Origin of the sequence: Clostridium sp. C8, assembly GCF_001010885.1 — a bacterium.
GTDB lineage: Bacteria > Bacillota > Clostridia > Clostridiales > Clostridiaceae > Clostridium > Clostridium sartagoforme.
This window is the reverse complement of record NZ_LBMX01000092.1, coordinates 1-57,671: the sequence shown is the minus strand read 5'-3', so window position 1 is coordinate 57,671 and position 57,671 is coordinate 1. Positions and strand designations below refer to the sequence as shown.

The 57,671-nt window shown below is 27.5% G+C and carries 61 protein-coding genes, 2 tRNA genes and 1 other RNA gene (1 of these 64 running past the window's edge); 47 read left to right on the top strand and 17 right to left on the bottom strand.

The window, feature by feature from the left end; all coding sequences use genetic code 11:
- Positions 1–249, top strand: partial view of a toxic anion resistance protein gene (locus AAT22_RS14905; RefSeq protein ID WP_047001801.1) — the end only. Its footprint begins 894 nt before the window's first position; 249 of the gene's 1,143 nt are visible here — the last part of the coding sequence; its start codon lies beyond the left edge, outside the window; it ends in the stop codon at positions 247–249.
- Between the two features lie 93 nt (positions 250–342).
- Here AAT22_RS14905 and AAT22_RS14900 read toward each other — a convergent pair whose 3' ends face one another.
- Both AAT22_RS14900 and AAT22_RS14895 read right to left on the bottom strand, forming a co-directional pair.
- The gene (locus AAT22_RS14900; RefSeq protein ID WP_047001800.1) at positions 343–1,002 is read right to left on the bottom strand and encodes an elongation factor G-binding protein; all 660 of its coding nucleotides are present in this window, start codon (positions 1,000–1,002) and stop codon (positions 343–345) included.
- Positions 1,003–1,224: 222 nt separating this feature from the next.
- Positions 1,225–1,503, bottom strand: a complete 279-nt coding sequence (locus AAT22_RS14895; RefSeq protein WP_047001799.1) for a CD3324 family protein — start codon at positions 1,501–1,503, stop codon at positions 1,225–1,227.
- Positions 1,504–1,902: 399 nt separating this feature from the next.
- Here AAT22_RS14895 and AAT22_RS14890 point away from each other — a divergent pair, with 399 nt between their 5' ends.
- On the top strand, positions 1,903–2,643 hold the full coding sequence (locus AAT22_RS14890; RefSeq protein WP_047001798.1) for a hypothetical protein: 741 nt from the start codon (positions 1,903–1,905) through the stop codon (positions 2,641–2,643).
- 94 nt (positions 2,644–2,737) lie between these two features.
- Here the strand turns inward: AAT22_RS14890 and AAT22_RS14885 are convergent, their stop codons facing one another.
- The gene (locus AAT22_RS14885) at positions 2,738–3,157 is read right to left on the bottom strand and encodes a cytidine deaminase (RefSeq protein ID WP_016207877.1); all 420 of its coding nucleotides are present in this window, start codon (positions 3,155–3,157) and stop codon (positions 2,738–2,740) included.
- 495 nt (positions 3,158–3,652) lie between these two features.
- On the opposite strand from AAT22_RS14885, the gene AAT22_RS14880 reads away from it, so the two are divergent.
- Positions 3,653–4,411 carry a MerR family transcriptional regulator gene (locus AAT22_RS14880; RefSeq protein ID WP_047001797.1) on the top strand — a complete coding sequence of 253 codons (759 nt, stop codon included), beginning with the start codon at positions 3,653–3,655 and terminating at the stop codon, positions 4,409–4,411.
- A gap of 284 nt (positions 4,412–4,695) precedes the next feature.
- Complete coding sequence (locus tag AAT22_RS14875; protein ID WP_047001796.1) at positions 4,696–5,496, top strand: MurR/RpiR family transcriptional regulator; 801 nt, start codon at positions 4,696–4,698, stop codon at positions 5,494–5,496.
- Between the two features lie 170 nt (positions 5,497–5,666).
- On the opposite strand, the gene AAT22_RS14870 is transcribed toward AAT22_RS14875, so the two are convergent.
- Positions 5,667–6,407: a 3'-5' exonuclease gene (locus AAT22_RS14870; RefSeq protein ID WP_047001795.1), complete on the bottom strand. Its 741-nt coding sequence runs from the start codon at positions 6,405–6,407 to the stop codon at positions 5,667–5,669.
- A gap of 170 nt (positions 6,408–6,577) precedes the next feature.
- Here AAT22_RS14870 and AAT22_RS14865 point away from each other — a divergent pair, with 170 nt between their 5' ends.
- From AAT22_RS14865 to AAT22_RS14850, 4 genes are all read left to right on the top strand, one after another.
- Complete coding sequence (locus tag AAT22_RS14865; RefSeq protein ID WP_047001794.1) at positions 6,578–7,270, top strand: PHP domain-containing protein; 693 nt, start codon at positions 6,578–6,580, stop codon at positions 7,268–7,270.
- 111 nt (positions 7,271–7,381) lie between these two features.
- Entirely contained in the window at positions 7,382–8,914 is a 1,533-nt protein-coding gene (locus AAT22_RS14860) for a peptidoglycan-binding protein (protein WP_047001793.1), read from the top strand.
- 72 nt (positions 8,915–8,986) lie between these two features.
- Positions 8,987–9,592, top strand: coding sequence for a GH25 family lysozyme (locus AAT22_RS14855; RefSeq protein WP_016207871.1), 606 nt, complete (start codon positions 8,987–8,989; stop codon positions 9,590–9,592).
- A gap of 141 nt (positions 9,593–9,733) precedes the next feature.
- Positions 9,734–11,209 carry an N-6 DNA methylase gene (locus AAT22_RS14850; protein WP_047001792.1) on the top strand — a complete coding sequence of 492 codons (1,476 nt, stop codon included), beginning with the start codon at positions 9,734–9,736 and terminating at the stop codon, positions 11,207–11,209.
- A 29-nt stretch (positions 11,210–11,238) separates the two neighbouring features.
- Here AAT22_RS14850 and rd read toward each other — a convergent pair whose 3' ends face one another.
- Positions 11,239–11,406, bottom strand: a complete 168-nt coding sequence (rd, locus tag AAT22_RS14845) for a rubredoxin (RefSeq protein WP_047001791.1) — start codon at positions 11,404–11,406, stop codon at positions 11,239–11,241.
- A 125-nt stretch (positions 11,407–11,531) separates the two neighbouring features.
- On the opposite strand from rd, the gene AAT22_RS14840 reads away from it, so the two are divergent.
- Complete coding sequence (locus tag AAT22_RS14840) at positions 11,532–11,834, top strand: hypothetical protein (protein ID WP_047001790.1); 303 nt, start codon at positions 11,532–11,534, stop codon at positions 11,832–11,834.
- Positions 11,835–11,886: 52 nt separating this feature from the next.
- Here AAT22_RS14840 and AAT22_RS14835 read toward each other — a convergent pair whose 3' ends face one another.
- Positions 11,887–13,461: a DEAD/DEAH box helicase gene (locus AAT22_RS14835; RefSeq protein WP_047001789.1), complete on the bottom strand. Its 1,575-nt coding sequence runs from the start codon at positions 13,459–13,461 to the stop codon at positions 11,887–11,889.
- Positions 13,462–13,748: 287 nt separating this feature from the next.
- On the opposite strand from AAT22_RS14835, the gene AAT22_RS14830 reads away from it, so the two are divergent.
- Positions 13,749–14,255, top strand: coding sequence for a methylated-DNA--[protein]-cysteine S-methyltransferase (locus AAT22_RS14830; protein WP_047001788.1), 507 nt, complete (start codon positions 13,749–13,751; stop codon positions 14,253–14,255).
- Positions 14,256–14,473: 218 nt separating this feature from the next.
- Positions 14,474–15,598, top strand: coding sequence for a Fic family protein (locus tag AAT22_RS14825; protein ID WP_047001787.1), 1,125 nt, complete (start codon positions 14,474–14,476; stop codon positions 15,596–15,598).
- Between the two features lie 74 nt (positions 15,599–15,672).
- Here the strand turns inward: AAT22_RS14825 and AAT22_RS14820 are convergent, their stop codons facing one another.
- Positions 15,673–16,398, bottom strand: a complete 726-nt coding sequence (locus AAT22_RS14820; protein WP_047001786.1) for a lysophospholipid acyltransferase family protein — start codon at positions 16,396–16,398, stop codon at positions 15,673–15,675.
- Between the two features lie 452 nt (positions 16,399–16,850).
- On the opposite strand from AAT22_RS14820, the gene AAT22_RS14815 reads away from it, so the two are divergent.
- On the top strand, positions 16,851–17,663 hold the full coding sequence (locus tag AAT22_RS14815; RefSeq protein WP_047001785.1) for a staygreen family protein: 813 nt from the start codon (positions 16,851–16,853) through the stop codon (positions 17,661–17,663).
- Positions 17,664–17,745: 82 nt separating this feature from the next.
- Positions 17,746–17,820: transfer RNA gene (locus AAT22_RS14810), tRNA-Arg, on the top strand.
- Positions 17,821–17,960: 140 nt separating this feature from the next.
- Here the strand turns inward: AAT22_RS14810 and AAT22_RS14805 are convergent.
- Positions 17,961–18,290 carry a FimB/Mfa2 family fimbrial subunit gene (locus AAT22_RS14805; protein WP_047001784.1) on the bottom strand — a complete coding sequence of 110 codons (330 nt, stop codon included), beginning with the start codon at positions 18,288–18,290 and terminating at the stop codon, positions 17,961–17,963.
- Positions 18,291–18,372: 82 nt separating this feature from the next.
- A complete protein-coding gene (locus AAT22_RS14800) occupies positions 18,373–18,705 on the bottom strand; it encodes a hypothetical protein (RefSeq protein ID WP_047001783.1) in 333 nt (110 codons plus the stop codon).
- Between the two features lie 333 nt (positions 18,706–19,038).
- Here AAT22_RS14800 and AAT22_RS14795 point away from each other — a divergent pair, with 333 nt between their 5' ends.
- From AAT22_RS14795 to ffs, 5 genes are all read left to right on the top strand, one after another.
- Positions 19,039–20,280: a hemolysin family protein gene (locus AAT22_RS14795; RefSeq protein WP_040436817.1), complete on the top strand. Its 1,242-nt coding sequence runs from the start codon at positions 19,039–19,041 to the stop codon at positions 20,278–20,280.
- Between the two features lie 360 nt (positions 20,281–20,640).
- Positions 20,641–21,084 (top strand): nucleoside deaminase, encoded by a 444-nt coding sequence (locus tag AAT22_RS14790; protein WP_016207844.1) that lies wholly within the window; start codon positions 20,641–20,643, stop codon positions 21,082–21,084.
- A 111-nt stretch (positions 21,085–21,195) separates the two neighbouring features.
- The gene (lgt, locus tag AAT22_RS14785; protein ID WP_047001782.1) at positions 21,196–21,963 is read left to right on the top strand and encodes a prolipoprotein diacylglyceryl transferase; all 768 of its coding nucleotides are present in this window, start codon (positions 21,196–21,198) and stop codon (positions 21,961–21,963) included.
- Between the two features lie 186 nt (positions 21,964–22,149).
- Positions 22,150–22,239 (top strand) — tRNA-Ser (locus tag AAT22_RS14780).
- Positions 22,240–22,242: 3 nt separating this feature from the next.
- Positions 22,243–22,504: signal recognition particle sRNA large type (gene ffs, locus AAT22_RS18875), an RNA gene on the top strand.
- Between the two features lie 286 nt (positions 22,505–22,790).
- Here the strand turns inward: ffs and AAT22_RS14775 are convergent.
- On the bottom strand, positions 22,791–23,273 hold the full coding sequence (locus AAT22_RS14775; protein WP_047001781.1) for a dihydrofolate reductase: 483 nt from the start codon (positions 23,271–23,273) through the stop codon (positions 22,791–22,793).
- 4 nt (positions 23,274–23,277) lie between these two features.
- Complete coding sequence (locus AAT22_RS14770) at positions 23,278–24,120, bottom strand: thymidylate synthase (RefSeq protein ID WP_052953975.1); 843 nt, start codon at positions 24,118–24,120, stop codon at positions 23,278–23,280.
- A 257-nt stretch (positions 24,121–24,377) separates the two neighbouring features.
- On the opposite strand from AAT22_RS14770, the gene AAT22_RS19580 reads away from it, so the two are divergent.
- The 22 genes from AAT22_RS19580 (at position 24,378) to AAT22_RS14665 (ending at position 43,595) form a co-directional block, all read left to right on the top strand.
- Positions 24,378–24,509 carry a hypothetical protein gene (locus AAT22_RS19580; protein ID WP_278245126.1) on the top strand — a complete coding sequence of 44 codons (132 nt, stop codon included), beginning with the start codon at positions 24,378–24,380 and terminating at the stop codon, positions 24,507–24,509.
- Positions 24,510–24,599: 90 nt separating this feature from the next.
- Positions 24,600–25,766, top strand: a complete 1,167-nt coding sequence (locus tag AAT22_RS14765; RefSeq protein ID WP_047001780.1) for an MFS transporter — start codon at positions 24,600–24,602, stop codon at positions 25,764–25,766.
- 228 nt (positions 25,767–25,994) lie between these two features.
- A complete protein-coding gene (locus AAT22_RS14760; RefSeq protein WP_016207839.1) occupies positions 25,995–26,681 on the top strand; it encodes an N-acetylmannosamine-6-phosphate 2-epimerase in 687 nt (228 codons plus the stop codon).
- 7 nt (positions 26,682–26,688) lie between these two features.
- Positions 26,689–27,972, top strand: a complete 1,284-nt coding sequence (locus tag AAT22_RS14755) for a PTS transporter subunit EIIC (protein ID WP_047001779.1) — start codon at positions 26,689–26,691, stop codon at positions 27,970–27,972.
- Positions 27,965–28,729, top strand: coding sequence for an HAD-IIB family hydrolase (locus tag AAT22_RS14750; protein ID WP_016207837.1), 765 nt, complete (start codon positions 27,965–27,967; stop codon positions 28,727–28,729). The genes AAT22_RS14755 and AAT22_RS14750 overlap by 8 nt, the downstream gene beginning before the upstream one ends.
- A complete protein-coding gene (locus tag AAT22_RS14745) occupies positions 28,719–29,027 on the top strand; it encodes a PTS lactose/cellobiose transporter subunit IIA (protein ID WP_016207836.1) in 309 nt (102 codons plus the stop codon). The genes AAT22_RS14750 and AAT22_RS14745 overlap by 11 nt, the downstream gene beginning before the upstream one ends.
- Before the next feature lies 1 nt (position 29,028).
- The gene (locus AAT22_RS14740; protein WP_016207835.1) at positions 29,029–29,328 is read left to right on the top strand and encodes a PTS sugar transporter subunit IIB; all 300 of its coding nucleotides are present in this window, start codon (positions 29,029–29,031) and stop codon (positions 29,326–29,328) included.
- Positions 29,325–30,854 (top strand): DUF4127 family protein, encoded by a 1,530-nt coding sequence (locus tag AAT22_RS14735; protein ID WP_242849835.1) that lies wholly within the window; start codon positions 29,325–29,327, stop codon positions 30,852–30,854. The genes AAT22_RS14740 and AAT22_RS14735 overlap by 4 nt, the downstream gene beginning before the upstream one ends.
- 102 nt (positions 30,855–30,956) lie before the next feature.
- Entirely contained in the window at positions 30,957–31,790 is an 834-nt protein-coding gene (locus tag AAT22_RS14730) for a MurR/RpiR family transcriptional regulator (protein ID WP_047001778.1), read from the top strand.
- Between the two features lie 81 nt (positions 31,791–31,871).
- The gene (gene dnaX, locus AAT22_RS14725) at positions 31,872–33,488 is read left to right on the top strand and encodes a DNA polymerase III subunit gamma/tau (RefSeq protein WP_047001777.1); all 1,617 of its coding nucleotides are present in this window, start codon (positions 31,872–31,874) and stop codon (positions 33,486–33,488) included.
- Positions 33,489–33,840: 352 nt separating this feature from the next.
- Positions 33,841–34,185: a YbaB/EbfC family nucleoid-associated protein gene (locus AAT22_RS14720; RefSeq protein ID WP_047001776.1), complete on the top strand. Its 345-nt coding sequence runs from the start codon at positions 33,841–33,843 to the stop codon at positions 34,183–34,185.
- Positions 34,186–34,346: 161 nt separating this feature from the next.
- Positions 34,347–34,943: a recombination mediator RecR gene (recR, locus tag AAT22_RS14715; protein ID WP_016207830.1), complete on the top strand. Its 597-nt coding sequence runs from the start codon at positions 34,347–34,349 to the stop codon at positions 34,941–34,943.
- Between the two features lie 24 nt (positions 34,944–34,967).
- Positions 34,968–36,503 carry a cardiolipin synthase gene (cls, locus tag AAT22_RS14710; protein ID WP_016207829.1) on the top strand — a complete coding sequence of 512 codons (1,536 nt, stop codon included), beginning with the start codon at positions 34,968–34,970 and terminating at the stop codon, positions 36,501–36,503.
- Positions 36,504–36,580: 77 nt separating this feature from the next.
- Entirely contained in the window at positions 36,581–36,838 is a 258-nt protein-coding gene (locus tag AAT22_RS14705; RefSeq protein ID WP_016207828.1) for a DUF2508 family protein, read from the top strand.
- Between the two features lie 44 nt (positions 36,839–36,882).
- Entirely contained in the window at positions 36,883–37,131 is a 249-nt protein-coding gene (locus tag AAT22_RS14700) for a pro-sigmaK processing inhibitor BofA family protein (protein WP_016207827.1), read from the top strand.
- A gap of 663 nt (positions 37,132–37,794) precedes the next feature.
- Positions 37,795–37,962: a hypothetical protein gene (locus AAT22_RS19320; RefSeq protein WP_016207826.1), complete on the top strand. Its 168-nt coding sequence runs from the start codon at positions 37,795–37,797 to the stop codon at positions 37,960–37,962.
- A 22-nt stretch (positions 37,963–37,984) separates the two neighbouring features.
- Complete coding sequence (gene mscL / locus AAT22_RS14690; RefSeq protein ID WP_016207825.1) at positions 37,985–38,413, top strand: large-conductance mechanosensitive channel protein MscL; 429 nt, start codon at positions 37,985–37,987, stop codon at positions 38,411–38,413.
- Between the two features lie 310 nt (positions 38,414–38,723).
- Positions 38,724–39,800 (top strand): alanine--glyoxylate aminotransferase family protein, encoded by a 1,077-nt coding sequence (locus AAT22_RS14685; RefSeq protein WP_047001775.1) that lies wholly within the window; start codon positions 38,724–38,726, stop codon positions 39,798–39,800.
- 177 nt (positions 39,801–39,977) lie between these two features.
- A complete protein-coding gene (locus tag AAT22_RS14680; RefSeq protein WP_016207823.1) occupies positions 39,978–40,889 on the top strand; it encodes a D-2-hydroxyacid dehydrogenase in 912 nt (303 codons plus the stop codon).
- Between the two features lie 17 nt (positions 40,890–40,906).
- Complete coding sequence (locus AAT22_RS14675; RefSeq protein WP_016207822.1) at positions 40,907–42,142, top strand: DUF1015 family protein; 1,236 nt, start codon at positions 40,907–40,909, stop codon at positions 42,140–42,142.
- Between the two features lie 245 nt (positions 42,143–42,387).
- The gene (locus AAT22_RS14670; RefSeq protein ID WP_047001774.1) at positions 42,388–42,894 is read left to right on the top strand and encodes a small multi-drug export protein; all 507 of its coding nucleotides are present in this window, start codon (positions 42,388–42,390) and stop codon (positions 42,892–42,894) included.
- A gap of 146 nt (positions 42,895–43,040) precedes the next feature.
- Positions 43,041–43,595, top strand: coding sequence for a rubrerythrin family protein (locus AAT22_RS14665; protein WP_016207820.1), 555 nt, complete (start codon positions 43,041–43,043; stop codon positions 43,593–43,595).
- Between the two features lie 76 nt (positions 43,596–43,671).
- Here the strand turns inward: AAT22_RS14665 and AAT22_RS18630 are convergent, their stop codons facing one another.
- Both AAT22_RS18630 and AAT22_RS14655 read right to left on the bottom strand, forming a co-directional pair.
- Positions 43,672–45,141: a GGDEF domain-containing protein gene (locus AAT22_RS18630; protein WP_052953974.1), complete on the bottom strand. Its 1,470-nt coding sequence runs from the start codon at positions 45,139–45,141 to the stop codon at positions 43,672–43,674.
- 70 nt (positions 45,142–45,211) lie between these two features.
- Complete coding sequence (locus AAT22_RS14655; RefSeq protein ID WP_016207818.1) at positions 45,212–45,472, bottom strand: late competence development ComFB family protein; 261 nt, start codon at positions 45,470–45,472, stop codon at positions 45,212–45,214.
- A 610-nt stretch (positions 45,473–46,082) separates the two neighbouring features.
- Here AAT22_RS14655 and AAT22_RS14650 point away from each other — a divergent pair.
- The 3 genes from AAT22_RS14650 to AAT22_RS14640 all read left to right on the top strand — a co-directional run bounded on the left by AAT22_RS14650 (position 46,083) and on the right by AAT22_RS14640 (position 49,234).
- Positions 46,083–46,967 carry an HD-GYP domain-containing protein gene (locus tag AAT22_RS14650; RefSeq protein ID WP_047001773.1) on the top strand — a complete coding sequence of 295 codons (885 nt, stop codon included), beginning with the start codon at positions 46,083–46,085 and terminating at the stop codon, positions 46,965–46,967.
- A gap of 25 nt (positions 46,968–46,992) precedes the next feature.
- Entirely contained in the window at positions 46,993–48,696 is a 1,704-nt protein-coding gene (locus AAT22_RS14645; protein WP_047001772.1) for a methyl-accepting chemotaxis protein, read from the top strand.
- Positions 48,697–48,820: 124 nt separating this feature from the next.
- Positions 48,821–49,234 carry a hemerythrin domain-containing protein gene (locus AAT22_RS14640; protein ID WP_047001771.1) on the top strand — a complete coding sequence of 138 codons (414 nt, stop codon included), beginning with the start codon at positions 48,821–48,823 and terminating at the stop codon, positions 49,232–49,234.
- Positions 49,235–49,285: 51 nt separating this feature from the next.
- Here the strand turns inward: AAT22_RS14640 and AAT22_RS14635 are convergent, their stop codons facing one another.
- A complete protein-coding gene (locus tag AAT22_RS14635) occupies positions 49,286–49,978 on the bottom strand; it encodes a 5'-methylthioadenosine/adenosylhomocysteine nucleosidase (protein ID WP_047001770.1) in 693 nt (230 codons plus the stop codon).
- Between the two features lie 367 nt (positions 49,979–50,345).
- On the opposite strand from AAT22_RS14635, the gene AAT22_RS14630 reads away from it, so the two are divergent.
- Positions 50,346–51,104, top strand: a complete 759-nt coding sequence (locus tag AAT22_RS14630; protein WP_016207813.1) for a tRNA threonylcarbamoyladenosine dehydratase — start codon at positions 50,346–50,348, stop codon at positions 51,102–51,104.
- A 264-nt stretch (positions 51,105–51,368) separates the two neighbouring features.
- Here the strand turns inward: AAT22_RS14630 and msrA are convergent, their stop codons facing one another.
- Both msrA and AAT22_RS14620 read right to left on the bottom strand, forming a co-directional pair.
- On the bottom strand, positions 51,369–51,839 hold the full coding sequence (gene msrA / locus AAT22_RS14625) for a peptide-methionine (S)-S-oxide reductase MsrA (RefSeq protein WP_016207812.1): 471 nt from the start codon (positions 51,837–51,839) through the stop codon (positions 51,369–51,371).
- A 65-nt stretch (positions 51,840–51,904) separates the two neighbouring features.
- Positions 51,905–52,573, bottom strand: a complete 669-nt coding sequence (locus tag AAT22_RS14620) for a DUF4230 domain-containing protein (protein WP_047001769.1) — start codon at positions 52,571–52,573, stop codon at positions 51,905–51,907.
- 175 nt (positions 52,574–52,748) lie between these two features.
- On the opposite strand from AAT22_RS14620, the gene AAT22_RS14615 reads away from it, so the two are divergent.
- Both AAT22_RS14615 and AAT22_RS14610 read left to right on the top strand, forming a co-directional pair.
- Positions 52,749–53,687, top strand: a complete 939-nt coding sequence (locus AAT22_RS14615) for a GNAT family protein (protein ID WP_047001768.1) — start codon at positions 52,749–52,751, stop codon at positions 53,685–53,687.
- Between the two features lie 22 nt (positions 53,688–53,709).
- Complete coding sequence (locus tag AAT22_RS14610; protein WP_047001767.1) at positions 53,710–54,570, top strand: PRD domain-containing protein; 861 nt, start codon at positions 53,710–53,712, stop codon at positions 54,568–54,570.
- Positions 54,571–54,619: 49 nt separating this feature from the next.
- Here AAT22_RS14610 and AAT22_RS14605 read toward each other — a convergent pair whose 3' ends face one another.
- Positions 54,620–55,138, bottom strand: coding sequence for a PTS glucose transporter subunit IIA (locus tag AAT22_RS14605; RefSeq protein WP_084820780.1), 519 nt, complete (start codon positions 55,136–55,138; stop codon positions 54,620–54,622).
- A gap of 560 nt (positions 55,139–55,698) precedes the next feature.
- Here AAT22_RS14605 and nagE point away from each other — a divergent pair.
- Positions 55,699–57,138 (top strand): N-acetylglucosamine-specific PTS transporter subunit IIBC, encoded by a 1,440-nt coding sequence (nagE, locus tag AAT22_RS14600; protein WP_016207807.1) that lies wholly within the window; start codon positions 55,699–55,701, stop codon positions 57,136–57,138.
- The last annotated feature ends 533 nt before the right edge of the window (positions 57,139–57,671 follow it).

The following is a 57,671-nucleotide window of genomic DNA, read 5'->3' as shown; positions in this document are numbered from 1 at the left end:
ATGACTAATGAACTTTTACGTAAGAATGCGGAAATATTAAAAACCTCAACAATAGAAACTGCTAAGGAATCTGAGCGTGGAATAGTAGATATTGAAACCCTAAAAATAACAAATGAATCTCTAATTTCAACTCTGGATGAGATTCTTAGAATACAAAATGAAGGGCGTCAAAAGCGTAAGGATGCTGAATTAGAATTAGTTAATATTGAGGAACAATTGAAGAATAAGCTTTTAGATTTTAAAAGATAATATAAATAATATATCTTGAAGATGGGCCTTACTATTTTAATAGTAAGGCCTTAAATATTAAGGCAAAACTTTACTAAAATTATAGAGTAATTATTATTTTATATTATTGACATCTTTTAAGAGTTTTTCAAGTTTCTCTATTGATACAATTCTATCATTACAAGTTTTGCTGTCTAAACATATGTTAAATCCAAGTGATTTATATCCACCTTCTTTAGAATTATTAGTTTTACAAATAGGTGAAACTGACGCTATTTCATCAGCTTTCCCCACACGATTACAGAGTACACATATATGAGCATTGTGAAAGTCTGGATTTGAAATTCTACATGCCATACCAACAAGATTATCATTCATATTATAAGCTATAAATAATTTCTTTATGGAGTCATCAACCCACCCTAGGTAAACATTTTTTGATTCTTGAGCATCTTGGCTTGGAAATTTAAATTTTTTTTCCTTTTTAAATAATCTATTAATTTGAGCGTTTGTAATAATGGGCATTCCATAAACATATTCATTTAAATGATCTAAATATCTATCTATATGATGTGATTTAGTTATTTTACTAATATCAAGTAAATCTTTTTCTTGTTCAGATAAATCACCAAAGATATTTAATATTTTATCTTGAATATATATTTTAGTAGCTTCAATGATATTAATGTCTACGCATCCAGTAAAAGCATTATTTAAATCTTTTAAACACTTTTTTATATAATTAAATTCATGTTTTTTTATAAAGGTATTCATAAAGTTCTCTCCTATCTTAAATAATTTATAAAATAAAAAGATGATTATTATTACTTCAACTGAAGTTAACAATAATCATCTTAATTTAAAAGCATCATATATTCACAATCATTTCCTTTGAATTTTGTTTTAAATTATAAGTAATAACTTCCATTGATTCTACAATGAAAGAATAACATAGTTTCAAATAAGTATTCAATCTAATAAATAATTCTGTAACAATTATGAGCCTGTATGTCTTTCTTGACTTATTATTCTTCTTATACTTTTTTCTGATAGATAGTACTCCTTAGTTAACTCATTAATAGTAGATCCATTAATATACTTTTTATAAATCTCATTATTTCTTATCTTAAGACTATGTCTTATACCACTTTTTTCTCCCCAGGATTTATGATTGTCATCTTTCCTAGGGACATAAAGATACTTTCCATCAATATATTCCTGTATTATTTTAACAATTTCCTCTGGTAACACATCTTGTGCCTTTGCATATTTCATTTCTTTACTCCCTCACTTTTATTAAAGTATTAAAGCAAAGAATACAAAAAGCTATGCGTTATAGAGCCTAAATGATTTATGCACTTCAGCTAATTTAACAGCTTAGGCTCCAAACAAAGTATAGCTGACTTTGTATAGTCTTTGCAGGAGCAAGCTGATTTATAGCTGAATGTATTACAGACTTTCATAAAAACACCCCCAATACATTATAATTACTATTATTATAACATGATGAATATATATAAATACAATATATTATTTACTATCTTCACAAGTATTAACAATATTTAATAAACCAAGATTTAGTTATAAAAAGTAATTTTTATGAAAAAAATATAAAAGAGTTAAATAGAAGGATTTCAGTAGATAATGAAAGTTTAATTACTTATGAGGAATATTATGAAAAAGACATTGTATGATTATAAAGAGAAAATAATTAAATTACCAATAAAGGATAAGTATAGCAAGGATGAGCTATTAATTAATGATTTTTTAATGGATAAAGAAAATAATTTAGAGATATATTATTCTCCACATAATGAATATTTGAATTCAAAAGCTAAGGTATTTATTATTGGAATAACACCGGGATTCCAACAAATGAGCATATCTATAGCAACAGCTAGAAAAGAACTTGAATTAGGAAGCGATATTAAAAATATACAGTATAAGTGTAAGGTAGCGGGACGTTTTAGTGGAATAATAAGAAAAAATATAATAAGTATGTTAGATGAAATAAATTTAAATAAGGTCTTAAATCTAAATAGTTGTAGTGATATGTTTGAAAAAAGTGATTATTTTCTACATACATTTTCTTTAATTCCTTATCCTGTTTTTGTTAACAAACAAAATTATTCAGGGCATACTCCAAAGATGATAAAGAACAAATTTTTAATGAAGTATATATATGAAAGTTTTATTAATGAATTTAGAAGTCTAGATAATAGAGAGCAAATTTTATTAATACCATTAGGTAAGGCTGTAGAGGAGGTTTTATGTAAATTAGAAGGTGAAGGTATAATAATAAAAGGACAGATACTTAAAGGCTTTCCACATCCTTCAGGAGCTAATGTTAATAGATTAATACAATTTAGAGAGAATAAAAACATTATGATTAATTTTATTAATAAAAAATTATAGCTTTTAAAATAAAAGAAAAAATAAGATTTTAAGGAATATAAGAGTATATAACTCTTGTATTCCTTTTCAAACTTAGTCTATTTATAAGTTCCATTTATCTATCGAGATCCTTACTAGTAAATCCTAATGGAAGTAATTCTTCTAGTAAATATTCTTTAAAATCATCTTTATTTTTAGCAAGATAAATTTTAAAGGTTTTAGGATCGCAAAATTCTGCTAGTACCTGTCTACACACACCACAAGGAGCACAATACTCTGTATTTTCTGCATCATCTTTATTGCCTACTATGGCAATTGCTAAAAATTCACGCTGACCTTCTGAAATAGCTTTAAAGAAAGCTGTTCTTTCAGCACAATTAGTTGGTGAGAAAGCTGCATTTTCTATATTACAGCCTAAATATATTTTTCCGTTTGTACCAAGTAGAGCTGCACCAACATTAAATCCAGAATAAGGAGTATAAGCAAATTTTTGAGCTTCATAAGCCTTTTCAACTAATAATTTTGCATCAATCATAAATTTCACCTGACACTTTCTATAATAATTCATTTATTAATATCTACTAGCAATAGTATATAACAATAAATGGATTATTATTATAACACTAAAATTTTTACATGTATATAATGCTTTAAATACAAAACATTTTTGTTATATAAAATGTCATATTAATACCATAGGATTTATCTTGCTAAGTAAAATATTGAAAATTTAAAGAGTGAAGAAGAAAATCCTTACAGGGTTTTAGAAAAAGATATGTTCATCTACTTCAGGCAAGTTTCAGTAGATGGGCTTTCATACTAAGTTTACTTATAAATTGTTTTGCAATTTATATCATAACCTGTTCCTTGTTCCCTGTCACCTATTACTTTATCAAAAAAACTGTGAACTGTGAATTGTGCACTGTGAACTGAATAAATTGTTTCGCAATTTAAATAAAAAGTTTAATTTTAAGTATTGACATTCACGCAACGTAATGCCTTATTATTAAAAATGTCAGGAGGTAATGATATGGAATATACAATTAAAAAGCTAGCTGAATTGGCAGGAGTAAGTACACGAACACTTAGATACTATGATGAAATTGGACTATTAAAGCCGTGTAGGGTAAATTCTTCTGGATACCGAATTTATGGTAAAAGAGAGGTAGACTTATTACAACAAATATTGCTTTATAGATCTATGGATATGAGATTAGAGGATATACAAGAGATAGTTTCTAAGCCTAATTTTGATATTTGCCAATCTTTAATTGAGCATCACCAAAGACTTATTTCCAGACGAAATCAACTTGATCAATTGATTTTAACAGTGGAAAAAACATTAAAATATAATAAGGGAGAGATAGAGATGTCAAATAAAGAAAAATTTGAAGGATTTAAAAAAGAAAAGCTACAAGGGAACGAAGTAAAGTATGGTAAGGAAATAAGAGAAAAATATGGGAAAGAAACAGTTGAAGAATCTAATAAGAAATTTTTAAATATGAGTGAAGAGGACTTTAAAAAGATGCAGCAAATTGAATGTGAAATGTTTGAAGCTTTAGCTGCAGTTACAAAAACAAGTGATATAAGCTCGAATGAAGCAAAATCTGTATATGAGAAGCATAAAGAATGGTTAAGTTTTTCATGGCCAACTTATTCAGCAGAAGCACATATAGGGCTAGCTGAAATGTATGTTGCAGATGAAAGATTTGCGAAATACTACAATGATAGGGGCGGTAAGGATATAGTTAAGACTTTAAGAGACATTATCGTAAGATATGCAAAATAACTATGTACCATCTATAATATAAAATTATTAGAATATAAATTAAAGAAAGCTGAAACTATGCAAATAGTTTCAGCTTTTCAATATAATATTATTTGAATTATCAGAGAATCCATAGGAATATTATAATATTTTTAAGTAGAGTATAAATCTTTACATCTTTTATTTAATTTATTTTAATGATATTCTATAGTTAACTCAGTTATTTAATATAGTTTATTTAATTAATTACGTCAAAATAAAATAATTTACATAGAAGTAAGTTCTAAATTTATGGAGGATTTCAAGTGGATATTTTATATAAGATACAAAAAACGTATGGAGAGTTTTCTGGTAAGGAAAGGGATATAGCAGACTATATTATGCAATATGGTGATAAAATAAAGAATATAAGTATAACTGATTTGGCAAAGGAAATAGGAACATCAGGAGCCACTATAACAAGGTTTGCCAAAAAGATAGGCTGTAATAGCTTTGTAGATATGAAGATAGAGCTTGGAGCAAATAAAATAGAAGTGCCATCTATTGATGAAGAGGGTATATTTTCAGCTGCTTATCAATACTATAATGAAGTTATAGAAAGAACTAAAATGTTAATAGACAAAGAAGCAATATTGAAGGTAGTAAAAGAAATAAAAAAGGCTAAAAATATATACATATATGGTGTAGGAAGTTCTGGCTTAACAGGCAATGAAATGATGCATAGACTTCTTAGAATGGGTTTTAGTGTGCACTCTATTTCTGATTCTCATATGATGATTATAAATAGCTCAATAGTATCAGAAGAAGATTTAGTAATAGGAATTTCTATATCAGGAGAAACTCAAGAAGTTGTACATTCATTAAGAAAATCAAAAGAAAATGGAGCCAAAACAGTTTCAATAACAAGTTTTGAAGAAAGCTCTATAAGTAAATATTCAGATATTAAGTTTATGGTATATAATCCAAATTTTATTGACAGAAGTAGATTTATTAATACTCAATTTTCTGTTATGTATCTTCTTGATTTAATATCTATGGTCTTATTAAAAGACACTAATTTAAGTAATAAGATGCAAATTACTATTAACGCTATTATAAATAGTTAAGAAAATAAAGGAATTAATAATTAATAACCAACAATTAACAATTAAGGAATAAAAAACTAGTAAACTTTCGAATAAAAGGTGCTTTGTATCAATTGAATTTTAAGTTTTACATAGCAAAATATCCTTAATTGTCAATTGTGCATTGTTAATAAAATAATTTATCTTGCAAATTATTTCATAAATTGTTTAGTTCTTCCCATGTTATATGCAGTTTTTATAATGGATTTTTCTTCTTCAGACATTTCTCTATTGTACATTTTATTAAATTGCTTAAATAGTGAAACAGTATCAATTTTATTTCTATATGTATTTTTTGTAGCATTCCTATTAACATAAATATAGTTTTCAGGAACTATATTATCATTAATAATTTTTTTGAAAACTTCAGCTGTATAAAAAGCATCATAAAAGGCATTATGAAAATTTTCTTGAAATTCTATGTTCAAAAGCTCAACAGCTGTTTTCAAACCGATTTGAGTTCCTTTGGAAAGTTTGAAAAATTTAGAAGTATGTTTTTGCACATCTATATATCTCGTAGGAAATATTTCGGTAGACAAATTATTAAACTTTATATTTCTTATAAATTCTCTTAAATCAGCTTTTCCCCACACACATAGCACTAAATCTTCATTTCCAATAAACTCTATAAATCTATTATAAGTGATAGTAAATGTATCACATTTAGCCAGCATATCTTTCGTTATTTTTGTAATATTTTCTACGTAAGGATTGATATCATTATATACAGTAGGCCTTACGAATTCATTAAATGTTGATATAACTTCTAAGCTCTCATTAAGCTTTAGTGCACCAATTTGAATTATTTCAAAAGGTAATTGAGATATAGATATATTATTAGGAGTATTAATATTATTTTGGTTAAATTCTAAATCATAGAATATATAATTCATTTAAATTACCTTCTTCCAAGATTAATAAAAGTTTTATTTTATATAATTTATTCTAACCTTTTTAATAGATATATTATATATTATCTTTATAAATTTCCATAAAAATAATATGGCAAAAATTATTATTTCAAAATATATATAAATTATAAGTAATTATAAGGGATTAAGTAATGTACACAAAAGGAGATTTTCATATTCACTCAACAGAATCAGATGGAGATTTAAAACCCGGAGAAGTTGTATTATTAGCTAAAGAAAGAAGAGTAGGTATAATAGCCTTAACGGATCATAATACTATAAGTGGAAATAAGCAAGCTATCAAAGTGGGAAAAATTCATGGAGTAAAGGTTATACCGGGAATAGAACTATCAACAAGATTTAAAGGGCAAAAAGTTCATATATTAGGGTATTTTACTGATGATAAGTACGAAAGTACTGAGTTTAAGTTAATTTTAAATAATTTGCGTGCTAGAAGATTTAAGGCGTGCCAAATTTATTTTAAAGGAAAGTTAAGTTTTAAATCAGAAGCTGGAAAAATAATAACATCAGCAGGAATAGAATTTTTACACCATTATAATGGGAAAGTTGTGTTAGCTCATCCAACATTGTTAAACAAAAATATATTTAAAGAGATAATTAATTTAAATTTTGATGGAATAGAAGCTAAATACTATAGAAATAAAGAAAATGAAACAGAATATTTTATGAGTATTGCAAAGAAAAAGAATATTATATATACAGCAGGTTCAGATTTTCATTCTTTAAATAAGCTAGATATGAAACATGGAACTCTTGGACAAATTTATCTAGAAAGTGATGAAATAAGTGATTTTATAAAAATTTTAAATTTAAATGGAAATTAAAGCATACAAATATAAGCATCATTCACAACTACCACGACCAAAAGGGATTTATCACATATAACCTTTTAAGTGAATAGAATAGTAAAACAATATATTTGGAGGGTATCGATTTTGTCTACAGGATATATATTAGTAAGGTTATTTAAAGTGGAAAACTTATTACCAAAGACAAAAGCAAATTTAAAAATTATTAATGCTAAGTCCAGAAATATAGTTTATGAAAAATATAATGCATTTGATATAAGTGGAAAAAGTACAATTATACCACTAGAAACTGTAGATAAAAGTTTATCTCAGAGCCCGAATAGTCAATTTATAATCCCATATGAAATTTATGATTTAGAAGTTAGCGTAGAAGGAGTTAATCCAATTATAGTAAGAGGTATAAGTGTATTTGATGGAATAACATCAATACAAAATATTGAGATTAAAGATTATAATAATACAATAAATTTAGAAAACTTATCTGAAAATGCTACGGTAAATGAGCAACAAGAGTACACAAGTATTAATAAGAACTTTTTAATGACTCCATTTGTTCTTAAAGATGTATTCGTACCTGAATTTATAGTTGTACATTTAGGAACGCCCAATTCATCGTCAGAAAATATTAAAGTAAGGTTTATTGATTATATTAAGAATGTTGCTTCTAGTGAAATTTATCCTACTTGGCCAGAAGAAGCAATAAGGGCTAATATATATTGCCAAATATCATTTGCATTAAATAGAGTGTATACTGAATGGTATAGAAATAGAGGTTACTCATTTCAAATAACCAATTCAACCGCCTACGATCAAAACTTTATAAAGGGAAGAAATATATTCGATAATATAAGTAAAATAGTGGATGACATTTTTAATGAATATATAAGAACTGTTGGTAATAGAACACCTTTTTTCTCTCAATATTGCAATGGAACATCAGTCAGGTGTGCAGGATTATCTCAATGGGGAACTGTAGATTTAGCTAAAAAGGGAATGAAGGCGTTAGATATAATTAAATATTATTTTGGAACTGACAAGGAGCTTGTTAGAGCTACAATTATTGAAGGAATACCTGAATCATATCCAGGCAAAGCATTAAGAATTAATGATGTAAATAATAATGTTAAAGTAATTCAAAAATATCTAAATATGATATCTAAGAACTTTCCAGCTATCCCAAAGATATATCCTGAAAGTGGGGTGTTTGGAAGAGAGACCGAGCAATCGGTAAAAGTATTTCAGAGGGTATTTAATTTAGTCACAGATGGTATTGTGGGAAGAGTGACTTGGTATAATTTATCAAGTGTATATGTAGGAATAAAGAGATTAGCGGAATTAAATCAGGAGTTAGAAATAGATTTAGGGACAGGAGGAATACGGGAACCTACTGATTCTTATGAACCAAAGTGGGATGGTAAATATCCGGGGTATCCCATGAAAGAAGGATCAAGAGGAAATAAAGTAATTGAGTTTCAATATTATCTTAAAACAATAACGAATGAGTATAATATACCTACTGATCTTATTGTAGATGGTGTGTTTGGGAATGTTACTAGAGATACAGTTATAAAATTTCAAAAACTATATGGGCTAGAAACAGATGGGGTAGTGGGTCCATATACTTGGAATAAGATAGTGAATGTTTATACAAATTTATAAATGTCCACTTTTTCATAATGATTGCATAGTATATCTTAGGAGAAAAATTAAACTATAGAGGAGAAGATGGGTATGCAATCAATAAACTTTGGGAAATATAAGGGAATTGATATATCAAGCTGGCAAGGAGAGGTTAATTTCAAGGAAGTTAAAGAAAATGGTATTGAAGTTGTATATATAAAAGCGACTGAAGGTAGTCACTATTTAAATCCAAGAGCAGATGAATATTACTTAAAAAGTAAAAGTAATGATATACTTATAGGGTTTTATCATTTTTTTAGGCCTAAGGTAGATGCTAAAATTCAAGCAAACTATTTTTCAAGTTATGTAAAGAAAAAGGACTTTAATTGTAAATTAGCATTAGATATAGAAATAACAGATGGATGTAATGCTGATGAATTATCTAAAAATTGTATAATATTTTTAGAAGAAGTAAAAAGTATTACAGGAAAAGAAGTGGTAGTGTACACATATACAAGCTTTGCGAGAGCAAGTCTTACTAAAGAGTTAGGAAGGTATCCACTATGGATAGCAAATTATGATGTAGAAAAACCTGAAGAAAATCCTATATGGGATGAATGGATAGGCTTTCAATATTCAGAATCTGGGAATATTCAAGGAATAAGCACCTATTGTCCATTAGATGTATTTACAGAGGAAATATTATTGTCTAATTAATATAATTATAGTAAGCTTACCTATAAGGTTAAAGGGTAGGCTTATTTTTTGTATAAGAAAGTATAAAATTTAAGTACTAAAATAAGTTATGGTGTATAATTAACAATAAATGAAGCAATTTAAGTTTTGGAGAGAATACTTATGGGAAGAAAAAATAAGATATTAAAGGAAAATATTATAGATGAAGTAGTTATAGATAAAAGAGAAGTAGGATATTATTCAACTCCAACTTTTATATGTGATTATATCACAAAAAGAGTAGTAGATATAAATAAAGAGGGCAAAAGCGTTTTTGACCCATGTTGTGGTAAAGAAGAAATGCTAGAACCTTTTAATGGATTTAACATTAAGACTTATGGTATGGATATTATTAGATATAAGGAGAAGTATAATTGTAATTTTAAGAATATGGATTTTATTGAGTATTATTATGAATGCATTAATGCTGAAGAATTTTTAAGTTATGATTATTATGTGTTAAATCCTCCATATAATTGCCATGAAGTAAAATATATAAGGAATAATAAAAAAATATTAAAAAGGTATTTTAAAGATGTAGGTATTCATAATATGTATGGAATGTTTATATCTGCTATTATAGATCTAGCAAAAGAGGGAGCTGTAATAGGTATAATAACTCAAGATTCATTTATGACATCTAAAAGTTATATTGGCTTAAGAGAAAAAATATTAAAAAGTTGTACTATACATGAAATTATAATGTGTCCAACAGATTTATTTCTAGAGCAAGGAGCCGAAGTTAGAACTAGTATAGTTATATTACAAAAGGGATTGGATTACCAAGGAAATATAATATTAAAAAATAGATTTATAGATAAGAATGAATTAATTAATTTCTTAAATTCTTCAAGAACTTGTGATAATGTATATTCAATAGAGGATGTTATATTAAATAATAAAAACGATAAGAATGAATTTTTGATAGAATGTCCAAGAGATATTAAATGTTTATTTAATCATAATAGACTTGGAGATGAATTTAAGTGTATAACAGGAATATCAACAGGGAATGATGGACAATATTTATCTAGAGAAAATAAAGATCCATATATAATACCATTTTACAAAAACCCAGGTAAGGATAGATATTATACGGATAAGGTAATGTATATACATAAAGATTTCATAAACATATCAAAAGAAGTTTCTAATTTTATAGTAAGAAATAAAGAGTTATTATATAAGCCTGGAGTGATTTGCTCATCTATGGGAGTGCAATTTACAGCATGTAAGTTACCTAAAAATAGTACCTTTGGAGTAAATACATGTATTATATGCGATGATAAGGATATATTTTGGATATTAGCATATTTAAATTCTACTTTAGTAACTTATTTAGTGAGAGGCGTTTTAAACAGAAGTAATATGATTACCTCAGGATATGTTTCTAGAATTCCATTATTAAATTTTGATAATGTAACAAAGGAGAAGTTAAATAACCTAGGAAATAAAGTTTATAATATGGCTGAACAGAGAGAAGATATGAATGAAATTTTAATAGAGATAGATAATATAATCAATGGTACATCTAAATTATCTAAAGAAACAATTTCATATATTAATAAATTTAAAAGTAATTTGATTAAAAGAACATAAAAAACAGTCCTCACGACTGTTTTTTTATTTTACTCTTCATCTAAAGGCTCAAATTCATCTTTTGAGGCACCACATATAGGGCAAACCCAATCATCTGGTAAGTCTTCAAATGGGGTATCTGGATCTATTCCGTTATTAGGATCTCCATATTCAGGATCATAAACATAGGTACAAGGCACACAGATATATTGTTGCATTAATATAAACCTCCTAAATTTCCTTTATATTTTAAAATGTATTGGGTATAGTATTAAAATATGATATAAATTATTATAAATAGTGAAAAAATAATATAAGAGCTTTTTAGAAAAGAGGTAAAGTTATGGGAAGAAAAAATAGTAAAAATAATGATTTATTAAGTAGTGTAAGAAAAGATACATCACCTAAAATATATTCTATATTAGTAGACTTAGTTAATGATGATAGGGAGGACTTAGCAGAGATAGTATTGAAAATAGATTATTTATTGCAATATACAAGTGCATGTATAAATCATAAGGATTTTGACGAAGCTAGAGAGTCAATAAAAAAAGTAGAAGATAGAATTAAAATTTTAGAAAAGGAAGAAAAGAATATTGATTATTTAATATATATTTATGAAGGCATAAAAAATAAATGTAAATAATACAAAAGGCTATTTTAAGCATGATACGCATTAAATAGCCTTACTTTTATGATTATCTTCTTTTTTTGTTAGCGACCTCAATGTTTACTTTTCTTTTATTAAGCTTAACACCGATACATTTATCAAGAACTTTATCCTTAACGTCAGGAGATATATTTACAAAAGAGAAGTTTTCTAATATGTCTATATCACCAATTGAAGAAGCTTTTATTCTAGCTGTATCTTTAATAAAATTAACTAGAGTTTTAGGGTTTATTCCATCTCTTCTTCCTATAGATAAAAATAATCTTATATCCTCTGATTTAGGAGCTTCTAAAACATCATTTGTATAAGTTTCAAGTAGCTCATCATTAAATTTATTCTTTATTAATGCAGCAATAATCTCTATAGAATCAAATTTTTCAACAAGCTCTTTTGCTACTGGAATAAACTTTGAATAATCAGAATCTGTAATAGTATTAGTAACATCTTCTAAAATAGATTTAGATTTATTATCAAATATATCATTAACTGTAGGAATAGCTTTTCTAGTTATATCACTCTTAGTTACTGATTTTATTTGTTTTAACATCGAAAATTCTTTTGGAGAAACTAAAGAGTAAGCAATACCTTCTCTATTTGCTCTACCTGTTCTACCAATTCTGTGGACATAGCTTTCAACATCTTGTGGTAAGTCATAATTTATAACATGAGTTATACCTTCAACATCTATACCTCTTGCAGCTACATCAGTTGCGATTAAGTAATTTAGTGAACCTTCTTTGAATTTTCTTAAAGTTCTTATTCTGTGTGCTTGAGACATATCACCATGCATACCTTCAACTATATAACCTCTTGATTGCATACCTTCAACTAATTCATCAACGCCTTTTTTAGTTCTGCAGAAGATTATAGCAGATGATGGAGTATCATAATCTAAAACTCTACAAAGTGCTTCAAATCTTGTTTTGTGAGATATTTCAAAGAAACTTTGACTTATTGTAGAAACTGTCATAGAAGTTTTCTTTATAGAAATTTGCTTAGCATCAGGTTTCATATATCTTTTTGCTAATTTTCTTATTTGATCAGGCATTGTTGCTGAGAATAATAAAGTTTGTCTTTCACTAGGTAATTGCTTTATTATGTCTTCTAAGTCATCGATAAATCCCATATTAAGCATTTCATCAGCTTCATCTAAAACTAAAAATTTAATGCCATCTAATTTAATAGTTCCTCTTTTTATATGATCAAGAACTCTACCAGGAGTACCAACTACTATATTTACATTTCTCTTTAATGCTCTTATTTGATTTACTATAGAATCTCCACCGTAAATCGGTAATACTGACAAATCATCATATTTTGATAATCTTTTTAATTCATCATTAACCTGAATAGCCAATTCTCTTGTAGGAGCCAATATTATAGCTCTAAGGCCATCATTCTTAGTGATGTGATTAATGATACCACAGCCAAAAGCAGCAGTTTTACCAGTACCTGTTTGAGCTTGCCCTATAAGATCATATCCTTGTATTGCAACAGGTATTGCCTCAGCTTGTATTTGAGATGGTTTTTCAAAACCTAAATCAGTAATAGATTTTAAAAGGCTATCCTTAAGCCCTAAGTTATTAAATTTTATTTCATTCATTCAAAATCCTCTTTCTTTTAGTATTTAAAATAATCTATAATTAAATATAATATATATTTTTAAATTTTACGACGGGTATATAATATTAACATTCCATGGAGCAAAGGAATTTATAATATAATTTTAAAAATTCTAAATAATTACTATAAATTATATATTATTCTTTGTCAACTAGCTTAGTATACACTATAATTTAAAAATATGCTCGTATTATTTACTAGTAAAATAAGTTATTTTGTAATAAATATTCAAAAAACAATAAGTAAACGTTTGATAGGAGGGATAATATGGAAAAAACCACAAAAAATTTATACTTCTATAAAATAAATAGCATTATAGGACCAATATATATAGTAAAAAGTTCAGATGGATTAAGAATGATTGAGTTAATAGAAGAAGAATGGATTGAATTTAAGGAAAAACAAAATTTAATAGAAGATAAAAATATATGTATGGATGTAATTATTCAGTTAGAGGAATACTTTAAAGGAAAAAGGATGGAATTTGACTTAGCTTTAGATATAGAAGGTACTGAATTTAGAAAATTAGTATGGAATGAATTAGTGAAAATTCCATATGGTGAATTAAAGAGTTACAGCTATATAGCAAAGTCTATAGGAAATGAGAAAGCGGTAAGGGCAATAGGGCAAGCTAATAGGGCTAATCCAATTCCGATAATAATTCCATGTCATAGAGTGACTGGTAAGAATGGAATGTTATTAGGATATGCAGGAAATCATACAGATATTCAAGAAAAACTTATTAATTTTGAAAAAAGAAATATACAAAAATAAACAAATATTGAGAATAGATAAATTTACATATTATGGGGCGGGTTATATCTCTCCCCTTTTTATTTTGTTAATAATATTATTGAAAAATAAGTATAAGTATTTTAATATATAATTAAAAAGTATTATAGTAGTATATTATTAGTAATTAAACGAGAAATTTTTCGTTATAAGAATAGTGTTATAATAGTATTTAAGTAGTAATAAAAGTGAGGATAGCTATGGACAATCAACTTATGCAAGATTTTAACAGTTTATATTTTAGTAAAAAACAAATTTCAAGAAGGATATTTGAAAAAGAAGAATTGGAAAAAATATGGGAAACAATTCAAGGAGAAAGGTTAAAGTTATCTAAAAAAAATAATTGTGACTTTAAGCCGATAATTGATTATTGGTTTAATAATACAGAAAGTATAGATAGTAATATTGAATTTATTAATGAAGCTAATAATTTGGGAGTATTTAATTATATATCTTCAAAGATAAAGGATAACCTAAACAAATCAGCAGAAAGTTTAGAAATATCTCAGTTACTTTCTTTAAATGGTATAGAGACATCAGAGAAGAAAATTAATGATATAATAAATATTATTAATAATAGTAATATTATTGATGAAGATTTTCTGTGTAATTTATATAACATAATTGAAATGGAAGATTTAGAACCTGATAAAATCAATAAGGTGAATAGTAAAAATAAATATAGTATTAGTAGAATAGTAGAAGATGGACATAATATAGAAAATTTATTGCTTTTAATAAATAAATATGAAGAAAAGAGTATTTTAATAAAGGCTACAGTCATACATCTGTATGTAATAATCAATAATCCTTTTATAAAACATAATGCCATAATTTCAGAGCTTTTAACATATAAATATCTATTGATGAATGGATATGAAGTTATAAAATATTGCTCAATATCTCCTTTAATAAAAGAGAAGTTGAAAAAATACAATACAGCAATTGAAAATAGCTTATCTTCAAATGGTGATATAACTTATTTTATTAAATTTTATTTAGACATACTTAGAAATTCTATTGAAGTTTTAAATATGGAGTTAAATTATAAATTTGGGAAAAAGATATTGAAGGAATTAATTGAAAAGAATGATGTAAAGCTAGAAGAAAGATGTATGAAGTTTATTAATAGTGTCTTAACTTCAAAAAATAATGTTGTAACTATTGATGATTATAAAAAGAAACTAAATGTATCTTACGAAACTGCTAGAAGTGATTTAAACTATTTAGTTACACTAGGCTTTTTTAGGATTGCTAAATCAGGAAAAAGATATGAATACTATAAAAATGATATATCCACAATTGTAGATAATTTTGAGGAGTAAAATTATCTAAATAGTAAAAAATAAAATAAAACAGATATGAATTATAGCTTCATATCTGTTTTACTAATTTAGTCCTAATTAGGTAGTTTACTTTTAACTATTTCATATACCTTTTTAGGTAAAATATCTTGCTCTTCTTTAGTTAAATTAGTTGTTTCTATAGCTGGATGAATATATAAATCTACATTTGCTGGTTTTATAATCCATTTACGTTTATTAGACTCCATTATTTTATAAGATCCACTCATTGTAACAGGTACTATTGGAACTTTAGATTTTGTAGCTAATTTAAAACTTCCAGCTTTAAATTCACCCATTTTATCACCCTTACTCCTTGTACCCTCTGGGAATATGACTAATGAATGACCATTCTTCAAAACTTTAACTCCTTGAATAATAGCTTCTCCAGCTTTTCTTAAATTACTCCTATCCATAAAGACACAATGCATATATTCCATCCAAGTGCTGACCCCAGGAATTTTTTTAACTTCTATTTTAGAAACAAATCCCTTAGGGACAGGAATTTTACTAATATATATTGGAATATCAAAATTTCCTTGATGATTTCCTATAAATAATACATTTTGATCTTTAGGAAGGTTTTCTAATCCATGAACATTAACACGAACTCCAGCAACTTTTAAAAGGCTATTAGCCCAAGCTGAGGTTGCCTTAAAAGTAAGACGCTCCTTTTCTTCTGCCATATCTTTTTCATTAAATCTTTTAGTTTTTATCATACTAGGAATACTACGTAGCAAACCCATGAAGAAAACTACATACCAAGCAATAGATCTAAGCATGCAAATCAAATCCTTTCAAAAATTATTAAAATACCATAAATAAAGTATATAACAAAGTTGGAATATAGAAAAGCATATAAGTTTTAAATTGCGAAGCAATTTATATAGTTCACAGCGCACAGTTCACAGTTCACAGTTTTTGGAATAAAGTAACAGGGAACAGGTTATGATATAAATTGCAAAGCAATTTATAAATGAAAGAATGAAAAAATTGAGGTTATTTTGCTACACAAAACTAACTACTGTCCCTAAGCTTACCTTGAAGTAGATGTTTCTTAATTTTTAATTATAGTTTACATCTAGTACTTGTTACCTGATACCTGTTCCCTGTTACCTAAAAAAATAAAACAACTGTGCACTGTGCCTTGTGAACTGTGAACTGAAAAATGCTTCGCAAAATATAACATGCAAGCATATAGTAAGTAATAAAAAGCATTTTAGAGGTGAAAGGTTTGAATAAGCGAAACCAGGGGAAACTGAAGGTTGATTTCAAGAGTGGAATATCACAAGATGGGCCTATAATTCCACGTAAATATACAGTTACTCATTCAGATGAAACCGGCGAGATATTAGTAACAGTAGCTAAGCATTATGATAAATCTAATATAAGTAATAAGAGGGATGAGGTATTTGCTAGATGGTTTCAAAATGGTAGCAATTACGTTTTATGTTTATATTTGAATGTAGATGGAATTGAAAGGGATAAGAATAAAATAGAAATAAGAAATAAAATTTTTAGAGAAGAGATACCTATAGCTATTACAGCTATAAGACAAGGCGACTTAGAATTAATTAAAAAACATAATAATTTAGATGAAGCAGATATATTTATCAAATTTAATTCAAGATATGAGGAGTTTTATAAGGTTGAAAATTGGGGGAAATTAAAAAATTATAAATATATAGATGATTATGATGAATATGAACTTGAGGAAGATGAAGAAGAAAAGTGGGTAGAAGAAAGAAGAAATTCTCTTATTAGAAAGAAGAAATGTAAAATTATTATGCAAGAAAGCATCATACTTAATCTTCTAAATCCATATATAGAAAATAGACTATGTGTTTTATATGGAAGTAATATAAGATACAATATTGAAAAGTGTGAAATAGTAGATATAGAAGAATTAAAAACTTTAGATGGATGTGAGAAAATATATGAAGTATTTATAGTAACAAAAATAAAAATGAATTCTATTAGTAGGAATGTTTCAATAGAGTTTATTGTGAAGCCAAACAATGTGATAGTTAAAAAGGTAAAAGAATAAATAATGGCTATGGAGTATATTATAGTAGTAGGATAATGTTGACATATAATTAATGTTATTATACAATTTATTTGTTGATTATGTCTCCATAGTTCAATGGATAGAACAGTCCCCTCCTAAGGGACAGATACAGGTTCGATCCCTGTTGGGGATACCACAAAGCATTCAAACCTTGTAATATAAAGGATTGAATGCTTTTGTTTTTTATATAAAATTTAAAGATTAATTTAGCAGTGATTAAAATATACTATATTAAATAACTTTCAATGATAAGAATAATAACTTTAGTATTCATGATTATTTAGGTGTAATAGTTAGTTCTCCATTTCCAATCACTACTAATGAGTATTCAGGGTTTAGCGGAAGTGTGGTATCTATATCTAGTGTGTTTTTAGGCAGACTTACGTTTTGAAGTAAAAGATAATTTTCATCAAAAATTAACACCCTGATATCATTAGTTTTTGAAGAATTTCTAATTGAATAAGTGTTATTTTTCGAGATATTAAAATCGGATAAGCTATAAATGCCCTGTTTATAGGTTTTAGGATTAGTTAGTGCAGGTGTTAAACCAATTATATTAAATGATAAATATATAGAGAATAAAATTGTAAGAATAAACTTCTTCATAATGACTATCAATCCTTTCTCTGTACTTAAGACACAAAACTTTATGAAGTTTATTTTTAAGTTTTTTAAAACAGAATAACTATTAAGCGTTAATAGGTGTTAAATATAGCTCTCCTTTACCAATTAGTAATATGGTATAGTCAGGATTGATGGGGACTGTATCAACTTTCGGTGAATTAGGTGGTAATCTTAATAATTCTACTACACCTAGGTTTTCGTCAAAAACAAATAAATACATATGTTCAGTTCTAGAAACATTTTGAATAGTGAAAGTACTAGTTTTTGATGTATTAAAATCAGATAAAGTATAAATACCTTGTGCATATATATTACTCTGAGAAAAAGCGCACTTTAACCCAATTGTATTAAAAATCAAATAAAAGGATATTAAAAATGCTGAAAGAAATCTTTTCATTTTTTCACCACCTTTCCACTTTATTCTGTGTAATAAAAATGATAGTATTCAGTATATGCTTAGTTTTTTAAGTAAAATTTAGTAATGTAGATAATTTACAAGGTTATACACAGGATATACATGAAAATGAAGCTAAGTTGTGGATAAAATATTATTAGCTGTGAATTAAAAGATAGATTTTTTATATAAATAAAAAATTTTAATTATATAAGTTATATATGGCAAATATCATATAGTATAGAATATTTATTGGAAGTTATATTAAAATAAATTATGGATTTTAATATATGATATAATAAAATAAAAATATTTAATTTAGGAGTGTGAATTAATTTGGAGAGTTATACGTGGCAGATAGTATTATTAGTAATATTATTGTTGATGTCAGGATTTTTCTCTATGTCAGAAACTGCCTTAATGGCACTAAGTAAAATTAGAATAAGACATATGGTAGAAGAAGGAGTTAAAGGAGCAAAGCTAGTTGAAAAGCTTGCAGAAGATCCAAGTAGGTTATTAGGAGCAATATTAATAGGAAATAATGTAGTCAACATAGGTGCCTCTGCATTAGCAACATCAGTTGCTGTTAAGGCTTTTGGAGAAGGTTCAGTTGGTGTTGTGACTATTGTAATGACTATATTAGTTCTTATATTTGGTGAAATAACTCCAAAATCTATAGCTAAACAAAACTCAGAAAGTGTAGCGTTGAAGGTAAGTAAACCTATAAATGTAATAGTGAAATTATTTAGACCTTTTGTAGTTGTATTTTCAGCTATATCGGGGTTATTTATAAAAATCTTAGGTGGAGATCCAAAAGCTAATGAACCATTTATAACTGAAGAAGAATTAAAGACAATGGTAGGAGTTAGTGAAGAGGAAGGTGTGCTTGAGGATGTAGAAAAAGAAATGATATTTAATGTCTTTGAATTTGCAGATTCTCAAGTTAAAGATGTTATGGTTCAAAGAGTTGATGTAGTAGCAGTAGATATTAATTCTACTTATGATGAAGTCATAAATGTTATTAAAACTGAGCAATTCTCAAGAATACCAGTTTATAATCAAAATATAGATGATGTTATAGGAGTACTAAATGTTAAAGATTTAATAATAGCAGCTCAAAGTAAAGAAAATTTTAAGGTTTCAGATTACATGAGAGAACCTTATTATACTTTTGAATTCAAAAAAATTACAGAGTTGTTTAATGAAATGAAAAAGAATAGAAATCATATGGCAGTTGTACTAGATGAATATGGTGGAAATGTTGGTATAGTCACTATAGAAGACTTAATTGAAGAAGTTGTAGGAGAAATCGAAGATGAATATGATGACGAAAATAGCGATATAGTTGTAGTTAAGGAAGATGAATATATAGTTGATGGAAGTGCTAGACTAGATCATATAGGAGATTTGATAGGTGTTGCTATGGAATCTGAAGAGTTTGATTCTGTAGGTGGATTGGTAATAGGAGAATTAGGAAGGTTTCCTGAACAATTAGAAGAAGTTAAACTTAATAATATTAGATTTGTGGTTGAAGAAGTGGATAAAAATAGAATTAAAAAGGTTAGAATATTTACTTAATCAGTTCACAGTGCACAATTCACGGTTCACAGTTTATGGGATAAGGGAATCTGGAACAGGTAACAAGTAACAGGTTAGATATAAATTGTGAAGCAATTTATAGGTGAAAAGTTAAGAGTGAAAAAGTGAAAGAGTTGGGGATGTTTTACTACGTAAAGCTTAAGTTTAGTTGGTGTAGGAATGAATACTTAGTGAAGTTGAGTGTAACGATAACTGAACTTAGTATGAAGCCCTATCTACTGAAGCTTGCTTGAAGTAGATGAAAATATCCTTTTTAAAATCCTCTAAGGATTTTTTACCATAATTTTTTCATTCCTTCATTCTTTCATTTTTTCATTATCTTTTATTGGGAGAAAATATATGGATTACATGGATATTGCAATAGAAGAAGCAAAAACTGCATATTATAAGGGAGAAGTACCTGTTGGAGTAGTTATAGTTAAGAATGGTGAAGTTATAGCAAGGCAACATAATTTGAAGGAAAGTTTAAGTTTGCCAACAGCTCATGCAGAAATATTAGCAATAGAAGAGGCCTGTAAAAAGTTAAATAATTGGCGATTATCAGGCTGTGATATGTATGTAACTTTAGAACCTTGCCCTATGTGTATATCAGCAATAGCACAAAGTAGAATATCAAGAGTATTTATAGGGACTTTTAACAAGGATATGGGGGCTTGCGGATCTGTAATAAATTTAATTGATTATGATATTTTTAATTGGTATGTAGATATAAAGTGGTGTTATAGTCAAGAATGTAGTGATTTATTAACTTCATTTTTTACGAAAAAAAGAAATAAATCTTAAGTTTTATATTTTATAAATTTATAATTTATTTATATTTTATTTATATTTAATTGGTATAATTACCTATGAAGTAATATAATTAAAATAATTACTATTAGAGGAGGAAAGAGGATGAATCCAGTAGCTTTTGAATTATTTGGTTTAGAAATAAGATGGTATGGAATAATAATATCACTTGGAGTATTAGGAGCAATGCTGTTAATATACATTCTATCTAAGAAAAAAGAACTAAATTATGATATTATAATAGATGCATTTTTAGTTACATTTCCAATATCAATAATTGGAGCGAGATTATACTATGTAGCGTTTGAATATCAAAATTATCACTCATTTATGGATGTGATTAATGTAAGAAATGGTGGAATGGCCATACATGGAGGGGTTATAGCTGCTTTATTATCAGGATATATATTCGCAAGATATAAAAAGATAAACTTTTTAAGATATGTAGATGTTATAATGCCTGGAGTTATATTGGCACAAGCAATAGGCAGATGGGGAAATTTCATGAATCAAGAAGCCCATGGAGGTCCTGTATCAAAAGAATTTATAAGCAAGTTTCCAGAGTTTATTCAAAATGGAATGTTGATAAAGGGAACTTATTATCATCCAACATTTTTATATGAATCTATATGGAATATACTAGTTTGTTTAATATTAGTATATGTACTTCTTAAAAAGAAAGAAGGAAAAGATGGAATCATACTTGGGGGATATATGATTTTATATTCAATAGGTAGATTCTTTATAGAAGGATTAAGAACTGATAGTTTAATGTTTATGGGATTAAGGACAGCTCAAATAGTAAGCTTATTAGGAATATTATTAGGCATAGTTTTAATTTTTGTAGTAAGTAAGAAAAAAAGGTCTATATAATATTTAATATGTATATAATCAAAAGATGGGTAATTTTACTTATCTTTTGGTTTATTATTATATAAGTATAAATTTTAAAGATTAATAAATAATAATCAATAGAAATATGGTAAAGTTTTAAATGTTGCAATATGAATTAGTATATGATAATATATAGCAGTAGTTAAAATTAAATAACTATATTATGGAGAGATGTCCGAGTGGTTGAAGGAGCACGCCTGGAAAGCGTGTATAGGGGAAACTCTATCAGGGGTTCAAATCCCCTTCTCTCCGCCATAGCCGTGCTAGATGGGGAGTCAGCGGTGCCCTGTAACCCGCAATCCGCTATAGCGGGGTTGAATTCCTAGCTTAGGCTTTAACTTGTAGGGTCTGCCTATGCAAGTGGTGTTGATGGTAAGGTCCCATACGACGTAAGTGCGTGAACCTCGTCAGGTCCGGAAGGAAGCAGCGATAAGCGATTACTGCGTGTGATATGGATAAATCTTGCCAGAGCTAACTACATAGTAACGCCTATAAGTTACTGTCAAAGCTAGGTGCACGGTTTTAATTTTAGGCCTTTCTAACCAAGAGAAGGGTTTTTTTAATGTAATGAACAAAAATAAATGTTTTATAAATATATAATATTTATTTAGTAAAGGTTACTCTTCAATAGGATTAACATACAATAGGACAAAGAAAGCGAGGGAATTCCTTATGGAATACCCTCGTTTTCTTTTTATTCTTTAGAGAATTATAAAAAGATTACCATATGAATAATTTTTTATAATTTCCTTCCTTTAGTTTTTTATTGGCATATAGAAATTAAGTAGATTACTAATTAAAATATATTAAGATTTTTTTGTATATATAGTAAATATATGAGGATGTTTATGGTTTATATTTTCCTTATGACAGATGCTTTCTGATATTTCCCATTCATCAGTAATTCCTGGGAAATATGTATCAGCTTCAAATTCATCAAAAATATGAGTAATATAAAGCTTATCTGCATATGGAAGCAGTTGTTTATAAATGCTGGCACCACCACATATAAAGGTTTCTTGTTCAGCATTTAATAATTTTAATAGTTCTTCTATAGAATTAACTACTACAGCACCTTCTAATTTTATATCTTTAGTAGTAAGAACAATATTTCTTCTATTAGGTAATGGCCTTTTAGGTAATGACATATATGTGTTATATCCCATTACAATTGTATGACCATCAGTTACTTTTTTAAAGTACCTTAAGTCTTCAGAAATATGAGCAAGTAACTTATTTTTATTTCCAATTCCATTATTTTTATCCATTGCAACTATTAAGCTTATCATAATATTATATCCCCAATTCAAATTTTAGTTGTGGTTTAACAGGTTCGTAATCGACCATTTCAAAATCATCAATAGTAAAATCGTAGAAACTTGTCTTACCTTCTTTAAGTATTAATTGAGGGTGTTTGTTACTAGGAGTTCTTTCTATTAATTCTTTTGCTTGTTCTACATGTCTATCATAAATATGTAAGTTATCTACAACGTGCATAAATACACCAGGCTTTAATCCAACATGTCTTGCTACCATCATCATTAAGGCAACATATTGGATCTTATTTATATGTCCTGCTGTACAATAATCAGAACTTCTTTGGTGAAGTGTTACATCAAGATATTCATCTCTAACAGACCAAACAGTAAGAAAAGCACAAGGATTTAAGCCAGGAGTTTCTTCGAAATCTGCATATTGATATAAATCTATAATATGTCTTCTAGTATAAGGTTCATTTTTTAATCCATCTAGTAATCTATTCATTAAATCATATTTCTTTACAGTAGCACCATATCTTTGACCGATTGTTCCTGTACCATTAACTTCCCAGTCTCTCCACCAATTAATACCCATTTCCTCTAATACTGAAAGTTCATTAGATGCCTTCTGATATATCCATAAAATTTCTTTAATGCCTGACTTCCATGCTACAGGTCTTAAGGTGGTAATAGGAAAATCTCCCTTAGAAATATCATATTTTTCAACAACTTGATTTATATATATTGTATGTGCAGGGGTACCATCTTTATACTTTGGTCTTACCTTGTGACCTTCAGTGCTTACTCCATTTGCAAGAATATCATTTAATGTCTCTTTAAATAAATTATCTGCCTTTGATATAAAATTTGTAGTCATGTACTCACCTCTAAATTATATTTTAATTTCACCTTCTAATGTGAATAATTTTATTACATTATAGCATAAGTTGAAATTAACATCATCTTAAAAAGTATTGAACTATAAAGCAATCTATTTTAAGTTAAGGAATCAATATATTTTAAATTATTTTAAATCGCTTGTTGATTATTAAGAATAAAAGTAACTTGATATATAGAGATATATGATATATTATTAATATATTATATTTAAAGTAAGAAGGGAGGAATAGATCCATGAAGTTTTCTACAAAGGGAATAAAATTTGAGATATTATCTAGTAGTTCAATTTCAAAAACAGCAGTATTTTTTGAAAATTGGATTACTATGCCCTTTTTTAGTAGGGAATTACAAGGAACTATTCTATAACTTGTAATATATATAGTAACTCCAATCAGGCCCATTTTTTTATAGGGTCTTTTATTATGCATAAAAATATAAGATTTGGAGTTGATTTAAATGAATAGATTAAGTGTAAATATTAAAAATGATTATATATATAAGTTTTTTTCAGCCTTTGATATAACATCTGCAATATGGGTATTATACTTAGGATTTAAAGGTATGACCTTAGCTCAAATAGGATTACTTGAAGGTATATTTCACATAACAGGATTTATTTCGGAAATACCAACAGGGGCTTTAGCTGATTTATTTGGGAGAAAGAAGATAATTATAATAGGGAGGATAACCTCATTAATTTCTGCAATTATTATGTTATTTTCTAATTCTTTTATGGGATTCGCAATAGGATTTATATTGTCAGCTTGGGGATATAACTTAAATTCAGGGTCAGAAGAAGCATTAATTTATGATACTCTTAAAAAGCTAGATAGAGAAGAAGAATTCTTAAAGGTTAATGGAAAAATAAACTTAATAATAGAGGTATCACAAGGGTTGGCAGTATTTATAGGAGGAATTCTTTCACAAATAGATTTTTCTATTAGCTATATTACAGCAGTTGTTATAGGATCAATATCATTAGTTCTTTCTACTAGGTTTATTGAAGTAGATGTTATAAGAAAAGAAAATCAAAGTATTAGTATTATTAATCATTTAAAGCAATCTATAGATATAGTTAAAAATAATAAAAGGCTTCTTAATATATTAATATTTTTTCCATTGATATATACTTTTTCAGCAATCGTTTATTTTTATGGGCAACAATTATTTAATGATATGGAATATTCAAGGATTAGTATTTCTATAATATTTTTATTTAATGGAATATTTTCATCTTTAGGAGCTATTTTAAGCAGTAAAATATATAAAAAATATAAATCTTTAGGATGGATAATAATTTCAATTAGTATAAGTGTATTTACAATTTTTATGGGAATTGGCAAAGGGAATTTATCTATAGTATTTTTCTTAGGAATAGGATTTTTAACATCAATACTTCAACCGATAAGTAGTAATTTGATAAATTCTATGGTGGAATCAAATCAAAGGGCAACAATTATTTCGGTTGAAAGTATGTTTTATTCTATAATGATGATAATTTTATTTCCTATATGTGGGTTCATAGGAGATAGAGTTTATTTAGAGTTATCATTTATAATGGTTGGTATTGTAGGAGTATTAATTTGTATTACTGAGATAATTATAATTAAAAAGACCATATAAATTAGAAATAAGGATATTCTATTATATAAAAATGGAATATCCTTATTTGTTTTTTCTGAATTTAATTTCACTATATTTTTATTTTATATATAAAGTATGGAGCTTTTTTAACTTTGTTAGAAAGTAGTTTCTAAATGAACGATATCAATTGAAAATAAATACAGAACAACTTAAAATGAATTCAAGAAAAAGTACTTTTTTATTATGTAAAATAATAGGGGGAATAATATGAAAAATATTAATAAAGGGCTAATAGTATCTTGCCAAGCATTAGAAGATGAACCACTTCATTCATCTTTTATTATGGGGAGAATGGCTAAAGCAGCAGTACAAGGAGGAGCGGTAGGGATTAGAGCTAATTCTAATCAGGATATATTAGAAATAAAAAGAAATGTTGATGTTCCAATTATAGGAATAGTTAAAAGGGATTATGAAAATAGTGATATTTATATTACTCCAACAATGACAGAAATAGATGAGCTTATTGAAGTAGGAGTAGATATTATAGCTTTGGACGCAACAGACCGATTAAGACCTGGTAATATTACTTTGAAAGAATTCATTGATAAAATTAGAGAAAAATATGGCAATGTATTACTTATGGCAGATTGTTCTACTTATGATGAAGCTATTTACGCTGATAAAATAGGTTTTGATTTTATAGGAACTACATTAGTAGGATACACAGTTCAAAGTAAAGGTATTCATATAGATACAAATGACTTTGAACTTATAAGAAATATTATTAATTCAGTTTCGAAGCCGGTTATTGCAGAAGGAAATATAGATACACCTGAAAAGGCTAAACGCGTACTTGAACTTGGATGCTATAGTGTGGTAGTTGGATCTATTATAACTCGTCCGAAAGTTATAACTGAGAAATTTATTAATGAGATAAAAAAGATAGGAGAGTAGAAATATTATGAATAAATTTATGAATAAAATTGAAGAGATCTTTCTTCCTATAGCAAATAAACTTGCTTCTAATAAGTATTTATCTGCAATAAGAGATGGTTTTGTGGCAATACTTCCTATTATGATTGCAGGATCTTTCTTTATACTTATAAATAACGTATTTATTGGAGAAAATGGTTTTACAAATAAACTTTTTGGAATGCCATTTACTAAACTTACAGAGCTAGGAGCTTCTATAGTTCCTGCAACTATGTCTATAATGGCAATACTTTTAACATTTACAACTTCTAAATCCTTAGCAGAACATTATAAATCCGAGACTTCAATTACACCATCTATAGCAGTTGTAGTACTTTTCATATTAATGCCAATAAATTTTGATGGAAATTTAGGAATAGAATATATAAACACTTATTATACTGGAGCTGCTGCCATGTTTATGGCTTTTATTTCTGCAATAGCAACTGTAGAAATTATAAGAGGGTTATCAAATATTGATGCCTTGATTATAAAAATGCCAGATAGTGTACCACCATCAATTTCAAGATCTTTTAATAAATTAATACCTGTTATTATAACTTTACTAATATTTGGAACTTTAAAGATGTTTACAAATTACTTTGAACTTCCTTTAAATGATCTTATATTTAAGTCTATACAAACACCTTTCACAAATGTTGTTAATTCTACATTTGGTTTAGGAGTAATTTATTTGCTTTATATGTTGCTTTGGGGATTAGGAATACATTCCGCCTTTATTTTTAATCCTATTTTAGAGCCAATATATCTTGTTTCATTAACACAGAATGCTGAGGCAGCATCGGCTGGACAAGCATTACAAGGAATTATGACTAAGCCTTTTTTAGATTCTGTTGCATTTATGGGGGGAGCAGGAAATATGATTGCTCTTATTATTGCAATTTTCATAATATCTCGTAGAGAAGATTATAAAAAAATTGCTAAGATAGGGTTTATACCAGCATTATTTAATATTTCAGAACCGATAATGTTTGGACTTCCGGTCGTGATGAACCCAATATTAATAATTCCAATGATCTTATCTACTTTTGTAGGACTTGCAATAGGAACCTTGACAACATCATTAGGAGTAATGGCTCATACTTATATATTGGTTCCATGGACGACGCCACCAGTTTTAAGTGCTTTCTTTGCTACAGGTGGACATATAGTATCAGCATTAATAGCTGTAATCATTTTAATAATATCAGTATTAATATATATGCCTTTCGTGGCAATAACAAACAAGCAAAGGATGATAGATAATGACTAAAGTTTTAGCACTAGATTTAGATGGCACATTAATCAATGAAATGAATGAGATAATAGGAGGACAAGAAACTCTTAACCTACTTAAAGTTTTACAAGATGATGGTTACGAGGTAGTAGTGGTAACTGGAAGATTGGATCACGATATAATTCATATAGCTCAAAAATATGATTTAAATATAAAATATAGAATTTCTCAAAATGGTGCTGTGCTACAGGATGACAATAGTATTAAAGGAAGAATATTAAATAAGAAAACAGCTCTTAAGATATATGAATATATAAAGGAAAGAAATCTTAGAGTGGAACTAAATACTATAAGTAATAGATACTGGCATAATGAAAGAGGTGCTGATTTTCCAAGAGAATTCTATAACTCATCTAATATATTAGATGACTTTACAGAGGTTATTTACTATCAGCCAGTAATAATATTTCTTATGATTGGGGATAGCAATGAAATAAATAATGTTAGAAGATATATTGAAGAAAATTTTGATGATGTTGATGCAATTAAAACTTCAGATAAGACATTAGAAATAATTCCCAAGGGTGTTTCTAAGGGAAAGGCACTTAAAGAAATATATCCAAATGCAGAAATAATATCTATAGGAGATTCTGAAAGTGATTGTTCTATGTTCAAACACTCAAAGACATCATATTTTATAGGTAAACATAATCTTGGAAATGCAGATTTTTATATGCCTTCTATAAAAGAAGTTTTAAAAAATATAGTTAAGGAGAATATTTATGGAGAATAATGAGCTTAGTGCATTTGAAATAATATCTAATGTAGGAGCAGCAAAGTCACAGTATATGGAGATAATAAATAAATGTGAAAACAAAGATTTCGACCTTTTAGAGGAAATGTTTGAGGAAGCTGATAATTATTTGGTACAAGGACATAAAAAGCATATGGAACTTGTGCAAATGGAGGCTTCAGGAGATCCACTTAATATATCTCTATTGCTTATACACGCAGAAGATCAGCTTATGAATGCAGAACTGGTTAAGATATTAGCACAAAAATTTATGCATTTATATAAGGAGGCTTTATAATATGATGAACATTTTATTAGTTTGTAATGCAGGAATGTCTACATCAATTCTTGTAGAAAAAATGAAAAAGGTTGCATTAGAAAGAAATATGGAAGCAAGAATATGGGCATTATCTAGCACTGAAGCAAAGAATACTAAGGAAGATGTTGATGTAGTACTTGTAGCACCACAGTTAAAATTTGCAGTAAAAGACATACAAAATAGTTTTGATGGGAAGCCACTAGGAGTAATTGATATGAGGATATATGGAACAATAGATGGAGCGAAGGCCTTAGATCAGGCAATAAATTTAATAAAATGATGAATATACTATTTATTCCATTAGATGAGAGACCTTGTAATAGTGATTTTCCTAAACTTATTACATCGGCTAAGAAAGATATTAAACTTATATCTCCTGATAAATATATATTAGGAGACAAGAAAACTCCAGGACAAGTATCAAAACTTTGGGACTTTGTATTTGAAAATGCAAAAGAATGTAGTTATGCAGTGCTTTCAATTGATATGCTTATTTATGGAGGACTTATTCCTTCAAGATTACATCATTTAACTAAGGATGAAGCTGAAGGATATATTAAAAATTTAAGAAGAATAAAAGAAATTAATCCTAATATAAAAGTTTATGCATTTAATTGTATTATGAGATCTCCTCAATATAATTCTTCTGAAGAAGAGCCAGATTATTATGCTGATTATGGATACAATCTCTTTAGAAGTAAGTATCTTATAGATAAAAGATTAAGGGCTGGAATTAACAAAATAGAGGAAGAGGAGTTAGAGTCAATAAAGATTCCTAAAGAGATTGTATTAGATTATGAGAGTAGAAGAGAATTCAATGAATATATAAATATTGAAGTAGCAAAGCTTCTAGAAGATGGAACTTTGGATTTTTTAGTTATTCCACAAGATGATTCGTCAGAATATGGATATACGTCTATTTCACAAAAAATAGTTTTAGATTTTATAAAAAATAAAAACCTTGAATTTAAATCTTATATATATCCTGGAGCAGACGAGGTAGGAAGTTCTTTACTAGCAAGATGCTTAAATGACTTTTTAGGTAGGACTGTTAAGATATATGCATTTTATTCTTCTACGTTTGGCCCTAATATAATTCCTTTATATGAAGATAGACCTATGAATGAGAGTCTTAAGTATCATGTAAGAGTTTGTGGTGGGGAACTAATTGACAATTCTAGTGAGGCTGACTTGATATTAGCTATAAATTCCCCAGGAAAATATATGCAGGAAGCCTCAGATCAGATTTTAGATATTGATCTTACTTATACATCATATAGAAATCTTTTAGACTTTGTATATAAAATTGAAAGTTATATAAAAAGTGGTAAAATGGTAATATTGAGTGATTCAGCTTTTGCTAATGGTGGAGATTTAACTTTAATAAATTATTTAGATAGACTTAGAGTTTTATCTAAATTAACAGCATATGCAGGATGGAATACTAATTGTAATACTTTGGGAACTGTTTTGTCTTCAGGGATATATAGCTTAAGCTCAAATAAGGGAAGTCAAATAAAGCATCTTATATATCGTATAGTTGAAGATGTTCTTTACCAATCCAAGGTAAGGCAAGAAGTTATAAAAGAGTATCTTCCTAATAATGATATAAGTTATTACAACTTCAAGGATAAGCAGATGTATGTAGAAAATACTATAAGGGACTTACTTTTAAAAGAATATAATAAGCTTAATATATCAAAAGTTTGTAAACTTAATATTAATAGTATAACAACGCCATGGAAGAGAATGTTTGAAATAGGTATGGATATTGATGTAAACTTTAACGATTATAACAATTTATAAAATAAATTTTAAATAAGATAATCTATTTGGTATTATGATATTAAGTAATTCCAAATAGATTTCTTTATTTAAAAAAACTTTATAAACGGGGGTTGAGTAGAAATGCAAAGTCAAGATAAGAGTATAATACCGTTAATGGAAACTTTATATAGTAACTTTACAAATACGGAAGCAACAATTGCAGACTTTTTTATACATAATAATAAAAAACAAGACTTTTCTGCGGAAAGTGTTTCTAGTAAGTTATTTGTGTCAAAGGCATCCCTATCAAGATTTGCTCAGAAGTGTGGATTTAAGGGATATAGAGAATTTATTTATAGATATGAACAAACATTTAATGAGGAAATACAAAACGTAGGGAAGCTAAAAAAGAAAGTTTTAAGTACTTATCAAAAACTTTTAGATAAAAGTTATACTCTTACAGATGAAGCTCAGCTTAAGAGAATTTCTGAAATGTTTCTAAAATATAAAAAAGTGTATGTATATGGAATTGGAAGTTCTGGAATCGTAGCTATGGAGTTTAAAATAAGGTTCATGAGATTAGGATTAAATGTAGAATCTGTAGTAGATGCACACATAATGCAGATGAATTCAGTTTTAATAGATGAAGATACTCTGGTAATTGGATTTACTGTAAGTGGTAAAACTAAGATAGTATTAAACTCATTAAAGGAGGCTAAATTAAGAAAAGCAAAAACAATTATAATAACATCTAATAATGACTTTTCTCTTCATGACTTCTGTAATGAAATAGTTTTAATTGCCGTAACTAAGAATCTAGCTATAGGAAATGTAATATCTCCACAATTTCCTATGTTAGTGGTGGTGGATATATTGTATTCACATTTCCTAAACAGTAATTATAATGAAAAAGCTTCTTTTCTTAATGATACATTATCCAACATTGAATTTGAGTTAGAATCAGAATTTGAATAATTTTAATTTATTCATTATTCATTATTATTGTTCTTTAGTCTATAATATAAATAAAGAAATTAACATAAGGAAGGGTAATTCATGGGATATACAGCTTTATATAGAGAATGGAGACCACAAAACTTTTATGATATTGTAGGTCAAGAACATATAACTACAACAGTTAAAAATCAAATATTAAACAATAGAATTGCTCATGCATATCTCTTTTGTGGAACAAGAGGAACAGGGAAAACAACAACAGCTAAGGTATTTGCCAAGGCTTTAAATTGTTTAGATTTAAAAGATGGAGAGCCTTGTAATAAATGTGATATGTGCAGGAAAATAAATGAAGGGTTAGCAATTGATGTTACCGAATTAGATGCAGCTTCAAATAATGGTATTGATAAAATTAGGGATATTATAGATGATGTAAAGTATCCACCGCAAGAAGCAAGACATAAAGTTTATATAATGGATGAAGTTCATATGTTATCTATTGGTGCAGTAAATGCTTTTTTAAAGACCTTAGAAGAACCACCTAATAATGTAATATTTATTTTAGCTACCACAGACCCGCAGAAACTTCCTATAACTATATTATCTAGATGCCAACGATTTGATTTTAAAAGAATAAATAATAATGAAATTACAGAACGACTTAGAAAAATTGTTAATGAACAAAATGCACTTGCAGATGACAAAAGTTTAAATTTAATTGCAAGAGTATCAGATGGAGCAATGAGAGATGCACTTAGTATTTTAGATCAAGCAATATCTATGGGAAATGGAGCAGTACAATATGATGTTCTTGTAAGTATGCTTGGACTTGTAACTAATGATAATTTATTTAATTTAACCAATTCTGTAACTCAAAGAAATATAGAAAAATCAATAAGTATAATAGATGAAGTTGTTTATGCTGGAAAGGATATTTACCTATTTATAAAGGATTTGATAGCACATTACAGAAATATTTTAATGGCTAAGGTAACTAATAACCCAGAAGAAGTACTAGATATGTCAGAAGAAAATATATCACTAATAAAAGAGCAAGCTAGTAAAATTAGAGCAGAAGAAGTAATGAGATATATAAGAATTCTTCAAGAAACAGAATCTAATGCTAAAATAAGTAAACAAGCAAGATTATATTTGGAGTTAGCGATAATTAAAATGTGTAAAATTGAGTATGACACATCAAATGAAGTTATATTAACTAGAATAAATAAATTAGAAGAAGGATTGAAAAATGGAAGCCTTAAGGTAGTAAGTAATACTACTGATAAAGTAAATAGTAAAGAGGAAGTAACAAAAAGGCAGCCAGTTAGAGAAACCAAAAGAATAACAACCAGTAATGTTATGGCGAATGAAAATTCAAAAGTAACATTAAATGATATACAAAGGTCGTGGAAAGATATCTTAGAAAGGTTTAAGGCTAGAAGAGCGATGATAGTATATGCATCTATTCTTACCGGAAAACCTGTAGAATGTAAAAATGGAATTCTAACTATAGAGTATGAGGACCAATATAAATTCAATAAAGATAGATTGGAAAAGCCTGAGTACAAATCTGTAATACAAGAAGTATTAGCAGAAATATTTAGAGAAGATATAAAAGTTATGTTTGAAGTAGAAGAAAGTTCAAGTGATGAGAAATCAACAGCAGATATGCTTTTAGAAACTTTAGGGTCTGATATAGTAGATATTTTAGATGAATAATAGTTTTAAAATGCGAAGCATTTTTCAGTTCACAGTTCACAAGGCACAGTGCACAGTTGTTTTAATTTTTTCATTCTTTCATTTATAAATTGCTTTGCAATTTATATCATAACCTGTTCCCTGTTACTTTATTCCAAAAACTGTGAACTGTGAATTGTGCGCTGTGAACTATATAAATTGCTTCGCAATTTAAAACTATTGAATAAAAAGAATAAATAGAAATAATAATAACAATGAAAACTAATATAAATAATGGGCTAAATATAGAAAAGTAAAGTAAAATACTATATAATAGTTAATAGGTTTTTATAAAAGATAAAAAAGATAGAAGAGATAAAAAGGAGGATTTTTTATGGCAAAGGGAGGATTTCCAGGCGGATTTGGCGGAGGAAATATGAACAACCTAATGAAGCAAGCACAAAAACTTCAAAAGGATATGGAGCAAATGCAAAAAGACCTTGAAACTAAGGAATTTGAAGTTTCAGTTGGTGGTGGAGCTGTAATTGTAAAAGCAAATGGTAAAAAAGAAGTAGTTTCAATTAATATAAAACCAGAAGTAGTTGATGCAGATGATGTTGAGATGCTAGAAGATCTAATTTTAAGTGCAGTAAATGAAGCACTAAGAAAAGCGGAAGAAGAAAGTGCAAATAAAATGGGGAAATTAACTGGTGGAATGAACATACCAGGACTGTTTTAGCAATTAACGATTAATAGTTAAAGTTTTACAATTATTTGTAGTCATTAATAATGGATAATTAATAAGGAAAAGTTAACAATTAATTTATAAATAAAGTTATAAGGGAAAGGGCGAAGTTGTTTCGCCTTTTTATATATTCAAATAATGGGAAGGATGATTTTATGGATTTTTATCCTGTTGCAATAGAAAAGTTAATTGAAGAGTTTGCTAAGTTACCTAGTATTGGACAAAAAACAGCTCAAAGATTAGCATTATATGTTTTAAATCTTCCAGAAGATGAAGTAAGAGAATTTTCAGAAGCTTTAGTAAAGGCTAGAGGAACCATAAGATATTGTTCAATATGTGGTAACTTTACAGATAAAGATCCTTGTGCAATATGCTCAAATCCTAATAGAGAAAAGGATATAATTTGTGTCGTAGAGCAACCTAAAGATATCATGACAATGGAAAAGGTTAAAGAGTACAATGGATCATATCATGTATTACACGGAAATCTATCCCCTATGCAAGGAAGGGGACCACAGGATATAAGAATAAGAGAGCTAGTTGCAAGAATGAGTGCAGATATTAAAGAAGTTATAATAGCTACAAATCCTAATATTGAAGGAGAAGCTACAGCTATGTATATATCAAGAATATTGAAGCCTTTAGATATAAAAGTAACTAGAATCGCATCAGGAATACCTGTAGGTGGAGATTTAGAATATGCAGATGAGGTAACATTATCAAAAGCTCTGGAGGGAAGAAAAGAAATATAGAAAATATAATTGAAAGGTGACTGTATGAGTAACTTATTGAAATTTTTATTTAGTAGAATGATTATTGTCGGGGTACTTATTCTACTACAACTAGGAATACTTACTTTTGCTATATGGAAAGTTACTGAGGAGTTTGTTTATTTATATGCAGCTTTTTCGGTAGTAAGTATAATAGCAGCTGTATATATTTTTAGTACCAAAGATAATCCATCTTATAAGCTTGCTTGGATTGTACCTGTTTTGTTAGTTCCTGTATTTGGAGGATTGTTCTATTTATTATTTGGTTTGAAAAAGACTACTAAGAAATTTAGATCTAGAATGTTAAATATACATAATGAAACATCCTCATTATTAATGCAGGATAAACATATCTTAAATGAAATTCAAAAAGAAGATAAATCTATAGCAAATCAAATAAGATATTTAAATGAATATGCAGCAAGTCCGATATATAAAAATACAATTACCAAATACTTATCACCTGGAGAAGAGTTTTTCGAAGAACTTAAAAAGGAATTAAAGAAGGCTCAAAAATATATATTTTTAGAATATTTTATAATTCAAGAAGGACTAATGTGGGATAGTATATTAGAAATATTAGAAGAAAAAATAAAAGAAGGTGTAGAGGTAAGATTAATATATGATGATATGGGATGTCTTAGAACGCTTCCATATAAATATAATGAAAAATTAAAGAAAAAGGGAATCAGGTGTTTAGTTTTTAATCCATTTGTACCATTTCTATCAATAATAATGAACAATAGAGATCATAGAAAAATTGCAGTAATAGATGGTCATACGGCTTTTACAGGCGGAATAAATTTAGCTGACGAATATATAAATGAAATAAATAGATTTGGTCATTGGAAAGATTCTGCACTTATGATAAAAGGAGAAGCAGTTTGGAATTTAACTATGATGTTTCTTCAGTCATGGCAATTTAATTGTGGAGAAAAAGATGATTATGAAAAATATAAACCCTATGTAAATTATAAAGAAGTATTTGAAACTGATGGATATGTTCAGCCTTATGGAGATAGCCCCCTAGATGATGAGACTGTAGGGGAAAATGTATATTTGAATATAATAAATAAGGCAAAGGATTATGTATATATAACAACTCCTTATTTGATAGTTGATAATGAATTAGTGACAGCATTAACATTAGCGGCTAAAAATGGAGTAGAAGTTATAATAATTACACCACACAAGGAAGACAAGTGGTATGTCCATATGGTTACAAGGGCTTACTATGCTCAACTTATAGAGGCTGGTGTAAAAATATATGAGTACACACCAGGATTTATACATTCAAAAACCTTCGTATCTGATGATGAAATTGGAGTCATAGGAACTATCAACATGGACTATAGAAGCCTTTATTTACATTTTGAGTGTGGGGTATTACTTTACAAAACAAAATCACTTGTAGAAATTAAAGAAGATTTTATAAAAACATTAGAATCTTGTAGGTTAATAACAATAGAAGATTGTCACCAGGTAAAGTGGTCTAATAAATTTATAACAGCTTTATTAAGAGTATTTGCCCCTCTTATGTAATAAAAAAGTTATTCTCCTGAATATTTTTGTTAAATTATGGGAATTAATTTAATATAGAATATTTGGGAGGGGTCAAAATGAATAAGAAAGCAATTTTAAATTTATTAATGCAAAATGTAGAAAAAAATAAGTTAGAATATAGTGAGGAAGATTTAGAATTATTAAGTGCTATTAAAGAAACTGTAATAGAGATGGAAGTAGCAAGGTCATTATTTAATTCTGTAAGTGATCCTCAACTAATTGAACTAGCAATTCACGCCGAAGATGTAGCAAAGACTAGATATAATTATCTGATAACTATGGCAAAACAAAGAGAGTTAAGAAAAATAGATTAATAATATTATTAAATAATGCATAATATTAAATGGAGGGGATTTACATGGATTTAAATATGATATTATATGGATTAATAGGATTAGTGTTATTGTATTTATTAATAAAATTTTTAAAATGGCCGTTAAAAATTTTACTAAACGGAATTATAGGTATAGTTTTATTATACTTTACTAATATTTTAGGCTCTTATTTTGGTTTTTCAATAGGGATAAATGCTGTAACAGCATTAATTGCAGGATTCTTAGGGATACCTGGAGTTATATTCCTTGTAATATTTCAACTATTTCTATAAAATAAAAAGAGATTCAGGATTGCTTGAATCTCTTTTATTTTAATGAGAGAGGGAACAATAGAGTTCCCAAAAGTTTATATAGATGGGAGTTAAAAGTTTTTCAGTCTACTAATGAGTGAAAAGCCTCTTATGAGATTAGTATATGGTGATAATAAAAATAGGTTACTAATACTTTGTTATAAAATGCGAATATAAAGGCTACGATAAATAGATATGTTTCATAAGCTAAATAGCTACGCAAAGAAGTACTAGGCTCGGAGAACTACTATGCCAAGAGTTTTGGTTAAACTCGCTGCGCTCAGACGAACCAACAACACTAAGGCAAAGTAGTTCTTCCTTCATCAAGTACTTCTAATTTCTCGCTATATGCTTATTTCACCGTCTATTTACCTTCGCCAACTTATATTAAGAATTTAAATTAATAATGAATTAAGTTATTGGTAAAAAATAATTAATGAGGGACATTAAAAACTTAGTTAGGTGTAGCAGACTATAATTGAGCTTGTTCCCTGATACCTGTTCCCTGTTACCTATAAAATCAAAACAACTGTAAACTGTGCCTTGTGAACTGTGAACTGAAAAATGCTTCGCATTTTATTACAACTGTTAACTAAAGTAAGGCTGTAATAGAATAAAAGTATAATAAGATTGGGGGGTGTATCTATGCCAGTAGGAAATGGAGTAAATTGTAAGTATTGTCCTGAGTATAAAAAAGGATGTAGTGGTAATGATAAAACATGTCTATGTTATAAGTGCCCAAGACATTTAGGACAATGTATATGTGTAAAATATTGTAGAGAAACAGAGTCTATATTAACTTTTGAAAAGTAAGTGATTTAAAGGAGGAAATTAAATGAAAGAAAAAGGGAAAAAATTCATAAGTGAATTTAAAGATTTTGCAATGAAAGGAAATGTACTAGATTTAGCAGTTGGAGTTATTATAGGGGGAGCTTTTAATAAAATAGTTTCATCATTAGTTAAAGACATAATAATGCCTCCAATCGGACTTTTAACAGGAGGAGTTAACTTTCAAGATCTTACATATACTTTAAAAGAGGCAGTACCAGGTGTCAGTGATGCTATAGTAATATCATACGGATTATTTATACAAAATGTAGTTGACTTTATAATAATTGCTCTATCTGTATTTATATTTATTAAGATTATAAATAAATTAAATAAAAAGAAACAAGAAGAATCAAAACCACAGGAAGATAAAAAGACAAGGGAAGAAGAGCTATTAACAGAAATAAGAGATATTTTAAAAAATAATAAACAATAGAAAAATAGTTAATAATTAATGATTAACAATTACTGAACTTAGTATTAAAGTCCATCTACTGAAGATTGCCTGAAGTTGATGGACTTTAATTATTTCACTTGAGTTTTACGTAGTAAAGTATCTTCAGTTATCAATTAAAATAAGTTGTTCTGCAATTTATTAAACTAGTGTTCAAATTAATGATAATTACATAATATGATAAAAAGTTAGTAAATTATTAACAAAGTAGTTGTTAATAATTCGAAAAAGTAGTAAAATTATCAATAATAAAATTAAGCAATAAATAAAAATATAATGGGGGAGAGTCATAATGCATAAAAAGCTATTTATTCCTGGGCCAGTAGAAGTTAAGCCAGATGTTTTAGAACAAATGGCAAGACCTATGATTGGTCATAGAAGCAAAGAAGCTTCTGAGCTTCAAAGAAGAATAAGCAATAATTTAAGAAAGGTTTTTTTCACAGAAAGTGAAATATTACTTTCAACTACATCAGGTAGTGGACTTATGGAAGGAGCTATAAGATGCTGTACAGCAAAGAAAGCAGCTGTATTTTCCGTTGGGGCATTCGGAAAGAGATGGTATGAAATGGCGACTTCGAATAATGTTTCTGCAGACTTGTTTGAAGTAGAAATGGGAAAAGCTGTTACGCCTGAAATGGTTGATAAGGTATTAAAAACTGGTAATTATGATTTGGTAGCAGTAACTCATAATGAAACATCTACAGGAGTTATGAATCCAATAGATAAAATAGGAGAAGTCATAAAGAAATATTCTGATATTATTTTTATAGTAGATACAGTAAGTTCAGCAGCAGGAACAAAGATAGAAGTCGATAAATGTGGAATAGATATTTGTATAACTTCAACTCAAAAGGCAATAGGGCTGCCTCCTGGAATGGCAATATGCACTTTTTCAAATAAGGCAAAGGAAAGAGCAGAGAAAGTTCCTAACAGAGGTTTTTATTTGGACTTGTTATCACTATATAAGTATATACAAAAGAAGGATTATCAATATCCATCAACACCTTCTATATCACATATGTATGCTCTAGATTATCAACTAGACTATATATTAAATAAGGAGGGCTTAGAAAATAGATTTGCAAGACATTTAGAAATGGCAAAAGCAGTTAGGGAATGGGCGAAAAAGTATTTCGAATTATTTCCAGATGAGAATTATTTATCTAATACTTTAACAACTGTTAAAAATAACAGAGAAATAGATGTTTCATTTTTAAATAAAGAATTAGCAAAGAGAGGCTTCCAAATATCTAATGGATATGGAAGTTTAAAAGATAAAACTTTTAGAATTGCTCATATGGCAGATTGCAAAATGGAAGAAATACAAGAGTTATTAATTAATATAAATGATATTTTAGGATTAGAATAATTTAGATAAGTATATTTAAGTAATAAGCAATAAATGTGGCTAGAAAGTATAAATAAGGGTTTAGATTAGATTCTAGACTCTTATTATTATAATTAACAATTAACAGAGTAAGTGGTTTTATTTTGTGAAACCATTGTTAATTATCAATTATTAATTAAATAAACTGGGGGTATTAACGTGTACAAAATATTAGTAAGTGATGGTTTGCAGGAAAATGCAATTAATGAATTAATAAAATTAGGTTTTAGTGTTACTGATGAGCATTATGATAAAGTAATTTTAGGGGAAAAGCTTAAGGAGTTTGATGCTTTAGTTATAAGATCAGCAACAAAAGTAACTAAGGAAGTATTAGAAAAGGCATCAGGTGGAAAATTAAAATTAATAATAAGAGCTGGAGTTGGAATAGATAATATAGATATATATTCAGCACATGAACAAGGCATCACCGTAAAGAATACTCCAAATGCCAGTTCAGACTCAGTTGCTGAATTAGCATTAGCTCATATGTTTGCAGTGGCAAGGTTTATAGGAACATCAAATTACACTATGAGAAATGGTGAATGGAACAAGAAGAAATATGAAGGCATTGAAATTAGTGGGAAAACTTTAGGGATAATAGGAATGGGTAGGATAGGTAAATCCCTAGCTAATAAGGCAACAGCATTAGGAATGAATGTTATTTATAATGATGTATTTGGAAAACAAGATGATGTAAAGTATGAGTTTTTGGAATTAAATGATTTACTCAGAAAATCGGATTTTATTTCTCTACATGTTCCTTATGATAAAGAAAATGGGACATTAATCAGAAAAGAAGAGTTAAATTTAATGAAAGATGGGGCTTATATAATAAATTGTGCAAGAGGTAAAGTTGTAGATGAAGAAGCTTTACTAGAAGCTTTAGATAGTGGGAAAATTGCAGGGGCAGGTATAGATGTATTTGAAGTAGAGCCAAACACAAATGAAATCTTAGTTAATCATCCAAGAGTAAGCTGCACTCCTCATATAGGAGCATCAACAATGGAAGCTCAAGATAGAATAGGAGAAGAAGTAGTTTCAGTTATAAAGGATTTTTTTACTAAGCTATAAATATAGGAGGAATTTTAATGGCAATTATTAAACCTTTTAGAGGAATAAGACCTATAAAAGAATTAGCGGATAAAATAGCGGCACTTCCTTATGATGTAATGGATAGTGATGAAGCTAGGGAAATGGTTAAGGATAATCCATATTCATTTTTGCATGTAGATAAAGCAGAAATAGATTTACCAAAAGATATAGATCCTTATGATGATAGGGTGTATGATAAGGCTAAAGAAAATCTAGATAGTATGATTAAAAATAGATTTTATATAGAAGATGAAAAGCCTAATTATTATATCTATAGACAAGTTATGAAAGGAAGAAGCCAGGTTGGTCTTGTTGGATGTGCATCAATAGATGATTATACTAACAATATAATAAAAAAACATGAACTGACAAGAGAAGATAAAGAAATAGATAGAATTAATCATGTATATAAATGTGAAGCTCATACAGGACCTATATTCTTAACTTATAGAGAAAACAAGGATATTTCAAATATTATAAATGAATGGATAAAGAGAGAACCAATATATGATTTTAAATCAGAAGATGAGGTATGTCATACTGTATGGATCGTGGATGATGAAAATACAGTAATTAAAATAAATGAATTATTTAAATCAGTAGAATATTTATATATTGCAGATGGACATCATAGATCTGCATCAGCAGTAAAAGTAGGTCATATAAAAAGAGCAGAAAAGGAAGATTATACTGGAGAAGAGGAGTTTAATTATTTCTTATCTATTTCATATCCAGATAGCGAGCTTGAAGTTTTAGATTACAATAGAACCGTTAAAGATTTAAATGGACTTTCAAGAGAAGAGTTTTTAAATAAGGTAAGTGAAATTTTTGTAGTTACTGAAAGTAATGAACCAGTTAAGCCTAAAGAAAAACACACTTTTGGAATGTATTTAGAAAAACAGTGGTATTTATTAGAGGCTAAAGAGGGAATATTTAATCCAGAAGATCCAGTAGATCAATTAGATGTATCAATTCTTCAAAACAATCTTTTAAGACCAATACTAGGAATTGATGATCCAAGAAAATCAAAGAGAATAAAATTCATTGGTGGGATAAGAGGATTAAAGGAACTTGAAAGAAGAGCAGATACAGATATGAAAGTGAGCTTTTCTATGTATGCAACAACAACTGATGATATTATGGATATTGCAGATAGTGGAAAAATAATGCCACCAAAATCAACATGGTTTGAACCAAAGCCTAGAAGTGGATTATTTATTCACAAGTTCTAATTTATATAAATTTATAATATCAAAAAATATGTTAGAAACTCAGTTTATCTGAGTTTCTTTTATTATGTAAAACTTAGACTATTTTTCATTTAAAATAAGTTTTTTTCAATTTATAATAAAAGATTGTTAAGTATTAAAAATAAAGACTTGAATACTATGTATTTATTATGTAATCTTATATATATGTAAATAAGCATATTTTTAAAAATAAAATTTAAAGAAATATATAGTATAAGGAGCATATTATGACAGATTCATTAATTAATTGGTTTACTAGCACATTAAGTTTTATGCCAAAGGAGCTTGTAGTGTTTATAATATCTATGGTACCTATTTTAGAGTTGAGAGGTGGATTAGTTGCGTCCTCTTTATTAGGTATAGGAGTATTTAAAGCTATATTCTTATGCGTTTTAGGAAATATAGTTCCTATTCCATTCATTTTGTTTTTTATTACCCCAATATTTAATTGGATGAAAAAGACCAAATTATTTAAAGCTACAGTTGAAAAATTAGAGGAAAAATCAATGGCTAAAAGTGAGCAAATTCAGAAATATGAATTTTGGGGACTTGCATTATTTGTTGGTGTACCTTTACCAGGAACAGGGGCATGGACAGGTGCACTTATAGCGTCATTACTTGGAATAAAAACAAAGAAGGCATCCTTAGCGATATTTGTAGGTTTAATAATCGCAACAGTAATAATGACTATAATATCCTATGGAATTCCATGGGTCATTCAAACAATGGGATAATAGTTATTAAAAATATATGTAAAAAATATAAGAATATAAAGTATTTATCAGCCATTTTCCTATGCTTATAGAAAGTTTATATATAAATGAATTAAAATTTCCTTTTTTGAAATAATAATAATATATCATGAAGGGATGTGTTTATAATGTCAGTAAATAATGCGATGACAGTAGATTTTTTAAGTTCAGCATATGGTGGAGAAAGTATGGCTCATATGCGTTATACTATTTGGGGTGATTCAGCAGAAAAGGATGGGTATCCAAATATAGCTAGACTTTTTAGGGGAATTGCTTATGCAGAGTGGTGTCATGCTAAGAATCATTTTAATGTACTAAATGATAAGGTTGAAGATAAAACAGTAGTTGCTGGAGCTGTATTTGGTCATACAAATATAGTTGAAAATCTTCAAGGTGCAATTGATGGAGAATTACATGAAATAGATCAAATGTATCCTGTTTATTTAGAAACAGCTAAGTTTCAAAAAGAATCTGATGCGCAAAGATCATTTCACTATGCTTTAGAAGCAGAAAAAATTCATGCTAAGATGTTCAAAGATGCACAAGATATGGCAAAACAGCAAAAAGATATAGGTAGTGAGACTATCTATATATGTCCAATTTGCGGTTTCACTGAAATTGGAGATAATGTAGAAAAATGTCCAGTCTGTGGCGCAAAAAAAGAAATATTTAAGTCTTTTTAATAAAATCTTATTAGCTTATAGAGTTTTATTAAAAAGAATAATTAATATAAAAGTCATGATATAAATAAAGTCTATATCATGACTTTTTCATAAGCTTCTCTAAATACATTTTTTTATCTGCTAAGTGTAAAATTTCTTCTGTTGTATAATCAATACTATTATTAAATTCAAATACTCCATGACTCGCACTAACAGAATAGGGCTTCAATTGGGAAAAGTTATATTGTTGAAAATCATTTTGTATAGAATCCCATATGTTCTCAGCATAAGTTTCATCTTTAAATGGAAATAAAATTATAAATTCATCTCCACCATATCTATAGATAATATCTGAAGAACTTATATTTTTTTGTATCACCTCACAAACCGTTCTAATTAATATATCACCTTCGTTATGTCCATAGGTATCATTTACTAATTTTAAATCATTTATATCTATAAAGCATAATGATAATGAAGCACCTATATTCTTACAAAGACTAAGATTATATTCAAGAATTTTAATTCCAGAGTATCTATTCAAAACACCAGTAAGTGAATCCATGGAGGCGCGATTTAATAATTCATCTTCAATTTTTTTTAAATCTGTAATATCTGTAATACTTGTTAAGATACATTCTTCTCCATAATATTCAATTAATTCATGATTTGTAATTACCCATTTAATATTACCAGATTTACATTTATACTCTACAATACATTCTTTAATCTTAGATTTACTGAGAATATTCTCTAACATATTATATTTATCTTTTTCATTTTTATATAAATCACCTAAAGATATTTTATTAAATTCATCATTACTATATCCTAAAAATATAGATGCCTTATTATTTGAAGTTATAATTTTATCATCTTTGTATTGGCTTATAAATAAGGGCTGTGGATTTGCATTAAATAATTTTTTGAAATTATGCTCACTTTCAATAAGATGACATTTGTTGCTAAATTCTTTTAATCTATTCTTATGCAAAGAATAACATAATAGAATCGATGCTAACAATATTGTATTAGCATTAATTTGTTTTGATAATATAGATATAAGGCTATTAGAAAAATGCATATTAATTCCTAACATAAGTATTATATGATTAATTATAAAAGCTGTAATCATAAATATATGTTCAAAAGGAAACCATACTGCTGAAATTAACATCATGATTGCATATGAATCAATACTATTTACAAATTTATAATTAATAATAAGGGGAAGAGATCCAGCAAGTAACAGTATTATAATAAATAATCTATAAATAAACCGTAATATAGAAATATTATTATAAATTTTTATCTTTTTATAAAAAATTAAAAATAATGAAGATAAAATAAATCCGCTTGAATGAACAAATAGTAATACTAATTTAAAATGCTTACTAACATCTTTTAATAAGAAGAAGTAGCAGTAGAAATAATACATATTAATAGATAATATTCCAATGCATGAAATTCGTATTCGATCTAGTGCAATTAATAAATTTTCTTTTTGAAAATCAAGTTTTTTTTCAAGTATTTTATAGCTTAATGATAGGTTATGATTATTATACATTATATATCATCCTTAAAAATTGTTTTAACTTGCTTTTATACTATACAATTAAAAGATATATCAATTGATGTTAGTGATTTGGATTGTTATATACTATATCAATTGACTTAATTATTTCACTTATAACGGTAGTTTTAAATTGAATTTTCAATTCATTGATTTTGGTGTAAGTATAGCCTTTTTCGGTAGAAATATATAAGGGCTGTAGATTATTTAAAGTTATTGCTTTTATATCTTCAATACATACTTTGCACTTACATATATCTTTATATTCACTAAGAATAGATGTTAACAAATTATCAACTATTACTTCCATATAATTTCTAAGCAAGATACCCCTCCTTCCAATTTTAGAGTATTTATATAAAAAACAATAATAGAAGTATTATCCATAACTTCTATTATTATATAAAATTAATTGTTAAATTTAAAGCAATAAGCAAATTATTATTTTTATATTATTTATATCTCTATTGCTAATAATATGATAAGAGTTATATCTAATACTAAAATTTTATTAGAAATTTAAAATTATTTTTCGACATTTAAAGTTTCACATCTAAATATAGAGTAAAGGCTAAAAAACTAAATTTCTTAAAAATAATAACTGTGAATATTATACTATAAATGAAAATAAATACATGGCATAAAACAAAATACGACAAAATAAAACAAAAAGTATAAATGATTTTGAAACAACAAGCATTGACAAAATAGGATAAAATGCTACAATTAAAGCGGAATTGAGAAGGTTATAAAAATAATATTATTAAATTATAATAGGGAATAAAAACTTTTTCGAAATAATATAAACTGAGTTAAAAATTCAATTATAGATAATTATGAGAATTGATAAGAGTAATCTTAGGCAATCTTAAGAAAACATTTACAAGAGGTAATATATAGTGGATATAAAAAGATTAATATGGAGGCAGGATACGATGACAATTAATATACCTACATCAAATAGTATAAATGGAGACAAGCTAGCTGAAGATATTTATGATGCATATGGTAATATTATATTAGAAAAAGATACAGTACTTAATTGCAAATTAAAAAGGTATTTAGTTGATTTAGGTATAATAAGTATTAATATATATAATCCACTTACTAATTTTGATAATTATGAAAAGGTACATAAAACAATAATACAAGAAGTTGAAAGTACTCTTACTTGTATTTTGTATAAAAATGATCATATATATGATGAAATTACAGAATATGTATCTAAAATGTGTAAAAGTATAAGTGATAATCCAATCATAATAAAGGCATTAGACAGAATAAAGAAAATTGATAATTATACATTTAAACATAGTATAAACACATCACTTTATTCAATGCTTATAGCAATATGGATGAATCAAAGTAATAAAGAAGTTATTAATGCAACTCAAGCTGGAATATTACATGATATAGGGAAAATTTATATACCTCATGAAATTTTAAATAAAGAGACTAAATTAACTTCAGAAGAGTATGAAGAAATTAAAAAACACACTCTGTATGGATATTTCTTGCTAAGTAATTTTAGTGAATTTAATCAAGAAGTGAAAAAAGCAGTTTTGTTTCACCATGAAAGAATAGATTCTCTCGGATATCCATTAAGGGCTAAACCAGATTATGTAGGCATTACTTCAAAAATAGTTGCTGTTGCTGATGTATATGATGCAATGACAACAGATAGAGTATATAAAATGTCAATATCGTCTAGTGAAGCGGTTAACTATCTAAGTAGCGATGGAATGGAGATATTAGATAATAACATAATAAAAGTTTTTAAAAAGAATATTTTGAAATATGATTTTAAGGCTAGTATATAAGATATTACAAATGAGGAGAATTAATATGTTTAAAAAATTAAAGGATATAAAAATAACAAATTTAGTGACTCTTTTAAGCGTGCTAGCAATTACACTGGTTTTACTTATTGGAGTTAGAGCTATCAGAGAAACTAAAAAAGTTAATAATAATATAGAGAAAATATATGAGTATAGGTTAATTCCTATTACAGACGTTGCAGATATTAATGCAAATTATTTAAATATAAGGATTCAAATAAATAGATCAAACATAGAGTATAGTCCGGATTTTAACAAAAAAATAAAGGAATATGATGCGAAGATTCAAGAATATGTAGAAAAATATAAAACTAGCAATATGGATGATGATGAAGTAAAATTTTTAAATTATTTTCAAAAGCAATATAATCAGTATATGGAAGTATGGGAAAAGGTTAATTCTTACACTAGTAGGGGAGAAAAGATTAAAAGTGAAGATTTAAAAAGTTTTGATGAGTATGGAAATAATATAGCTAAAACGATTGAAAGTTTAATGAAATATAATAAAGTTGATGCAGATAAGATAAAATTTAATAGTGATAGTATATATAATCAAGTAATAAATACTTTTACAATTATTATAATCATTTCTTTAATAGTACTTGGAGTTATTGCTTATTTTATAAGAAGAAGTATAAAATATTCAGCAAAAGATATAATTAACAAGTTACAATCTATTGCTAAAGGTGATTTTACACCTAATATAGAAACCGATAGTAAAAATGAGTTCGGAGTTATGAAAAAGGCTTTAGCAGAGACATTAGGCAATATATCGAGTCTATTAGAAGAGATAAAAGAAAAAGCTTTATTTATAGAAAGAAGTTCAGAAGGGCTGTCAGCGGTATCTGAAGAAATGACATCATCTTCATCAAATGTTGCATTAGCTATGCAAGATGTTGCTAGAGGTTCTGGAGAACAAACAGAAGATCTTGTAAATATTAGTAATATACTTAGTGACTTTGGAAAGCGAATAGAAGATATTGTTTCTGCAATTAAAAATATAGATAATAACGCTAATCAAGTTGATAAAATGGCTGAAGATAATGAAAGTAATATGCAAGTAATTGTAAAAGAATTAGGATTGTTGAAAGGTGATTTTAATAACTTTGTTAATTTAATTGTTGAATTGGGAAAAAATATATCAAAGATTAATGAAATAACTAATTTAATTAATGATATAGCAGAACAAACTAATTTACTAGCATTAAATGCTGCAATCGAAGCAGCTAGAGCAGGGGAGTCAGGTAAAGGATTTGCAGTAGTAGCAGATGAAATAAGAAAACTTGCAGAGCAATCTAAAGTTTCTTCTGAAAGTATAAATAAATTAATAATAAATATTTCAGATAAAACAGAAATACTTATTAATAGCACAGATACTATGGATGCAGAATTAGAAAGTCAAATTAATAAAGTAAATAACTCAATAGTGAATATTAGTAAGATGATAGGAGCTATTGCAGAGATTATTCCACAAATCAATTCTGTAAGTAGATCAGCAGCTAGTATAGAAGAAAATAAAAATATAATATTACAAAAAGTAGAATCTACTTCAGCAGTAGCTGAAGAGGTATCTGCATCTACGGAAGAGATAGTAGCGGCTTCTGAAGAAATGAATTCATCATCTGAAGAAGTTGCAGGAACAGCAGAAAATCTAAGCAAAATGGCAAAAGAAATGACAAAAGAAATAAATATATTTAAACTTAAAAGATAAACTTTAAAATAAGATAATCTAAATAGTTAGTAGATTGTGATTGAAATCACAGAAGAATTCTTATTTCTTAGTTATTATATAGTTAATATAAATAAATAAGAGATAAGGTAGGAAATTAGAAGAGATGAATATAGATAATTTAGAAAGACAGCACTTAGAAATAAATAGCTTATTTAGCAAGATAAGTAAAAACTTAAACTCAAATAATATAACTAATGATATAGATAGTCTGGTATGGGATATAAACACTCTTGCAGGAAAGTTAAATATCCATATGAAAACAGAGGACAAGTTTTTGTATCCAGAATTAATTAATGGTGCAAATGAAAACTTAAAAAAAATTGCTCTTGAGTATAGTCAAGAGATGGGAAATATACATAAGGTATTTGAGGAATTTAAAAGTAATTTTAACACTAAGAATAAAATATTAAATGATATTGATAAGTTCTTAATAGAAAGTAATAAAGTTTTAAAGCTTTTAAAAAATAGAATAGACAAAGAAGATAGAAGTCTATATCCAAAAATGAAGTTGATATAATAAATAAAGCAGACAAGTTATTAAAATATAATAATTTGTCTGCTTTATTTGTTATAATTTTTCTAACATACTTTTTAAAATAATAGTAGAGTTTCTAACAGCAATAGGAATAAATTTTTCATAATCCATATGAGCTCCATTGTTGGCATTATCAGATATAGATCTAATAACAACACAAGGAATATTATTTAAATAGCATACATGAGCAATACTTGCACCTTCCATTTCGCAAGCTATAGCATTAAATTCTTTTTCGAACCATTGGATTTTTTCAATGCTTGATATAAATTGATCACCAGACACTATTCTACCTGAAAAGGTGTTTATTTCTTTAATTTCCTCACAAGCAGATAAAGCAGCTTTTACTAAGGAATCATCACATTTGAAATCAAAGGTATCTAATCTTGGAATTTGTCCATGAGGATCACCGAAAATAGTCGTGTCCATATCATGTTGCACTAAATCTTTCCCAACAACAACATCTCCAGGGTAAATATTTTTACCAATACCACCTGCGACACCAACATTTATTATTGAAGATACATTGTATTCAGATATTAATATTTGTGTACAAATAGCAGCGTTTACTTTACCAATGCCACAAACAACTGCAATCACATTTTTATTTTCTAAAGTGCCTCTATAAAAAGTCATATTGGCCTTTTTCGTTTTTTCTTGGATGGACATATCTTTCAAAAGAAGTTCCAACTCTTCAGTCATTGCACTTATAACTCCTAAAATCATAATTAGCCTCCTTAAATCTTTTGTCAGTTCACAGTTCACAGTGCACGATGCACAGTTATGGAAATATGAATTGTGAACTAAAATAAATTGCTTCACAATTTATTTCTTATATTACCACATATTAGCCTTTATTTAAATAAACTCTATAAAAAGTCAACTAACTATATAGTATTTTAATTTTTTCATTATAATTATTATTAAAAATACATACATATTTCTATAATTAAAAGATATATTGAACTATAATGTTTTTTATTATATGGAAAATAATAATATTGTATATAAATAAATAATGTTCTAAAATAAGATATAAATTAAAATTTAATCTTTTGTTAAACTACATAAGATACAAGAAGGAGAGAAGGTAATGTTACAACATTCATTATCTAGAACAGAGTTACTTATAGGAAGTGACGGACTAGGAAAGTTGAAAAATTCGAAAGTAGTAGTTTTTGGTATTGGTGGAGTAGGAAGCTTTGCTGTTGAAGCTCTAGTAAGGGCAGGGGTAGGTAACATAGTATTAATTGATGACGATACTATCTGCTTAACTAATTTAAACAGACAAATACATGCAACATATGGAACAATAAGTAAATCAAAGGTTGATGTTATGAAGGAGAGAATTCTTACTATAAATAGGAAATGTAATGTTATTACTCACGAAGTGTTCGTAACTCCAGAAAATATAAAAGAACTGATTCCAGAGAATGTCGACTATGTAATAGATGCAATAGATACTGTTTCAGCAAAATTAGCTTTAGCACAATATTGTTATGAAAGAAACATTAATATAATTGCATCAATGGGGACAGGTAATAAGCTAGATCCAACACAATTTAAAATTGCGGATATATATGAAACAAAAGTTTGTCCACTTGCGAAGGTTATGAGGTATGAATTAAGGAAAAGAGGAGTTGAAAAACTTAAAGTTGTTTACTCAGAAGAAAAGCCAAGAAAACCAAAGGATGAAGATGTAGTTACTTGTAAAACTGGTTGTGTTTGTACAGGTGGAACTAAGAAGTGTACGATTAGAAGACAAATACCAGGAAGTATATCTTTTGTCCCTCCAGTTGCTGGAATGATACTAGGGGGAGAAGTTGTAAAAGATATAATAGGTGACATTTAATTAATAGTACAGTATTTTTAGCAATAATTATTATAAGATAAAATCCTAGTAAGACTCTAGTTATATTAGTAATATTAGATAATCTTACTGGGCTTTTTAATCTCTTATTCTTATAAAATCAAAAGAATAAGTACTTAAGTATAAGATATATACGGTTAATATGAAATAAAAAGGAAATTATATACAAACTATATTAATTATAGTAAATAAAATTTCCTTTTACATTTTAATAACTAGCTTAAATAAATATTGCAAATAATCTTATTATAGTTTTATATGACAATATCCACCAGGATTTTTCTTTAAATATTTTTGATGATATTCTTCAGCCCTATAATAATTAATTAAAGGCGTTACTTCTGTAACAATCTTCTTATCATATTTTTTCTGGGTTTCTTCTTTAGACTTAAGAATCTCTCCTAAGTCATTTTCATCTAAATAATATATGCCAGTTCTATATTGACTTCCTACATCAGGACCTTGTCTATTTAAAATAGTTGGATCAATTATTGACCAATATTCATTTAATATGTTTTCAAGTGATATTTTAGTTTCATCATATTCAACTAAGCAAGCTTCTGCAAAATAAGTATTTTTATAACACACATCTTCGTAAGTAGGATTCTCGGTTCTTCCATTTGCATATCCAACTTCGGTTAATATTACTCCATCTAATCTAGAAAGAAATTCTTCAACCCCCCAGAAGCATCCTCCAGCCAAAACTATTTTTTTCATTTTATCAACTCCTTTACTTAAATAGGTTAAATATATTATATACCTATAGATAGTAAAGTATATATTTATTTAAAGTATATATTTATAGACATCTTTTTATCTGTTATTTGATTTAGTAAATTTTCTATAGATATCTTGCTATTAGATAATACTTTTTCATAAATTTCATCATCTTTCATAGTTTCTTCGAAGTTTTTTTGAACTTCACTTTGAATAAGGTTAAACTCTTCTGATGTTAACTTTATTTCACCAAATCTTAAGAGTCCATTAGAAGAATCTTCATAAACAGTTTTTTCTCTATTAATATTAATACTAAAAATCTCTGGATTAGGAAAAGTTATAGATAATTCATTTTTCTTGTTATCTATATTAATATCATTTGTAGTAAGATTAGATAAATCTATTGAATATGAACAGTTAGCAAAAAACTTTATTCTTTTAAATTTCTGAAATACCTCAAGATTACCCCAACTTTTGTCTATAGTTATTATTTTAGATAATTCAACTTCAAGGGGAATTATCTTGTTTACATTTTTAATTTCCTTAATTAAACTTTCTTCTGATATTATTTTAAAAGTACTTAAATCAGATAAATCATTGATAGATCTTTTATATCTATAGTTAAAAAATAGTTTACATACAAGTAAAGTTAATGATAGTATAAAGAAAATAATAAAAAAGTTTCTCACTCTATTTTTAAATTTTTTTCTTCTAAACATATTTAAAATAAACATATAAACTCCTAGTTTGATCTATATCAATAAATTATATGATGCATATTACTTAATAATGAATGAAATATAATTCGATTATTAAGTAAATTCGTCGAATATAATATGTTGTGTATGTGGTCTGTTTGTCGTTATAATATAAATAAGAGTATATATACATAACTTAGGAGAAATTATTATGAATGAAAATAAGGGCATAAGTATAGATTTAGTTAAGGGAACTTTTAGTGATTATATTATAAAAGACAAGAATAATATATTTATTGGAAGATTTACTATAGTAGAGCTAGATAAAGATAATAAAAAGTGTACTGTTAAACTTAAGTTTTATAGAGAAAATAAATATGATTTATTAAAGGAAACAATAGAAAATATATTGAGAGCTATATTTAAGGATAGCAATATATATAAAGCTAATATTTTAGTAGATGAGAATATTAATTATAAAGTATTTTTAGATTTAGGATTTACTTTAGAGGGAATACTTACAGAAAATATATTTACTAATGGGGTATTTCTAGATGAATTAAGTTTTGGAATAAATAGAAATGAATATAACAATACTAAAAGAAGTTTCATTGTTTATTTGAAGGGCGAAAATATAACGGTAAAAAATTTTACTCCAGATTCTGCCGAAGACCTATTAAATTACTATATAAGAAATAAAGAGCATTTAAGTAATTATGAGCCGAGTAGGGATAATGTATTCTATACTTACGAAGTGCAGAAAGATATATTACTTGAGAGTTATAGAAGTTTAATGAATGGATCTGGTTTTGATTTAGGAATATATAAAGATAGCAAATTAATAGGAAAAATAAAAATATCTAATATAGTTTATGGTGTATTCAAAAGTGCTATAATAGGATATTCTATGGATAAGAATTTTCAAGGCAAAGGATATATGAAAGAAGCTGTAAAGTTAGTTTTGCAATATTCTAGGGATGAATTAGAATTACATAGAATAGAAGCTTCGGTTTTAACAAATAATGAAAAATCCAAATCAGTTCTTTTAAGTTGTGGGTTTAAAGAAGTAGGATTAAATGAAAAATATTTATTTATAAATGGATCATGGAGAGATCATATAACCTTTTTTAAGATATTAGAAAAACACTAAATATTATTTGGGGGAAGAAAATATGAATTTGATTATATTAAATAACAATGCAACCGTAGTGAAATCCTTTAATAATAATATATTACTTGTAAGGGAAAAGGGAAAAGAAAAAATTCTTTTTCAAAAGGGAATTGGTTTCGGTAAAAAAATGGGTGATATTATAGAGAAAGGGACGCTAGTTGAAAAAGTTTTTATAATTGAAGATAAAGAAAACCAAAGAAATTTTAATGAAATATTAACTAGGGTAGATACTAAACTTATAGGAATAGTTGAAGAAGTTATAGCTGAAATAACTGATGAATTAGGAGAAACTCTTAATGAAAACATTCATATAGGGCTAGTGGATCATCTTTTTTATGCAATAAAAAGATTGGAAGAAAATGAGGAAATACAAAATCCATTTATAGTGGAAATACAAACTTTATATAATAAAGAATTTGAAATGGCAAGTAAGCTTGCAGATAAAATAGGTGAGGAGCTAAATATAGAGATACCAGAAGGTGAAAAAGGATTTATAGCACTTCATATTCATTCAGCAAGAAATAATGGAAAATTATCTAATACTATAAAATATAGTTTTCTAAGTAATTCTATAATTGAACATGTTGAAGATAGGTTAAATATAGAAATTGATAGAAAGTCGTTAGATTATGCTAGATTCTTAACACATATTAGATTTGCAATAGAGAGAATAATAACAGATGCACCAATAAAAAATGATTTAATATATGTAATAAAAAAGAAATATAAGTTATCTTATGAAATTGCAAAGGAAACAAAAAAGATAATATGTAGGGCATTAGAAATATCAAATATATCTGAGGATGAAATAGCTTATTTAGCAATGCATATAGAAAGATTCAGAAGTTCTATTATAAAATAAAAATCAGTCATTATAAAAATGACTGATTTTTATTTTATATTACTATATCTTATACTTCAAAGTTTACAACTACAGTTTTACCTGCAACAACATCTCCACTTTCAATTGGAGTTATTGATTTAGTTGCATCTACATTAGTTATTAATACTGGTGTAGCTAAAGATAATCCTTTAGATAAAATAAAATCTCTGTTTATTTTTATTAATGGGGTACCAGCTTTAACATTTACACCTTGTTCTACTAATTGTTCAAAACCTTCTCCATCAAGAGAAACAGTTTCTAATCCTATGTGAATAAGTAATTCTAATCCATTTTCTAAAGTCATAGCAAATGCATGCTTAGTCTTAAAGATAAGAGTAACTTCTCCATCAGCAGGAGCGACTATAGTATCTCCCTCAGCTATTATAGCCATTCCGTCTCCAGCTAGCTTTTCAGCGAAAACTGGATCTGGTACTTCTGATAAAGGAATAGCCTTACCAGAAACAGGAGCGACAAGTGTGTTAGATTTAGTAACAACTTCTTCATTAACTGAATCAGATTTAAATAAATTTTTAATAAAATCAAACATAGTACTTCCTGAATAATCAGGAATCCACATCCTTTCTACTACATATTTTAATAAATATATTAATTAATAACTATAGTATTTATTAATACAAAAGAATAAATACATAGATATTAGATACAAATTTACATGCTAAATTTTAAAAACAAAAGGCATAAGCCCTATAAATGAGATGGACTCATGCCTGTTTAAACAGTAACACGTCTAGTATGATTATATATATAGTTATTAATAGTTGTCAATAAACTAAATTAAAAAAAAGTCGTGAAATCGTTAGCAAAATTAAGTATATTCAATATAATTAATGAAATCTTAAGAAAATAATAGAAAAGAGGCTGGAAAAACACTAAAAAAACTCTTGAAAACAATAACATTAGATGATACAATAACAATGTAAATAAAATATGTGTACAAATTTAGGCGTGTTATCAATTAGTTGAGCATGAGCCGAAAAGGATTTATATATCTGTATATCCTTTTCGGCTTTTTTTATTTTTAAGTTGGAATTATACTATACAACGGCTTAAATTTGTATATAAAAAATTTAAGGAGGATTTATTATTATGATGAAGTATCTTCAAAGACTAGGAAAATCTTTAATGCTTCCAGTAGCAGCATTACCTGTTGCAAGTATTTTAATGGGTATTGGATACTGGCTTGATCCTACAGGTTGGGGAGCAAACAGCGTTATTTCAGCTTTCTTATTAAAAGCTGGTGGAGCGCTAATTGATAACATGGCTATTCTTTTTGCAATTGGTGTATCAGTAGGAATGTCAGATGATAACGATGGTACAGCAGGACTTGCTGGATTAGTTTCATGGCTTGTTATTACAACAGTATTAAGTACAGGTGCTGTTGCTATGTTTAAGGGAATTGATGTTGCAGAAGTACCAGCAGCATTTAGCAAAATCCAAACCCAATTCGTTGGTATACTTTCAGGTTTAATTGGAGCAACATGCTACAATAAGTTTAAAGGAACTAAGTTACCAGATGCTTTAGGATTCTTTAGCGGTAAAAGATCAGTTGCTATAATGACAGCTTTAGCCTCATTAGTTGCAGCATTAGTATTATTCTTTGTATGGCCAGTAGTTTACAATGCACTAGTATCATTTGGTAAGGCTATTGTTTCTACAGGAGCTATTGGATCAGGTATTTATGCATTCTTTAATAGATTATTAATTCCATTTGGATTACATCATGCACTTAACTCTGTATTTTGGTTTGATGTTGCAGGAATTAACGACCTTGGAAACTTCTGGGCTGGAAAGGGTACTTTAGGACAAACAGGAATGTACATGACAGGGTTCTTCCCAGTTATGATGTTTGGTTTACCAGCAGGAGCCTTAGCTATGTATCATACTGCTAAAGATAATAAGAAAAAGGCTGTATATGGATTATTATTAGCAGCTGCTTTATCTTCATTCTTTACAGGGGTTACAGAACCATTAGAATTTGCATTCATGTTCTTAGCTCCAGGACTATATGTAGTACATGCTGCTTTAACAGGTGTATCTGCGGTAATTACTACTTTATTACCAGTAAGAGCTGGATTTAACTTCAGTGCTGGTTTCGTTGATTGGATTTTAAGTTTTAAAGCTCCAATGGCGCAAAATCCACTTTGGTTAATACCAATAGGTTTAGTATTTGCAGTACTTTACTATGTAACATTTAGATTTGTAATTACTCAATTCAATTTAAAGACTCCAGGTAGAGAAGATGATGAAGATGAATTAAGTGAAAATATAGCACTTACTGGAGACATGAATGAATTAGCTAAAGCATATATTGAAGCTTTAGGTGGAAAAGGAAATATAGTGTCAGTAGATAACTGTGTTACTAGATTAAGACTTGGAGTTAAAGACAACTCTATAATTAAAGAAAAGAACTTAACAGCTTTAGGAGCTAGAGGTGTTATAAGACCAGGAAAAGGAAATATTCAAGTAATAGTTGGAACAAATGTACAATTTGTTGCTGATGCTATAAAGGCAGAGTTAAAAAGATAATAAATAAAATAAAATAGAAAAGTAAATTAAGAAGAGGCTGTATTTAGTTTGATTTTAGAAATCAATAAGAATGCAGCCTTTTCGATTCATATATATTAATATATTATAGGTACACTTCATTTATTAATCATTTGAGCTTTATTTCAAGTTTCAGCAAGAATTATATTTTAAGTTTTTTTATTTCCTAAGAAATTATAGTTAGATAAAATATATAAAACATACTGCAATAAAGCAACTTATCCCTGTGTATCAACAATAGAAAAATGTAGAAAATAAGAGTAAATATAAATAAGAATAGAATAATTTGTCGTAAACAAATAAATTATGGAGAAAAAGCATCTTTCTACATGATATTATAACTCATGTGCTCAGCAGAATAGTTGAGTAAAAGGAAATAAAAAATGGTCTTTGAAAATTGAACAGAAAATAAGTTAAGTAAAATAAACCAGCAATTCTTTTAGAAGTCTTAAAACTAAGACTCAAAGTAATTTGAGACAGATTAAACTTTTTATTGAGAGTTTGATCCTGGCTCA

Excerpts from the sequence above, each read along its gene's own strand:
- AAT22_RS14900 (WP_047001800.1), bottom strand. The coding sequence starts at position 1,002 with ATGAATACCTTTATAAAAAAACATGAATTTAATTATATAAAAAAGTGT.
- AAT22_RS14895 (WP_047001799.1), bottom strand. The coding sequence starts at position 1,503 with ATGAAATATGCAAAGGCACAAGATGTGTTACCAGAGGAAATTGTTAAA.
- AAT22_RS14890 (WP_047001798.1), top strand. The coding sequence starts at position 1,903 with ATGAAAAAGACATTGTATGATTATAAAGAGAAAATAATTAAATTACCA.
- AAT22_RS14885 (WP_016207877.1), bottom strand. The coding sequence starts at position 3,157 with ATGATTGATGCAAAATTATTAGTTGAAAAGGCTTATGAAGCTCAAAAA.
- AAT22_RS14880 (WP_047001797.1), top strand. The coding sequence starts at position 3,653 with ATGGAATATACAATTAAAAAGCTAGCTGAATTGGCAGGAGTAAGTACA.
- AAT22_RS14870 (WP_047001795.1), bottom strand. The coding sequence starts at position 6,407 with ATGAATTATATATTCTATGATTTAGAATTTAACCAAAATAATATTAAT.
- AAT22_RS14865 (WP_047001794.1), top strand. The coding sequence starts at position 6,578 with ATGTACACAAAAGGAGATTTTCATATTCACTCAACAGAATCAGATGGA.
- AAT22_RS14855 (WP_016207871.1), top strand. The coding sequence starts at position 8,987 with ATGCAATCAATAAACTTTGGGAAATATAAGGGAATTGATATATCAAGC.
- AAT22_RS14850 (WP_047001792.1), top strand. The coding sequence starts at position 9,734 with ATGGGAAGAAAAAATAAGATATTAAAGGAAAATATTATAGATGAAGTA.
- rd (WP_047001791.1), bottom strand. The coding sequence starts at position 11,406 with ATGCAACAATATATCTGTGTGCCTTGTACCTATGTTTATGATCCTGAA.
- AAT22_RS14840 (WP_047001790.1), top strand. The coding sequence starts at position 11,532 with ATGGGAAGAAAAAATAGTAAAAATAATGATTTATTAAGTAGTGTAAGA.
- AAT22_RS14835 (WP_047001789.1), bottom strand. The coding sequence starts at position 13,461 with ATGAATGAAATAAAATTTAATAACTTAGGGCTTAAGGATAGCCTTTTA.
- AAT22_RS14830 (WP_047001788.1), top strand. The coding sequence starts at position 13,749 with ATGGAAAAAACCACAAAAAATTTATACTTCTATAAAATAAATAGCATT.
- AAT22_RS14825 (WP_047001787.1), top strand. The coding sequence starts at position 14,474 with ATGGACAATCAACTTATGCAAGATTTTAACAGTTTATATTTTAGTAAA.
- AAT22_RS14820 (WP_047001786.1), bottom strand. The coding sequence starts at position 16,398 with ATGCTTAGATCTATTGCTTGGTATGTAGTTTTCTTCATGGGTTTGCTA.
- AAT22_RS14805 (WP_047001784.1), bottom strand. The coding sequence starts at position 18,290 with ATGAAGAAGTTTATTCTTACAATTTTATTCTCTATATATTTATCATTT.
- AAT22_RS14800 (WP_047001783.1), bottom strand. The coding sequence starts at position 18,705 with ATGAAAAGATTTCTTTCAGCATTTTTAATATCCTTTTATTTGATTTTT.
- AAT22_RS14790 (WP_016207844.1), top strand. The coding sequence starts at position 20,641 with ATGGATTACATGGATATTGCAATAGAAGAAGCAAAAACTGCATATTAT.
- lgt (WP_047001782.1), top strand. The coding sequence starts at position 21,196 with ATGAATCCAGTAGCTTTTGAATTATTTGGTTTAGAAATAAGATGGTAT.
- AAT22_RS14775 (WP_047001781.1), bottom strand. The coding sequence starts at position 23,273 with ATGATAAGCTTAATAGTTGCAATGGATAAAAATAATGGAATTGGAAAT.
- AAT22_RS14770 (WP_052953975.1), bottom strand. The coding sequence starts at position 24,120 with ATGACTACAAATTTTATATCAAAGGCAGATAATTTATTTAAAGAGACA.
- AAT22_RS19580 (WP_278245126.1), top strand. The coding sequence starts at position 24,378 with ATGAAGTTTTCTACAAAGGGAATAAAATTTGAGATATTATCTAGTAGT.
- AAT22_RS14765 (WP_047001780.1), top strand. The coding sequence starts at position 24,600 with ATGAATAGATTAAGTGTAAATATTAAAAATGATTATATATATAAGTTT.
- AAT22_RS14760 (WP_016207839.1), top strand. The coding sequence starts at position 25,995 with ATGAAAAATATTAATAAAGGGCTAATAGTATCTTGCCAAGCATTAGAA.
- AAT22_RS14755 (WP_047001779.1), top strand. The coding sequence starts at position 26,689 with ATGAATAAATTTATGAATAAAATTGAAGAGATCTTTCTTCCTATAGCA.
- AAT22_RS14750 (WP_016207837.1), top strand. The coding sequence starts at position 27,965 with ATGACTAAAGTTTTAGCACTAGATTTAGATGGCACATTAATCAATGAA.
- AAT22_RS14745 (WP_016207836.1), top strand. The coding sequence starts at position 28,719 with ATGGAGAATAATGAGCTTAGTGCATTTGAAATAATATCTAATGTAGGA.
- AAT22_RS14740 (WP_016207835.1), top strand. The coding sequence starts at position 29,029 with ATGATGAACATTTTATTAGTTTGTAATGCAGGAATGTCTACATCAATT.
- AAT22_RS14735 (WP_242849835.1), top strand. The coding sequence starts at position 29,325 with ATGATGAATATACTATTTATTCCATTAGATGAGAGACCTTGTAATAGT.
- AAT22_RS14730 (WP_047001778.1), top strand. The coding sequence starts at position 30,957 with ATGCAAAGTCAAGATAAGAGTATAATACCGTTAATGGAAACTTTATAT.
- dnaX (WP_047001777.1), top strand. The coding sequence starts at position 31,872 with ATGGGATATACAGCTTTATATAGAGAATGGAGACCACAAAACTTTTAT.
- AAT22_RS14720 (WP_047001776.1), top strand. The coding sequence starts at position 33,841 with ATGGCAAAGGGAGGATTTCCAGGCGGATTTGGCGGAGGAAATATGAAC.
- recR (WP_016207830.1), top strand. The coding sequence starts at position 34,347 with ATGGATTTTTATCCTGTTGCAATAGAAAAGTTAATTGAAGAGTTTGCT.
- cls (WP_016207829.1), top strand. The coding sequence starts at position 34,968 with ATGAGTAACTTATTGAAATTTTTATTTAGTAGAATGATTATTGTCGGG.
- AAT22_RS14705 (WP_016207828.1), top strand. The coding sequence starts at position 36,581 with ATGAATAAGAAAGCAATTTTAAATTTATTAATGCAAAATGTAGAAAAA.
- AAT22_RS14700 (WP_016207827.1), top strand. The coding sequence starts at position 36,883 with ATGGATTTAAATATGATATTATATGGATTAATAGGATTAGTGTTATTG.
- AAT22_RS19320 (WP_016207826.1), top strand. The coding sequence starts at position 37,795 with ATGCCAGTAGGAAATGGAGTAAATTGTAAGTATTGTCCTGAGTATAAA.
- mscL (WP_016207825.1), top strand. The coding sequence starts at position 37,985 with ATGAAAGAAAAAGGGAAAAAATTCATAAGTGAATTTAAAGATTTTGCA.
- AAT22_RS14685 (WP_047001775.1), top strand. The coding sequence starts at position 38,724 with ATGCATAAAAAGCTATTTATTCCTGGGCCAGTAGAAGTTAAGCCAGAT.
- AAT22_RS14675 (WP_016207822.1), top strand. The coding sequence starts at position 40,907 with ATGGCAATTATTAAACCTTTTAGAGGAATAAGACCTATAAAAGAATTA.
- AAT22_RS14670 (WP_047001774.1), top strand. The coding sequence starts at position 42,388 with ATGACAGATTCATTAATTAATTGGTTTACTAGCACATTAAGTTTTATG.
- AAT22_RS14665 (WP_016207820.1), top strand. The coding sequence starts at position 43,041 with ATGTCAGTAAATAATGCGATGACAGTAGATTTTTTAAGTTCAGCATAT.
- AAT22_RS18630 (WP_052953974.1), bottom strand. The coding sequence starts at position 45,141 with ATGTATAATAATCATAACCTATCATTAAGCTATAAAATACTTGAAAAA.
- AAT22_RS14650 (WP_047001773.1), top strand. The coding sequence starts at position 46,083 with ATGACAATTAATATACCTACATCAAATAGTATAAATGGAGACAAGCTA.
- AAT22_RS14645 (WP_047001772.1), top strand. The coding sequence starts at position 46,993 with ATGTTTAAAAAATTAAAGGATATAAAAATAACAAATTTAGTGACTCTT.
- AAT22_RS14640 (WP_047001771.1), top strand. The coding sequence starts at position 48,821 with ATGAATATAGATAATTTAGAAAGACAGCACTTAGAAATAAATAGCTTA.
- AAT22_RS14635 (WP_047001770.1), bottom strand. The coding sequence starts at position 49,978 with ATGATTTTAGGAGTTATAAGTGCAATGACTGAAGAGTTGGAACTTCTT.
- AAT22_RS14630 (WP_016207813.1), top strand. The coding sequence starts at position 50,346 with ATGTTACAACATTCATTATCTAGAACAGAGTTACTTATAGGAAGTGAC.
- msrA (WP_016207812.1), bottom strand. The coding sequence starts at position 51,839 with ATGAAAAAAATAGTTTTGGCTGGAGGATGCTTCTGGGGGGTTGAAGAA.
- AAT22_RS14620 (WP_047001769.1), bottom strand. The coding sequence starts at position 52,573 with ATGTTTATTTTAAATATGTTTAGAAGAAAAAAATTTAAAAATAGAGTG.
- AAT22_RS14615 (WP_047001768.1), top strand. The coding sequence starts at position 52,749 with ATGAATGAAAATAAGGGCATAAGTATAGATTTAGTTAAGGGAACTTTT.
- AAT22_RS14610 (WP_047001767.1), top strand. The coding sequence starts at position 53,710 with ATGAATTTGATTATATTAAATAACAATGCAACCGTAGTGAAATCCTTT.
- AAT22_RS14605 (WP_084820780.1), bottom strand. The coding sequence starts at position 55,138 with ATGTTTGATTTTATTAAAAATTTATTTAAATCTGATTCAGTTAATGAA.
- nagE (WP_016207807.1), top strand. The coding sequence starts at position 55,699 with ATGATGAAGTATCTTCAAAGACTAGGAAAATCTTTAATGCTTCCAGTA.